This is a genomic window from Streptomyces sp. NPDC104371 (assembly GCF_055583785.1).
On the sequence record NZ_JBVJNF010000002.1, the window covers coordinates 879,413 to 935,521 of the forward strand.

The following is a 56,109-nucleotide window of genomic DNA, read 5'->3' on the forward strand; positions in this document are numbered from 1 at the left end:
TCGCGTTCTCGTCCCGTACGTTCACGCATCCGTGCGAGCCCCCGGAGTAGCCGCGCGCCGCGAAGTCGTACGAGAAGTGCACCGCCTGGCCGCCGCTGAAGAACATCGCGTACGGCATGGGCGAGTCATAGAGCGTGGACACATGGTGGCGTGACTTCCAGTAGACGCTGAACACACCGTCCCGGGTGGGTGTGTACTGCGAGCCGAAGCGGACCGCCATCGTCGAGATCGTCCGGCCGTCGATCATCCAGCGCAGCGTCCGGCTCTCCTTGCTGATACACAGCACGCGGCCCGTCAGACAGCGGGCGTCCGGCGCGGCGGCCGGCTGCCCGCCCATCAGATACAGCTCCCACTTGCCCGGTTCATGGGTCATCTGCCGCAGCCGCTGCCAGGTGACGGCGTCGACGGCGCCCGTCTGCGGCAGCCCGCGCTTGCCCTGGAAGCCCTGGACGGCCTTCTCGGTCAGGTCGTCGTACGTCCCCGTCGGCCCGTCGTACAACCAGGCCACCTGCCGCAGCCGGGCCTGTAGCTCGCGGACGCCGGGACCCGAGTCACCGCGCTTCCACAGGGCGGCGGCCGGGGCAGCGGGCGCGGCGCCGGACATGCCACCGCCGCCGGAGCCGGGCGTGGCCTGCGGGATCTCGACGTGCACGGGCGACCGGCCCTGCCCGTCCGTGCCCTCGGCCCCCATCGGCTGGGCCTTGCAGGCGGCCGTCGCGGCGAGCACCGCGACCGAGCCGAGTGCGGCGAGTGTTCTCCCCATGACCTTGGTACGCATACCGCCCCCGTCGTCTCGTCGGTCCACTCGGTCGCGGGCCGCTGGTGTCCCATGGGTGCCCTCGGACAGGGTGCCGGTGACATGCTGTCCGCGACAGTCCTTCGAGAGGTTTCCCGCGCGTGACCGTCGGCGAACTACGAGGCATGGTTGTGAGCAAGGTCCCAGTCTGCGGCTCTCCACCGGTCGCGCGGCCACCGCTACAGTCCGTCGCGAGGGTCGTCTGTACTGGCCGGTAACGAAGCCAGGTCACCAAGCCGAGTATTCGAAGCAACGCGGAAGGCACAGAGCATGGCGCGCGAGTCGGAGTCCGGACTGCCCATCGAGCCGGTGTACGGGCCAGCGGCCCTGGACGGCTGGGATCCGGCCGAGAAGCTGGGTGAGCCGGGCGCGTACCCGTTCACCCGGGGGGTCTACCCCTCCATGTACACGGGGCGCCCGTGGACGATGCGCCAGTACGCGGGCTTCGGCACGGCGACGGAATCCAACGCGCGCTACCGGCAGTTGATCGCCAACGGCACGATGGGGCTGTCGGTGGCCTTCGACCTGCCCACCCAGATGGGCCATGACTCCGACGCGCCGATCGCGTCCGGCGAGGTCGGCAAGGTGGGCGTGGCGATCGACTCCATCGAGGACATGCGGGTGCTGTTCGGCGGGATCCCGCTGGACAAGGTCTCCACGTCGATGACGATCAACGCGCCGGCCGCCGTGCTGCTCCTGCTCTACCAACTGGTCGCGGAGGAGCAGGGCGTCCCGGCCGACCGGCTGACCGGCACGATCCAGAACGACGTACTGAAGGAGTACATCGCCCGCGGCACCTACATCTTCCCGCCGAAGCCCTCGCTGCGGCTGATCGCCGACATCTTCAAGTACTGCAGGACCGAGATCCCGAAGTGGAACACGATCTCGATCTCCGGCTACCACATGGCGGAGGCCGGGGCCTCGCCCGCGCAGGAGATCGCGTTCACGCTGGCGGACGGCATCGAGTACGTGCGCACGGCGGTCGCGGCGGGCATGGACGTGGACGACTTCGCGCCGCGCCTGTCGTTCTTCTTCGTGTCCCGGACGACGATCCTGGAGGAGGTCGCCAAGTTCCGCGCGGCGCGCCGGATCTGGGCGCGGGTGATGCGCGAGGAGTTCGGCGCGAAGAACCCCAAGTCGCTGATGCTGCGCTTCCACACGCAGACGGCGGGCGTCCAGCTGACCGCGCAGCAGCCCGAGGTGAACCTCGTCCGGGTCGCGGTGCAGGGCCTGGCGGCGGTGCTCGGCGGTACGCAGTCGCTGCACACGAACTCCTTCGACGAGGCGATCGCGCTGCCCACCGACAAGTCCGCGCGGCTGGCGCTGCGTACGCAGCAGGTGCTGGCGTACGAGACGGACGTGACGGCGACGGTGGACCCGTTCGCGGGCTCCTACGTCATCGAGAAGATGACGGACGACGTGGAGGCGGCGGCCGTCGAACTGATGGACAAGGTCGAGGAGTTGGGCGGCGCGGAGGCGGCGATCGAGCGCGGCTTCCAGAAGAGCGAGATCGAGCACAACGCGTACCGCATCGCGCAGGAGACCGACGCGGGCGAGCGGGTGGTCGTCGGTGTCAACCGCTTCCAGCTCGACGAGGAGGAGCCCTACGAGCCGCTGCGCGTCGACCCGGCGATCGAGGCCCAGCAGGCCGAACGTCTCGCGAAGCTGCGCGCGGAGCGCGACCAGGCGGCGGTGGACACGGCGCTCGCCGATCTGAAGAAGGCGGCGGAGGGCACGGACAACGTCCTCTACCCCATGAAGGACGCCCTGAAGGCGCGCGCGACGGTGGGCGAGGTGTGCAACGCCCTGCGCGAGGTGTGGGGGACGTACGTACCGTCGGACGTCTTCTGAGCCGGGCACCGAGGACACCCGGCCCCGGAACCAGCGGTTCCGGGGCCGGGTGTCCCGTACCGGCCACGCCTGTCAACTCACCTTGTCCGCCAGCTCCTTGAACTGGCTCCACGGCAGCGACGGGCTTCTCGCGTCCCACAGCTTCTGGGCCGTCGCCCGCAACGGCATACGGATCCCGGACGCCACCTGCTCCTGGGTCTGCGCGCCCGCGCGGTCGGACCAGACCGCGAACACGCCGCCGAGGATCTGCGCGTCGTAGCGCTCGGGCACCGCCGCCGTGCCGCGCAGGACGCGCGGGGTCCACTGCTCGTAGATCCGCCGGCCCGTCGGGTAGACGAAGGTCTGCGGCTCGCCGAGGACGTAGTAGAGGAACTCGTCGTTGTAGTTGATCACCTTGCGGCCGGCGCCCAGATACTCCGTGGGCTGCCGGGCGCCGATCTCCTTGCCGGTCCAGTACGCGACTTCGAGGTCCTTGTCCGGTGCCACCCCGCTCGACCGGTAGAAGCCGTCGTTCCACGCGCGCATCGTCCGGCCGTGCCCGCGCATCGTGCGCGCGCGGTCGTTCATCCAGCCGGTCGCGAGGTCCGCGACACCTGCCTGCGGCCCGAACCTGTCCCGCGCCGCGGCGGCGAGCTGCGGGAAGGACGCGGCCGGGTCGGACACCGTCAGGGCCTGGTACTCGTCGCCGCCCAGGTGCCAGTAGGAGCCGGGGAACAGCTCCGCGTACTCGTTCAGCAGATCGTCCACGATCTTCGCGGCGGCGGGCTTGGAGATGTCGATCGCCCCGCGCACGGGGGCGCCGGAGGCGCTGCGCAGCTGGAGGTCGGGGTGCGCGGCGAGCACCGCGCCGAGGTGGCCGGGCGAGTCGATCTCGGGCACCACGGTGATGTGCCGGCTCGCGGCGAGGTCGACGATCCGCTTGACCTCCGCCTTGCTGAGATGCGGCGAGGAGACGATCTCGGGGTGCGAGGAGGACTCGATACGGAAGGCCTGGTCGTCGGAGAAGTGCAGCCCGAGTTCGTTGTACTTCAGGTCGCCCAGCTCCCGTACCCGGTCCTCGATCCAGCCGGCCGAGTAGGGCTTGCGCGCGATGTCGACCATGAACCCGCGCCGGGGCTTGGCGGGCGCGTCGCGCACGACGCCCTCCTGGGCCGTGCCGCCGCCGCGCACCTCCTGCTTGAGCGTGCGGGTGCCGTAGAAGACGCCCGCCTCACCCGGACCGGTGATCTTCACCCGGTTCTTCTCGACCGCCATCGTGTACGACTCGCGGTCGCCGCTCCCGGCCACGTCCAGTGCGACATCACCGTCCCGGGCGCCCTCGCGCCCCGCGTACGTCATCCCCAGCTCGTCGGCCAGCAGCTTGCCCGTACCGGCGAGGGAGTCGCTGCCGACGACCACCCGGGAGCCGGAGCCGGGCCGCCAGCCCGGACCGCGCGCGGGCACGTGCTCGCGGACGGCGGGGACCGTACGCGGGGTCTGGGAGAGGGGGTAGGTCGCGGAGGCCGTGCCCAGCGAGGCCCCCGACCCGTTCGGCGAGCTGTCGCCGGAGGGCCAGAGCGCCATCGTCGCGGCGACGGCGCCCGCGACGACGGCCGCACCGCCCAGCAGCAACCCGTTGCGCCTCCGGGACGTCTTCCTGTCCGGAACCCGTCGCCTGCGGCCGGTCACCGCGTCCCACCTCTTCCTGTGAACGGCCCTGTCCCGACCGTGTGTCTCCGTCGTGCCTGACCTGCCACACCCGTCCGTATGCGCATTCGTCCGACTGTGTCCCGCATGTCACTCACCTCCGTACATGACCCCCTCTCCGAACCTATGGCCCCTGTCCGCTCCGCCTGTCCACCAGACGTTCCGAACCTCTTCCGTACGGGTGAAAACCTCTCCATTGACGGACCGTCGACCGGCCGCCGTCGCTAACGTGACGCCGCGTCCCCCACGTCCTCCCCTGCCGACCCGCATGTCCCGTTCCCAGGACGTCATGCACGCCACTCGCCGAGGATCCACGCTGCCTTCGCACCGTCTTCCGTCCCTCCCCGGCCACACCGCCGCGCCCGCGCGCCACCGTATACAGGCCCCGCCCGACCTGGAGCGGTTCAACTCCGCGGCCGTCGGCGAGGCCCGGCGCGCCCTGCTGGGCTGCTGCGGCAGCCTGCGCTGGGCCCGCCGCGTCGCCGAGCACCGCCCCTACCCGGACGTCGACTCCCTGCTGGCCGCGGCCGACGAGGCGGCGTACGACCTCACGCCCGCCGATCTCGCCGAGGCCCTGGCCACCGAGCCGCTGACCCTGCTCCCCGACGGCGTGTACTCCGCCGCCCACATGGCCCTGAGCGCCGCGCACGCCGCCTACGAGAGTCGATTCGGGCACACGTTCGTCATCTGTCTGGATGACGTCGCGCCCGAGGAGGCCGCCGACCAGGTCCTGTTCGCCATCCGGTGCCGCCTGGCGAACGACCGGGAGGAGGAGCGGCTCCTCGCCGCCGAGGAGCTGCGCCGCCTGGCCCGGGGAAGGCTGACGCGCCTGGTGCGCGGAGCCCGGGGACACCCCGCGGCGCACCGTACCCCCTCCGGCCCTTGACGCGCCGCGCCCCACGGGAATCAGAGGACGCGATCAACACCATTCGTGCCGTACCCCCGCATACACCCAGGAACCGCCCGGACATAACACCGCGAATAGCCCGTACGTGCCCCTTTGCGTGCCAGTTTGATCACACAGCCAGACCCGCCGTGAGCCCCATGGTCGGCCGTCGCTAGGATGCTGGGGGCCGGTGGACCGTACCCGGCCGGGCCCGACCGACACAGAAGCCGGCGCGGCCCTAGTCCCCGCTCCCGGAGGGTTCTTCCGTGCCGGCTGGAACGCTGTACCGCGGCCGGGAAGGAATGTGGTCCTGGGTGGCTCATCGAGTCACCGGCGTCCTCATCTTCTTCTTCCTGTTCGTACACGTGCTGGACACCGCTCTCGTGCGTGTCTCCCCCGAGGCCTACGACAAGGTCGTGGCCACGTACAAGACGCCGATCGTCGCCGTGCTCGAGTACGGTCTGGTCGCCGCCATTCTCTTCCACGCTCTGAACGGTCTGCGCGTCATCGCCGTCGACTTCTGGTCGAAGGGCCCGCGCTACCAGAAGCAGATGCTCTGGACCGTGATGGGCGTCTGGGTCGTGCTGATGCTCGGGGCCATCTACCCCGTCCTCGGCCACGCCGCTCGTGAACTGTTCGGGAGCTGACGCACATGTCCACGACTGAGACCACCGCTTCCGGCATCGGCCCCGTGGAGGGCGCCGCGCTGTACGACGTCGACAACCCGGCGCCGGTCATCGAGCCGCCGCGCAAGCGCACCAAGAAGACCTCGAAGTCCACCCGCGGCAACTTCGAGATGTACGGCTGGCTGTTCATGCGCCTGTCCGGCATCGTGCTGGTCGTCCTGGTCCTCGGCCACCTGCTCATCCAGCTCGTCCTCGACGGCGGCGTCTCCAAGGTCGGCTTCGCCTTCGTGGCCGGCCGCTGGGCGTCCCCGTGGTGGCAGGTCTGGGACCTCGCGATGCTGTGGCTCGCGATGCTGCACGGCGCCAACGGCCTGCGTACCGTCATCAACGACTACGCGGAGCGGACCAACACGCGCCTGTGGCTGAAGGGCCTCCTGTACACCGCCACGGTGTTCACCATCCTGCTGGGCACGCTGGTGATCTTCACCTTCGACCCGAACATCCGCTAGGCACGGGGCTGCGAGAGACATGAAGATCCACAAGTACGACACCGTCATCGTCGGCGCCGGTGGCGCCGGTATGCGCGCGGCCATCGAGTCGACCAAGCGCAGCCGCACCGCCGTGCTGACGAAGCTCTACCCCACCCGCTCCCACACGGGCGCCGCGCAGGGCGGCATGGCCGCCGCGCTGGCCAACGTGGAGGAGGACAACTGGGAGTGGCACACCTTCGACACGGTCAAGGGCGGTGACTACCTGGTCGACCAGGACGCCGCCGAGATCCTGGCGAAGGAGGCCATCGACTCCGTCCTCGACCTGGAGAAGATGGGCCTGCCGTTCAACCGGACACCCAACGGGACGATCGACCAGCGCCGCTTCGGCGGTCACTCCCGCAACCACGGCGAGGCGCCGGTCCGCCGGTCCTGCTACGCGGCCGACCGCACCGGCCACATGATCCTCCAGACGCTGTACCAGAACTGCGTCAAGGAGGGCGTGGAGTTCTTCAACGAGTTCTACGTCCTGGACCAGCTCATCACCGAGGTGGACGGCGTCAAGCGGTCCGCCGGTGTGGTCGCCTACGAGCTGGCCACCGGTGAGATCCACATCTTCCAGGCCAAGGCCGTGATCTACGCGTCCGGTGGCTGTGGCAAGTTCTTCAAGGTCACCTCCAACGCGCACACGCTGACCGGTGACGGCCAGGCGGCGGTCTACCGCCGGGGTCTGCCACTGGAGGACATGGAGTTCTTCCAGTTCCACCCGACCGGCATCTGGCGCATGGGCATCCTCCTGACCGAGGGTGCGCGCGGCGAGGGCGGCATCCTTCGCAACAAGGACGGCGAGCGCTTCATGGAGAAGTACGCGCCGGTCATGAAGGACCTCGCCTCGCGTGACGTCGTCTCCCGCTCCATCTACACGGAGATCCGGGAAGGCCGCGGCTGCGGTCCCGAGGGCGACCACGTCTACCTCGACCTCACGCACCTGCCGCCGGAGCAGCTCGACGCCAAGCTGCCCGACATCACCGAGTTCGCCCGTACCTACCTGGGTATCGAGCCGTACACGGACCCGATCCCGATCCAGCCCACCGCGCACTACGCGATGGGCGGCATCCCGACGAACGTCGAGGGTGAGGTCCTCTCGGACAACACCACCGTCGTCCCTGGTCTGTACGCGGCCGGCGAGGTCGCCTGCGTCTCCGTCCACGGCGCGAACCGCCTCGGCACCAACTCGCTGCTGGACATCAACGTCTTCGGCCGTCGCGCGGGCATCGCCGCCGCCGAGTACTCGCAGAAGGCCCACTACGTCGAACTGCCGGAGAACCCGGCGCAGTTGGTCGTGGACCAGATCGAGCAGCTCCGCGCGTCGACGGGCACCGAGCGCGTGGCGGAACTGCGCCGCGAGCTGCAGGAGACCATGGACGCGAACGTCATGGTGTTCCGCACCGAGCAGACGATCAAGACGGCGGTCGAGAAGATCGCCGAGCTGCGGGAGCGCTACAAGCACGTGGCGATCCAGGACAAGGGCAAGCGGTTCAACACGGACCTGCTGGAGGCCATCGAGCTGGGCAACCTGCTGGACCTGGCCGAGGTCATGGCCGTGTCGGCGCTGGCCCGCAAGGAGTCCCGCGGTGGTCACTACCGCGAGGACTACCCGAACCGAGACGACGTCAACTTCATGCGCCACACCATGGCGTACCGCGAGGTGGGCGACGACGGCGCCGAGTCCATCCGGCTCGACTACAAGCCGGTCGTCCAGACCCGCTACCAGCCGATGGAGCGTAAGTACTGATGGCAACCCCTGTTCTGGACAAGGCGGAGGCGGAGGCCCAGGCCAAGGCGGCCGCCCTCATCACGGTCACCTTCCGGGTCCGCCGGTTCAACCCGGAGGTCTCGGCGGAATCGGTCTGGCAGGACTTCCAGCTCCTGATCGACCCCAAGGAGCGCGTCCTCGACGGTCTGCACAAGATCAAGTGGGACCTGGACGGCACGCTGACGTTCCGCCGTTCCTGCGCCCACGGCATCTGCGGGTCGGACGCCATGCGGATCAACGGCAAGAACCGGCTGGCCTGCAAGACGCTGATCAAGGACATCAACCCGGACAAGCCGATCACGATCGAGCCCATAAAGGGCATGACGGTCCTCAAGGACCTGGTCGTGGACATGGAGCCGTTCTTCCAGGCGTACCGGGACGTGATGCCCTTCCTGATCACGAAGGACACGAACGAGCCGACGCGCGAGCGTCTTCAGTCGGCGGAGGACCGGGAGCGCTTCGACGACACGACGAAGTGCATCCTGTGCGCCGCCTGCACCTCGTCGTGCCCGGTGTTCTGGAACGACGGCCAGTACTTCGGTCCGGCCGCCATCGTCAACGCGCACCGCTTCATCTTCGACTCGCGTGACGAGGCCGGTGAGCAGCGGCTCGAGGTGCTGAACGACAAGGACGGCGTGTGGCGTTGCCGCACGACCTTCAACTGCACCGACGCCTGCCCGCGTGGCATCGAGGTGACGAAGGCGATCCAGGAAGTGAAGCGTGCGCTGATCACGCGCCGCCTCTGACTTTCGCGGTCCCAGCGTGACATGGGCCCCGCTCCGGTTCGTACCGGAGCGGGGCCCATTCGCGTTGCGGCGCAGGCCAGTTGATGGAGTTGAACGCGTTCAAAAGGAGGGCTACAGTCTTCTCGACAGCGTTTTGAACGCGTTCAAGAAGAGGTGGGGGCATGGATCTCACGGTCATCGCTTACGTCATCTATCTGCTGGTCAGCGTCGCGCTGACGGTCTGGGTGGCGCGCACGCTCAGCCGCAACGGACGGATCTTCCTCGAGGACGTCCTGCACGGGAACGAGAAGCTCGCGGACGCCGTCAACCATCTGCTGGTGGTCGGCTTCTATCTCGTCAACCTCGGCTTCGTCGCGCTGTATCTGCACGGCCAGGACACCATCGAGGACACACGCGGCGTCTTCGAGGCCCTGTCGACCAAGATCGGCGTGGTGCTGCTGGTCCTCGGGGTGATGCACCTGGGCAATGTCTTCGTGCTCAACAAGATCCGGCGGCGCGGTGTGCTGGAGCGGGAGCAGGTCCCGCCCGTTCAGCCGCAGGGCTGGGTCACGCCCTCGACGGGGGCCTGAGCCGTGACGGCCACGGAGGTCACCGAGGTCCGGGGCGCCGCGCGCGTCCCGGTCCGCGGGCTCACCGTCCTGTACGACGCCGGGTGCGCCCTGTGCGCCTTCGTCCGTGACTGGCTGGTGCGGCAGCCACAGTTGGTGCCGCTGGAGCTGGTTCCGGCCGGTTCGCCGGAGGCCCGGCGGCGCTTCCCGGGGCTCGACCACGGCGCCACCCTGGAGGAGATCACCGTCGTCGGAGACGCCGGTCAGCTCTACCGAGGCTCCGCCGCCTGGGTCGTCACGCTGTGGGCGCTGCGCGGGCACCGGACCCTCGCCCACCGGCTGTGCACACCGACGGGCGCCCGGCTCGCCAAGGGCGCGGTGCTGGCGGCGGCCAAGTGGCGCGGGGCGCAGCAGGCCCAAGCCCCGCGAAACGCCGGGATGGCACAGCCGGGCGGAGCCCCGTGGGGCGGCGGTGTCTACCGATCCACCGAGGGCTGGACCTACACCCCGGCCCAGGGGTGGACGTACACCGAGCCCGGCTGTGACGGCGGCACCTGCGTCACTCGTTAGGCTCTGTGTCCGTGCCTGCGAAGAACGACCGAGCCGACGACGGCCCCGCGCCCACCAAGTCCGAGCAGACCCGCGCGCTCATCCTGGAGACCGCGATGCGGTTGTTCCAGGAGCGCGGCTACGACAAGACGACGATGCGGGCGATCGCCAAGGAGGCCGGGGTCTCCGTCGGGAACGCCTACTACTACTTCGACGGCAAGGAGCACCTGATCCAGGGCTTCTACGACCGGATCGCCGCCGAGCACCGGGTGGCCGTCCGGGAGGTCCTGGCGCGGGAGACCGACCTGGAGTCGCGGCTCGCGGGCGTTCTGAAGGCCTGGCTGGACATCGCCACGCCGTACCACGAGTTCGCGGTGCAGTTCTTCAAGAACGCCGCCGACCCGGACAGCCCGCTCTCCCCCTTCTCCCCCGAGTCGGAGCATGCGCGCGTGGAGGCCATCGGCACCCACCGGGAGGTGCTGGCGGGGGCTAAGACCAAGGTGCCGGCGGAGCTGCGGGACGCGCTGCCCGAGCTGATGTGGCTCGCGCAGATGGGGCTCGTCCTGTACTGGATCTTCGACCGGACCGAGGGGCGCGAGCGCAGCTACCGGCTGGCCGCGCGCGGCGCCCGCCTCACCTCGCGGGGTGTCGCGCTGGCCCGCTTCCGGGTGCTGCGGCCTCTCGTCCACGAGGTGCACGAGCTGTTCACGGACTTCCTGCCGGGGATGACGAAGGTGCTCCCCGACCCGTCCGCGCGCCGCGAGGCACCCGCCCCGGACGAGCGCCCCTGAACGATCGCGTTCCGCTGTGGGAGCGGCCCCCCGCCTCAGAGATCACCGGCGTGGGTCGGATACTGGCAAGAGCACGGCAGCCCCACGTGAAGGACAGCGACCGATGAAGCTCAACCGTCCCGTCTCCTGGTTCCTGACCCTCTTCGGCGCGTGGTCGTGGGTGGTCTGGACCACGTTCGTCAAGAACTTGTCCAAGGACGCCAGTGGCCTCGCCTTCGACAACGGCAGTCCGACGGCGTACTTCTGGGTGCACCTGACGCTCGCCATCGTGTCGTTCCTCCTCGGCACGGCGATCGGCGTGATCGGCCTGCGGGGCCTGCGCGCGCTCCGCCGCGAACGCCTCGGCTCACACTGACGCCTCGGCTCACGCTGACGCACGGTCGTCGTGGACGACCGTGATGTGGCGGTCGGGGCCGGGGGTCTCCAGTTCGTCGACCACGGCGACCACCAGGTCCTCGGCGCTGATCCATGACCGGCCGTCGGCGGCCGTGAGCAGGGTGTCGGTGCCGCGCCGATAGCGGCCGGTCCGCTCACCGGGTTCGAGCAGGGCGGGCGGGCTCAGATAGACCCAGTCGCGCAGGGCATGGGCCTGACAGGTCCGCAGTTGCGCGATCCCCGCGGCTGCGACGGGTCGCAGGGCGGCGGGCACGTAGGTGGGGTTGTCCGCGACCGGCAGACCGGGCTCTCCGGGGCTGCGCAAGGCGCCCGCGCCGCCGACCACGAGAACACGGCTCCCGGCCTCGGCGGCGGCGTCCAGCACCGTACGGGTGGCACCGACCAGGAAGCCCTCGTCGGCCGGGTAGGCGCGCACCGCGAGGACGACGGCCTCCACGGTGCCGTGCGCACCGGAGAGCGCCTCCCGTACGGCGTCCGCGTCGGTCACGTCGACCGCGACCGGCGTCACGCGCGGGTCGTCGCTCTCGGGCTTACGGGCCAGGGCGAGCACCCGGTGTCCGCGTGCGCGGGCCTCGGTGATCAAGCGGCTGCCCACCATCCCGGTGGCGCCGAGTACCGCGATCTTCATACCTGCCGTCATCGAACCGCTCCTCATCGCTTCCGCCGTCCTCATCGCTTCCGCCGTCGTCATCGAATCCGCCGTCGTCATCGAACTCGCGCTCCCCGGATCTCCGCCGCCGGTCGCTCTTCCCGTACGGGCGCGGGGGCTGCCGTACGGTGCGCCCGACGCCCCAGCAGATTTGGGGAGTTGAGCTGGGCCGCGAGCAAGGCCGCCAGGGCGAGGACGAAGCCGAGGCTCTGGGTCAGGCTCAGCGACTCGCCGAGCGCGACGACGCCCACGACGGTGGCGACCAGCGGGGAGATCAGCACCAGCGGCGCGGACGCGCCCACCGGCAGCTTCCCGATCCCCCGGAACCACAGCGTGTACGCGATCAGACCGCCCATGCCGCCGAGCCACAGATAGCCGCCGACCGCTCCGCCGTCGAGATGCCGCGGCACGCCCTCGACCGCGAGGGTGAGCGGGAGCAACAGCAGCCCGCCGACGCTCAGTTGCCAGCCCGCCAGAGCCATGGGGCCGACTCCCGCGGGGCGGCCCCAGCGCTTGGTGAGGACGACACCGGCGGCCATGGTGGCCGTACCGGCGAGACCGGCGATCACGCCGACGGCGTCCAGCTTCGCCGCCGGGCCGAGCACGACGAGCCCGACGCCGAGCACACCGATCACGCCCCAGCCCAACCGCCAGGCCGTGGGCCGGTCATGGAGCGCCACCGTGGCCAACCCGGCGATCAGCAGCGGCTGGGCGGCGCCGAGGGTGGCGGCGACACCGCCGGGCAGCCGTTCCGCCGACAGGAACAACAGGGGGAAGAACGCGCCTATGTTGAGCGCGCCGAGGACGGCGGACTTCCACCACCACGCACCGCGCGGCAGCACCCGGGTGAGCGCCAGCGCGAGCAGCCCGGCCGGTAAGGCGCGCATCAGCCCGGCGAACAACGGATGGCCGGGCGGCAGCAGTTGCGTGGTCACGGCGTACGTGGTGCCCCAGGAGGCGGGGGCGAGCGCGGTCAGCGCGAGGGTGGCCACCGGCAGCGAGCGCGAGGACGTCGAGGAGTTCATGTCACGAGTCTGCGCGCCCCCTCGTCCATGGGTCCAACACATGCTTGTCATCGCAGCCATGAACGAAGACGATGACCGGATGGATCTCCAGCAGATGCGCTACGTCGTCGCGGTCGCCGAAACCCGTAACTTCACCCGCGCCGCGGCGCGCTGCTTCGTGGTGCAGTCGTCCCTCAGCCATCGGATCGCCGGTCTGGAACGGGAGTTGGGGGTCAAGCTGTTCGCCCGCTCCAGCCGCCGCGTCGAACTGACCAGCGCCGGGGAGGCGTTCCTCGTCGGCGCGCGCGAGTGCCTGGCCGCCGCCGACCGCGCGGCCGCGGGTGCCGCCGCCGCGACCGGCGTGGTGCGCGGCCGGCTCGCGGTCGGCGTGATCGTGACCGCGGCCGCCGTCGACGTGCCCGAGGCGCTGACCCGCTACCGCGACCGGCACCCGGACGTCCGCGTCGAGCTGCGCTCCGCGCACAGCACCGACCTGGTGGCGGCGATCCGGGACGGCGACCTCGACATCGCCTTCCTCGGCCTGCCGGAGAGCGAACGGCTCACCGGTGTGGAGTCCGTCGTCCTCGACCACGACAAGCATGTCCTGGTGGTACCGGCCGGGCATCGGCTCGCGGGCGCCACCGAGGTCACGCTGCGCGAGATCGCCGAGGAGACGTTCGTGGACTTCGCGCACGGGTCGCCCGGCCGGACCCAGTCCGACGAGGCGTTCGCCGCCGCGGGTCTGGTCCGCGACGTCGCGTACGAGGCCGCTGTCGTCGATCTGATGACACGGCTGGTCGCGCGCGGGCTCGGCGTCGCGCTGCTGCCGTCGGCGTTCATCCGGCCGCGGGCCGCGGGCGCCCCCGAACTGGCGCTGGTCCCGGTGGTCGACGGGCCGCGGCGGATCGAGTACCTGGCGTGGAGCCGGTTCAACCCGAGCCCGGCCACCCGCGCGATGCTCGACGTCCTCGGGGTCGACGTACGGCCATGAGCCGTACGCGCGGCGGCGGTTGACGGTCGCGCGAGGGCGCTCGCGTGGCGCAATAGCGCTTGTGTGGCGCGAACCCGTGCACCGGACCCGAAGTAACCGGGACGCGGCGGGACTTCGCCTCGCGCGCCCTGTTACGTTCGCCACCGTGTCTGCCTTGAAGAAGATCGCCGGGCGCCGCCTGCCGGTCACCTCCGCCGCCGTGTTGTCCCTCTCGCTCGCCCTGTCGGCGCCCGCGTCCGCCACGCCCCAGAACCCCTCCGCGTCGCCCTCGGCCACACCCCCGGCCGGGATGTCGACCATCGGCGGCGCCCAGCTCGGCAGACCGGGCACGCAGGTGAACCTCGGCGACGGCGCCCCCGTGCTGCCCAAGGACCTCACCGCGCGCTCCTGGATCGTCGCCGACGCCGAGTCCGGTGAGGTCCTGGCCGCGCACAACGCGCACTGGCGGCTGCCCCCGGCGAGCACGCTGAAGATGCTGTTCGCCGACACCCTGCTGCCCAAGTTCCCGAAGACCACGGAGCACAAGGTGGACCCCGCCGACCTGGCGGGCATGGGCGAGGGCTCCAGCCTGGTCGGCGTCAAGGAGGGCGAGACCTACACGGTCCGCGACCTGTGGCTCGGGGTCTTCCTGCGCTCGGGCAACGACGCGGTGCATGTGCTGTCCGCGATGAACGACGGCGTCCCGCAGACCGTCAAGGACATGCAGGCGCACGCCGACGAGCTCCAGGCCCTCGACACACACGTGGTCAGCCCCGACGGCTACGACGCCAAGAAGCAGGTCTCCTCGGCGTACGACCTCACGCTGATCGCCCGCTCCGGGATGCAGAAGAAGGACTTCCGGGAGTACTGCTCGACGGTGCGGACGCAGTTCCCCGGCGAGACCGTGAAGAAGAAGGGCAAGAAGACCCGGACGTCCTTCGAGATCCAGAACACCAACCGGCTGCTGTCCGGGGACAGCGACGTCACGCCGTACCGGGGCATCGCGGGCGTGAAGAACGGCAACACCACGCACGCGGGCGCCACCTTCACGGGCGTCGCCGAGCGGGACGGCCGGGTGCTGCTCGTCACGGTCATGAACCCGGAGAAGAAGGACCACAACGAGGTCTACAAGGAGACCGCCCGCCTCTTCGACTGGGGGTTCGGCGCGGCGGGCAAGGTGACGCCGGTGGGTGAGCTGGTCGCCCCGAAGAGCGCGCGCACGAACGCCACACCGGGGGCGAGCCCGTCCGCCCCGGCCGCGGGCAAGGAGGAGTCCACCGAGCCGGTGGCCGTCAAGAAGAGCGGTGGCTCCACCGGGATGGGAGTGGCGCTCGGTATCGCGGGCGGGCTTGTCGTCCTGCTCGCGGCGGGCGTCTTCCTGGTCCATCGCCGCCATCCGCTGCCGGACCTGGTGCGCCGCCGGACCCGCCCCTGACCGTCTCCGTCTCCTCGTCCCTGACCGGCTTCTCGTCCCTGACCGACTCCTTGTCCCTGACCGGCTCCTCGTCCTCGGCCGGCTCCTCGCTCCTGACCGGCTCCTCGCCCTCGGCCGGCTCGCTCCTTGCCCGCGTCGCCGTCCAGGCGGCGCAGAACAGGACGAGCCTGGCCATCAGGTTGATCCACAGCAGCAGCGCGACCGGCACCCCGAAGGCGCCGTACATGCTCTTCGCGGCGACGCCCTGGAGGTAGCCGCTGAGCGAGACCTTGAGCAGTTCGAAGCCGATCGCGCCGATCAGGGCGGCCGTCACCAGTCGGCGCCGGGGCGGCTCCACGCCGGGCAGCAGCGTGAGGACGTAGAGCAGGAGCAGGAAGTCGGTGAGGACGGAGACGACGAACGCCGCGACGCGCAGCAGCACGGTCCCCCAGCCGCCCTGATCGAGGCCGAGCGGCCCGGCGAGCCAGCCGACGAGCGCGGAGGCGATGGTGGACGTGGCGAGGGTGACGAGGACCGCGCCGCCGAGCCCGAGGAGCACCCCGGCGTCCTTGAGCTTGCGCAGCAGGGGGTTCTCGTCGCCGTCCGGCAGCTCCCACACCGCGCGCAGACAGTCCCGTACCTGTCCCACCCAGTTGACACCGGTGACCAGCAGCACGGCACCGGCGATGACCCCGACGGTGCCCGCGTTCTGGACCAGGGCGTGGATGTCGAGCTGGCTGGAGAGGCCGGGGAACTGGTCGGCGATCTTCGACTGGAGGTTGTTCTGCTGGGCCGTGCTGAGCGTGGCGGCACCGACCGCGGCGGCGACGGTCAGCAGCGGGAAGAGCGCGATGAAGCTGATGAAGGTCATCGCGGCGGCGAGCCGACTCCACTTCACCCGGTCCAGGCGCTCATAGGCGCGCCAGACGTGGGTGGCCATGAGGCGGACGACCACCGGCCCGATGATGGGGAGCTTCTTCAGCCAATCCATGTTCGACTTCCCCTCGCCGCGCCCGGCACGGCCCTCGCCCATTCCGGTGAGGAGCCATGCGGGGCGTCGAGATTGCTACGTTACGCCCGTTTCACGGCGCTACGGTCACGGTCATGCCTGCCCACAAGGACACCTTTGGCACCCCCAGGTCCCTGCTGCTCCTCGGCGGGACCTCCGAGATCGCGCTGGCCACCGCGCGCCGCCTCGTCGCCCGCGGCGCCCGTACGGTGTGGCTGGCCGGACGCCCCTCCCCCGCGCTGGAGGCAGCCGCCACGCACCTGCGCCGACTCGGCGCCGACACCCGTACGGTTCCCTTCGACGCGCTGGACTCCGAGGCCCACGAGGGCGCGCTCGGCAAGGTGTTCGCGGAGGGCACCGTCGATCTGGTGCTGCTCGCGTTCGGCGTGCTCGGCGACCAGGCCACCGATGAGCGGGACCCGGTGGCCGCGGCCCGCGTCGCGCAGACCAACTACACCGGGGCCGTCTCGGCGGGGCTGGTGTGTGCCGGGGCGTTGCAGGCGCAGGGCCGCGGCTCGCTGGTGGTGCTGTCGTCGGCCGCCGGGGAGCGGGCCCGGCGCGGTGACTTCATCTACGGCTCCAGCAAGGCGGGCCTGGACGTGTTCGCGCAGGGGCTCGGGGACGCGCTGCACGGCACCGGGGTGCACGTCATGGTGGTACGGCCCGGGTTCGTCCGGACGCGCGGGACGACCGGGCGCGCGGAGGGGCCGCTGCCCACGACACCGGAGCAGGTGGCCACCGCCATCGAGCTGGGGCTGCGCAGGCGGTCGGAGGTGGTGTGGGTGCCGGGGTCCTTGCGGCTGGTGATGTCGGCGCTGCGGCATCTGCCCCGGCAGGTCTTCCGGCGGCTGACCACCGTCTAGCCGACCGCCGTCCGTCTGGCCGTCCAGGAGAGCGCTCAGGACGCGGGAAGCGTGGCGTCCCGGGGCGCACCGGCCTGGGGAGGCACCACGGCGCTCCCGAAGGGGAACTCCCGCAGCTTGCGCCAGACGCCGTCCGCGCCCTGCTCGTAGAGCGCGAAGCCCGTGCAGGGCCAGGCGGCCTCGTAGCCGGAGAGTTCCTCGTGGGCCCGGTCCATCGCCGCCTCGTCGATGCCGTGCGCCACGGTGACATGCGGGTGGTACGGGAAGACCAGCTCACAGGCCACCGGACCGGAGGCGTCGCGCACCTGCTTCTGGAGCCGGGCGCAGGCCTCGGCACCGTCGGCGACCTTGACGAACACCACGGGCGAGACGGGCCGGAACGTGTCTGTGCCGGACAGCCGCATCGGGAAGGGGCGCCCGGCCGCCGCGACGTCCGCGAGGTGCGCCTCGACGGCGGGCAGCCGGGCGGCGTCGACCTCGGTCGGCGGGAGCAGGGTGACATGCGTGGGGATGCCGTGCGCGGCGGGGTCACCGAAGCCCGCGCGCAGCTCCTGGAGCAGGCTGCCGTGAGGCTCCGGGACCGCGATCGACACACCGATCGTTACGGTCCCCACGTCGTCTCCTGTCGTCGTGCCGGTGTTCTTCGGTGCTTCCTGCGGCGACCGCCCGGGAGGGGGGCCGCCGCGGCGGGTTCAGTGCTTGGCGGGCAGGAAGCCCATCCTGTCGTACGTCTGGGCGAGGGTCTCCGCGGCGACGACGCGCGCCTTCTCCGCGCCCTTGGCCAGGATCGCGTCGAGCGTCTCGGGGTCGTCCAGGTACTGCTGGGTGCGCTCCCGGAACGGCGTCACGAAGTCGACCACGACCTCGGCGAGGTCCGTCTTGAGGGCACCGTAGCCCTTGCCGTCGTACTTCTGCTCCAGTTCCTCGATGCCGGTTCCGGTGAGGGTGGAGTAGATGGTCAGGAGGTTGCTGACGCCCGGCTTGTGCTCCACGTCGTAGCGGATGACGGTGTCCGTGTCCGTGACGGCGCTCTTGACCTTCTTGGCGGTGGCCTTCGGCTCGTCGAGCAGGCTGATGACGCCCTTCGGCGTGGCCGAGGACTTGCTCATCTTGGCCGACGGGTCCTGGAGGTCGTAGATCTTCGCCGTCTCCTTGAGGATGTACGCCCGCGGGACCGTGAAGGTCTCGCCGAAGCGGCCGTTGAAGCGCTCGGCGAGGTCGCGGGTCAGCTCGATGTGCTGACGCTGGTCCTCGCCGACCGGGACCTCGTGGGCCTGGTACAGCAGGATGTCGGCGACCTGGAGGATCGGGTACGTGAACAGGCCGACGCTCGCGCGCTCGGCGCCCTGCTTGGCGGACTTGTCCTTGAACTGGGTCATCCGGCCGGCCTCGCCGAAGCCCGTGAGGCAGTTCATGACCCAGGCGAGCTGGGCGTGTTCGGGCACGTGGCTCTGGACGAAGAGCGTGCACCGCTCGGGGTCGAGTCCGGCGGCGAGGAGCTGGGCGGCGGCCAGGCGCGTGTTGGCGCGCAGCACCTTCGGGTCCTGCGGGACGGTGATCGCGTGCAGGTCGACGACCATGTAGAACGCGTCGTGGGTCTCCTGGAGGTCCACCCACTGGCGGACGGCGCCGAGGTAGTTGCCGAGGTGGAACGAGCCGGCCGTGGGCTGGATTCCGGAGAGCACGCGAGGACGGTCTGAAGCCATGTCCCCCATTCTCTCAGGTCCGCACCGCACGTCCGGAACTGGTCTGCAACAGGACGGGACCCAAGCGTCACCGACGGTGTAACAAGGGGACATGACAAAACGCGGGCTGGTGGCTGCGTTGGGGGCGGCGGCGGTGGTACTGGCGGGAAGCGCGACCCCGGCGAAGGCTGTGGGCAAGCTCTCACCCGGCCTCGCCCTCGTGGTGGCGAACGACACGGGCCGCACGACGACCCTGCGCCAGGGCGACCGGGACTTCACGCTGCTGTGGCGACTGCTGGGGCCGACGGAGACGAGGAGCGAGCAGGTGCCGGAGGCGTGGCGCCAGGGTCGCTACCCGCGCGTGCGCGCCACGGTGGTGTGGGGGCTGCCGGGGGTCGGGGGGTGGCCGCAGACGCGGCGCCCGCCCGGCGGTGACGTGGCCATCGACCGCGAGGACCAGGTGCTCCTCGCGGAGGACGGGACGCCGTGGGTGCGCTCGGATCCGGCGCCCGACGTCGACGACGACGACATCCGGTGGCGCCGGGCACCACGGGATACCTTCGACCGGCTGGAGCAGGCCGGGCTCTGGGCCCCGCCCGCCACCGAGGCAACCGACACCTCGGACCGCCTGCGCTGGGGAGCCTGGGGGCTCGGCGCGGGGCTCGTTCTGGGAGGCGGAGGCGGGTACGTCGTACGGCGTGCTGCGGCCCGGCGCGGGAGGCCGCCGGTCGAGCCGCGGCACGAACTCATCGACCTCTGACGGGCAGCAGGACCGCGCGCCCCAGTCGCGGGCGGGCGGTGGGGCCGCGTGGTGTGGCGCGGCCCCGTGCTCGGCAGGGGTGGTCAGCTCAGGTCGATCTCCGGGTACAGGGGGAAGCCGGTCAGCAGGGCGGAGGCGCGGTGGGCGATCTCGTCCGCGGTCTTCGGGTCCAGGACGTGCTGGGCCTTGGACGGGGCGCCCTTGCTCGTCGTGCCGGGGGCGGTGGTGGTGAGGACGCGGTCGATCAGGGCCGCGATCTCGTCCATCTCCGCCGTGCCCAGGCCGCGCGTGGTGAGCGCGGGGGTGCCGATGCGGATGCCGGAGGTGTACCAGGCGCCGTTCGGGTCGGCCGGGATGGCGTTGCGGTTGGTGACGATGCCGGAGTCCAGCAGGGCGGCTTCCGCCTGGCGGCCGGTGAGGCCGTAGGAGGAGGCCACGTCGATCAGGTTCAGGTGGTTGTCCGTGCCGCCGGTCACGAGCGTGGCGCCACGGCGCATCAGACCCTCGGCCAGCGCGCGGGAGTTGTCCACGATCCGCTGGGCGTAGGCGCGGAAGGAGTCCTGCCGGGCCTCCGCCAGCGCGACCGCCTTCGCCGCCATCACATGCGGGAGCGGGCCGCCGAGCACCATCGGGCAGCCGCGGTCGACCTGGTCCTTGAGCGAGTCGTCGCACAGGACCATGCCGCCGCGCGGGCCGCGCAGCGACTTGTGGGTGGTGGTCGTGACGATCTGGGCGTGCGGCACGGGGTCGAAGTCGCCGGTGAGGACCTTGCCCGCGACCAGCCCCGCGAAGTGCGCCATGTCGACCATGAGCGTGGCGCCGACCTCGTCGGCGATCTCGCGCATGATCCGGAAGTTCACCAGCCGGGGGTAGGCCGAGTAGCCCGCGACGATGATCAGCGGCTTGAAGTCGCGGGCGGACGCGCGCAGCGCCTCGTAGTCGATCAGCCCGGTGGCCGGGTCGGTGCCGTAGGAGCGCTGGTCGAACATCTTGCCGGAGATGTTCGGGCGGAAGCCGTGCGTGAGGTGGCCGCCCGCGTCCAGGGACATGCCGAGCATGCGCTGGTTGCCGAAGGCGCGGCGCAGCTCGGCCCAGTCCTCCTCGGAGAGGTCGTTGACCTGGCGGACGCCCGCCTTCTCCAGCGCGGGGGCCTCGACGCGCTGGGCGAGCACGGCCCAGAAGGCGACGAGGTTGGCGTCGATGCCGGAGTGCGGCTGGACATAGGCGTGGCGGGCGCCGAAGAGCGCCTTGGCGTGCTCGGCGGCGAGGGACTCGACGGTGTCGACGTTGCGGCAGCCGGCGTAGAAGCGGCGGCCGATGGTGCCCTCGGCGTACTTGTCGCTGAACCAGTTGCCCATGGCCAGCAGCGTCGCCGGGGACGCGTAGTTCTCGGAGGCGATCAGCTTGAGCATCTCGCGCTGGTCGGCGACCTCCTGACCGATGGCGTCGGCGACGCGCGGCTCGACGGCGCGGATCACGTCGAGGGCGGCGCGGAAGGCGGTGGACTCGGTGGAGCGGGACTGCTGCTCGGGCATATCGGCCTCCGGGGCGTGGCAAGCGAACACGGTTCACGGTCGGCCCAGGCGCACGGCACTCGCTCACAAGGCCCACAGGACCGGGGCCGCTCCCCGATGGTCGGTCCCATCCCAGCGCGCCAGTCACGGCCCGCGATCAGCCTACCGGGCGCGTCACGGCGCCCCGCGTCCTCGTCCACCATGCGAGCGACGGCAGGAAGGCGACGATGGGTAAGGGGGCCCGTCCTCGGAGGCCGGAAGGGGCTCATGTGAAGACCACCGACACGATCGTCGCCGCGATCGAGGCCCACAGCGCGCACAACTACCACCCCCTCCCGGTCGTCGTGGCGACGGCGGAGGGCGCGTGGATGACGGATGTCGAGGGGCGCCGCTATCTCGATCTGCTGGCCGGGTACTCGGCGCTGAACTTCGGCCACGGCAACCGGCGGCTCCTCGACGCGGCGAAGGCGCAACTGGAGCGGGTGACGCTGACGTCGCGGGCCTTCCACCACGACCGGTACGCCGCCTTCTGCGCGCAGCTCGCCGAGTTGTGCGGCATGGAGATGGTGCTGCCGATGAACACGGGCGCCGAGGCCGTGGAGACCGCGGTGAAGACGGCCCGCAAGTGGGGCTACCGGGTCAAGGGCGTGCCCGCCGAGATGGCCAAGATCGTGGTCGCGGCGAACAACTTCCACGGCCGTACGACGACGATCATCAGCTTCTCCACCGACCCGGAGGCGCGCGCGGACTACGGTCCGTACACACCGGGCTTCGAGATCGTGCCGTACGGCGACCTGACCGCGATGCGCGCGGCGCTGACCGAGAACACGGTGGCGGTGCTGCTGGAGCCGATCCAGGGCGAGGCGGGGGTGCTGGTGCCACCGGCCGGGTATCTGCCGGGGGTGCGCGAGCTGACCCGTGAGCGGAACGTGCTCTTCGTCGCCGACGAGATCCAGTCGGGGCTCGGCCGCACGGGCCGCACCTTCGCCTGCGAGCACGAGGACGTCGTACCGGATGTGTACGTGCTCGGGAAGGCGCTCGGCGGCGGGATCGTGCCGGTGTCGGCGGTGGTGTCGAGCAGGGACGTGCTCGGGGTGTTCCGGCCGGGCGAGCACGGGTCGACGTTCGGCGGGAACCCGCTGGCCTGCGCGGTGGCGCTGGAGGTGATCGCGATGCTGCGCTCCGGTGAGTACCAGGCGCGGGCGGCGGGGCTGGGCGAGCGGCTGCACCGCGAGCTGGCCCCGCTGACGGACACGGGCCGGGTGACCGCGGTGCGCGGACGCGGGCTGTGGGCGGGCGTCGACATCCATCCGCGGTACGGGACGGGGCGGGAGATCAGCGAGAAGCTGCTGGACCGCGGCGTCCTGGTGAAGGACACCCACGGCGCCACGATCCGGATCGCCCCGCCCCTGGTGATCAGCGAGGAGGACCTGGACTGGGGGGTGGCCCAGTTGCACGCGGTCCTCGACGTCCAGTGACCGTAGTGACCTAGAGGATCACGTGCGGCAGGAAGCGGGCGTACTCGTCGGTGATCAGGCCGGAGGACTCGCGGATGCCGAGGCCCGCCGACTCGCCGTCGACGACCCAGGCGCCGAGGACGACGTGGTTGCCGTCGAAGGCGGGCAGGGGCGCCAACTCCTGGTAGCAGCACGCCTCTTCGCGGACGACCGGGGCGGCACCCGGCTCGTGGACCGTCACCCCCGCGCCCTCGCGGCCGAGGAGCGGCTTGGCGACGTAGCCCGTGGTGTGCGCCAGGTCCCTCGGGCCGTCGAGGTGGGCCGGGAGCAGATGGGGGTGGCCCGGGTACAGCTCCCAGAGGATGGCGAGCAGCGCCTTGTTGCTGAGCAGCATCTTCCAGGCCGGTTCGATCCACAGGGTGCTGCCCGTGCCGCCGCCGTTGTCCAGGGTGTCGAGGACATGGCCGGCGAACGCGTCGGTGGTGAGCCACTCCCAGGGGTAGAGCTTGAAGCAACTGCGGATGAACCGGAGCCGGTTGTCGACGAAGCGGCCGGAGAGCGGGTCCCAGCCGATCTCCTCCATGGAGATCCAGTCGGTGTCGAGCCCGGCCTGTTCCGCGGTCTCCTTCAGATAGGCGACCGTCATCAGGTCCTCGCCGAGTTCGTCGTCCGAGGAGTGCGCGAAGTGGAGCGGGCTGCCGGGCGGCAGCAGGCCGGCCTGTCGCTTCCAGGCGGCGACGAGCCGTTCGTGGAGGGAGTTCCACTGGTCGGCGCCCGGGAAGCGCTCCTCCATCCAGAACCACTGCGGCGAGGCGGCCTCGATCAGGGACGTGGGGGTGTCGGCGTTGTACTCCAGGAGCTTGGCCGGGCCCGTGCCGTCGTAGTGCAGGTCGAAACGGCCGTAGACGGAAGGGAGTTCGGCGCGCCGCTGCCAGGCCTCGGCGACCGCCCGGACGACGCGCGGGTCGGTGATGCCGAGGTCGGCGAAGCGGTTCTCGGCGACGATGTGCCCGGCCGCGGCCAGACACATGCCGTGCAGTTCCTCGACGACCTCCTCCAGCGCCTCCACCTCGGGGAGCGAGAAGACGTAGTACGCGCTCTCGTCCCAGTAGGGGCGCAGGGAGTTGTCCGGGTAGCGGGTGAGCGGGTAGATGAGGCCCTGGGCCTCGACCGTCTGCTGCCAGTCGGGGCGGGGTTCGATCGTGCGACGTTCCACGGGGCGCTCAGCCGCCGTATCCGCCGTGCCCGCCGCCGAAGCCGCCGCGGTGGACTCCGCTGTGGCCGCCGTCGTACGAACCCGAGCCGCCCGAACCGCCCGAGCCGCCCTTGCCGGGCTTGACGAACGACCCGTCCTTGACCCAGCCGCGCTTCTTCTTGCCGCCGTAGTACCAGGACCCGTTGACCGTGGTCTTGGTGGTGGTGCAGTTCTTGTCCGCGACGACCCGGTAGCCCTTGCCGTAGGTGTAGCTGTTGCGGTCGACGCACCGCTTGTCCGGGTCCGAGCCCGAGGAGCAGGCGGTCAGGGTGACGGCGAGCAGTCCCATGCCGCCGAGGAGGACCGTGCCTGAACGCAGTTGTCGCCGTGTGTCCGCCATGTTCGTGTTCGCCCCCGTGCGATGAGTGTGGTGAGTGTGCTGAGACACCGGATGCGCTTGCTGCCATCAGACTAGAGACACTCGCAGGCGTGTTCGGATCCAGCCCTGTTCTTGTTTCCGACCTCTTACAGTCGCTCCGTCTACAGTCGACCCGTGCTCTTCGGAATGGTGTGTGCGCTGGGTGCGGCGGTGTGTTTCGGTACGGCGACCGTGTTGCAGGCGGTCGCGACCCGCGCGGCGGGCCGGGGCGGGGGCGGGGACGCGGCCCTCCTGCTGCGGGCGCTGCGGCAGTGGCGGTACGTGGCGGGGCTCGCGCTGGACGGGCTCGGGTTCCTGCTGCAGATCGTGGCGCTGCGCTCGATCCCGATCTACGCGGTGGGCGCGGCGCTCGCGTCCAGCCTCGCGGTGACGGCGGTGGTCGCGGCCCGGCTGCTGCGGGTGCGGCTGACCCGGAGCGAGTGGGCCGCGGTGGCGGTCGTGTGCGGGGGGCTGGCGATGCTGGGGCTGGCGTCCGGCGCGGAGGGCGACCGGGCCGGGTCGACGGCGCTGAAGTACGTGACGCTGGCGGCGGCGGTGGCGGTGCTGCTGCTCGCCTTGACCGGGGGACGGCTCCCGGAACGGGGCCGGTCCCTGACGCTCGGGCTGGGCGCCGGATTCGGGTTCGGGGTGGTCGAGGTCACCGTACGGCTGATCGACGGGATGGCGCCGTCCGCCCTGCTCACCAACCCGGCGGCGTACGCGCTGCTGCTCGGCGGATCGGCGGCCTTCCTGCTGCTGACCACGGCCCTGGAGCGGGGGTCGGTGACGGCGGCCACCGCGGGCATGGTCATGGGCGAGACGGCGGGCCCCGCGCTGGTGGGCGTGATCTGGCTGGGCGACCGGACCCGGGAGGGGATGGCCTGGCTGGCGGTCCTGGGGTTCATGGTGGCGGTGACCGGCGCCCTGCTGCTGGCCCGGTTCGGGGAGGCACCGGCCGAAGAGGAGCCGGTCCGTCAGGCGTCGGCCGAGGCGGTCTGACCGCGGCCCTCGGTCACGGCAGCACCCGGCACAGCGCCTCCAGCGCCGCCGCCCACGCGTGGTCCGGCGGTGTCGCGTACCCCACGACCAGGGCATCGGGCGCCTCGGTGACGGCGCGCGCGTGGCGATAGCGCCCCAGGCCGTGCAGCGCGAGCCCCTGCCAGGCCGCCGCCTGGACCACCGTCCGCTCGGTGCCGGGCGGAAGGCGCAGCACCGCGTGCAGACCCGCCGCGATGCCCGTGACCCGGATGTCGGGGGCGCGCACGGCGAGCGCCTCGGTCAGGGCGTCGCGCCGCCGCCGGTAGCGCAGCCGCGCGGCGCGCACATGACGGTCGTACGCGCCCGACGTGAGGAACTCCGCCAGCGTCAACTGGTCCATCGCACCGCAGGTGTCCGCCTCGCCCTTCGCCGCCACCGCCTCCTCGGCCAGCCCCGGCGGCAGCACCATCCAGCCGAGGCGCAGCCCGGGGGCGAGGGACTTGCTGGCGGTACCGAGATAGACCACATGGTCCGGGTCCAGGCCCTGCAACGCCCCGACCGGCTGGCGGTCGTAGCGGAACTCCCCGTCGTAGTCGTCCTCCAGGACCAGTCCGCCCGTGCGCCGCGCCCAGTCGACGACGGCCGCGCGCCGGTCCGGATGCAGGGGTACGCCCATGGGGAACTGGTGGGCGGGGGTGAGCAGGACGGCGGCCTGGTCGGTCAACTCGTCGGTGCGGGTGGCCCGTTCGTCGAACGGAAGCGGATCGGTACGCAGTCCGGTCGCCGCCAGTTGGTCGTAGTGGACGTCGAGGCCGAACGACTCGACGGCGATACCGCGGACGCCGCGTGCCTGGAGCGCCGCGCTGAGGATCTTCAGACCGTGCGAGATCCCCGCGCACACGAGGATCCGGTCCGGGTCGGCGCGCACCCCGCGCGCCCGGGACAGATACTGCGCGAGCGCGGTGCGCAGTTCGACGCGACCGCGCGGATCGCCGTAGCCGAAGGCGTCGTTGGGCGCCACGGTGAGGGCGCGGCGGGCGGCCTTGAGCCACTCCGCGCGCGGGAAGAAGGACAGGTCGGGGGTGCCGGGCACCAGGTCGTACACGGGGCGGCCCCGCTTGCGGGGCCGGGGGGCGGGCGCGGCCTTCGGTCCCGGGGAGGTGCGCTCGGCCACCCGGGTGCCCGAACCCTGGCGGGCCGAGAGCCAGCCCTCGGCGACCAGGTCCCCGTAGGCCTCGGCGACCGTGTTGCGCGCGATCCCCAGGTCGACGGCGAGCGAGCGGGAGGAGGGCAGCCGGGTGCCCGGGGCCAGCCGACCGCTGCGGACCGCCTCCCGCAGGGCGTTCGTCAGGCCTTTGCGCAGGCCCGGCCCGGTCGGTTCGAGCAGGAGATCGACTCCCAAAGTGGCCCAGGAATTCGCCATGGGAATGGACCATACCGTTGGGCTGCACGGTCCGTAGGGTCGAAGCATGATCGCAGAGAACAACGCACAGTACGCGCACGAAGAGCCCGCCCGACTGCAGTGGGCCCAGCAGGCTCCCGACGTCTACAAGGCCATGGTCCGGCTGGACGTGGCCGCCCGTCGGGGTGTCGACCCGAAGCTGTACGAACTGGTCAAGATCCGCGCCTCGCAGGTGAACGGCTGCGCCTTCTGTCTCGACATGCACACCAAGGACGCGCTCGCGGCCGGGGAGACCGTCGAGCGGATCGTGCAGCTCAGCGCGTGGCGGGAGTCGCGGCACTTCTACACCGAGAAGGAACTCGCGGCGATGGAGCTGACCGAGGCCGTGACGCTCATCACCGAGGGGGGCGTGCCGGACGAGGTGTACGAGAAGGCCGCCAAGCACTTCGACGAGGCCGAACTCACCCAACTGATCGCCGCGATCACGGTGATCAACGCCTGGAACCGGTTCGCCATCACCACGCGCATGACGCCGGGCCACTACGAGCCGGGCAAGCACAACTGACCGTTCCTCCTTGGCGGGAGGAGCCGAACGAGTATCACGCGGGCGGAGTTCTTGTCCTTGCCGGACGAGGCTCCGCACAGTGATTGCCGAAAGAACCCGGCGCCGCGCCAACCGGCGCCGGATGTGCGGAATTTCACGCACCTTCAGTGACCTGTTTCACGGTCTTCGATATCCATACCCCTCGACAGCTCGACGCAATGTCCGCATTCCCTCCACAAGTTGTCGGGAGAACACCGTCAAACGCCTTGGCGTGACATCTCCCTGAGGTTGCCCGAGGCACCGAATCAGTGATTCGATCACGGCGATGACGAGAACCGGAGGGAGCAACGTGGGTTGCTCACATGCCGTGGAGTGTCCCCTGTTCCCCCTGCTCAAGGCGAGCTTGCAGGGGTGGCGCGACTACTACTGCGACAGCGCGGACCAATGGCACGACTGTGCTCGCTACCGGCTGTCGCTCACCGGTGAGCCGGTGCCGATCAGCCTGCTGCCCAACGGGGCCGCGGCGCGGCACCTCGAAGCGGCCACCGGCCCGGCCCGCCCGACGCAGGCGCAGGCGTATCCGGCACAGGCACAGCCCCATCCGGCGCAGCCATATCCGGCGCAAGCGCAGGCCTACCCGCCCCCGCAAGCCACGCAGGCCCCGCCGCCAGGAGCCGATCCGTGGGCGCCGGAGAGCGGGGCGTGGTCCCAGCCGACCCCCATGTCATCCCCCGTGCCGACACCGGCACCGACGCCTCCGCCGTCCGCGCGGACTCCGCGCGAGCCCGGCCGCAAGCGCGGCTGGTGGGCTCGGCTCACCGAGTGGATGCGGAGTCCGGCATGAGCCCCTACTGGCCCTGGTGGGCCGGCGCGGTCGGGCTCGCGCTGGTCATCGTCAACCACACCCTCACCACCGACCGGTCCTTCGGGGTCTCGTCGGCCTGGGACCGGGTGCTGCACTGGCGCAGGGAACGCCGGCTCGAACGGGCCGAGGAGGAGTTCACCGACGAGCAGGCGCTGGTCGACGCCCTCGCTGCGGCCACGGCCGAGCACTTCGGCACGACGGCCCCCAACACCCCTGCCGCGCACGGGACTTCGTACGGTGACCCGCAGGCGTACTACGGCGCCCCACAGGCCCCGTACGCCGCACCGCGGCCGACCGCCCCGGTGGTCGAACCCGTGGCGGAGGAGCGCTCCTCCGCCATGAACCGGCGCCCGGCGCCGCTGGTCACCCAGGCCGCCCTGCTGGTGTCGATCTTCCTCGGCGGACTGATCGCCTCGCTCGCCTCCGGACGGTTCGAGATCCGCTACGACATGGGGCCGGGCTTTCGCGACCTGGTGACCGGCAACCCCCTCACCATGGTCGTTCTGCTGTTCCTGGGCGGCGTGCTGGTGGGCTTCGGCACCCGGCTGGCCGGGGGGTGCAGCTCCGGCCACGGACTCAGCGGCTGCGGTCGGCTGCAACCGGTCAGCATCGTCGCGACCGCCGTGTTCTTCGGCACCGCCGCCGGAGTGTCGTTCCTGCTCTGGAAGGTGATCTGATGCGCACCCGAGGCGCGCTCCTGCTGGCCAACATCATCTCCGGGCTGGCTCTCGGCTTCACCCTCAGCAATATCGGCTTCGTCGACTATGCCGAGCTGAACCGCATGTTCACCTTCCAGGACTCGCGGATGCTGCTGTCCTTCGCCGGTGCCGTCGTGATCATCGCGGCCGTGTTCGCCGTGCTGCGGGTCCGCCGTACGCCGGGGCGTGTCCACGCGGGCGTCGTCATCGGCGCGGTGCTGTTCGGCACGGGCTGGGCGATCTCGGGCGGCTGCCCGGCCATTCCGATCGCCCAACTCGCGGGCGGATATCTGCCCGCCCTGGTCACCATCGCCGGTGTCGTGGTCGGAACCCGGCTGTGCCGCTGGGCCAGTGGCCGCTACTTCCGGCTCGACCGCGGTTCCTGCGGGTTGTGACGAATCCCGCGTTGTTCGCCGAGACCCGTGCGCCGTTGGCATGAAAGGTCGTTGGGTCCTGACGTAGCTGATCCTTGTCGGCCGTCACGTCGTGTATCCCCTGTGATGGCACTTTGGGTATCGCTCGATCCACTCAAGCAAGGAGTTGGTGAATGACGCGCTATTCGAAACAGGGAAGAGCATCGAAAACGCGAGAAGCGCTCGTTGTCGGTATTGCGCTTCCTTGTGTTCTCACCGGCATCGCGTCCACCGCCGAGGCGGCCCAGGCCCCCGCGAGCGCGGCGACCGACGCGGTCACGTCGTCGCACCGGGACTGCAAGGACCACGGCCGGAGCGTCGACGAGTCCCGCGGGGGTGGATCGAAGGAGTGCCGCGGCAAGCGGGGTCCCCAGGGACCGCAAGGACCGCAGGGCGCCACGGGCCCTCAGGGGCCGCAAGGCGCCATGGGCACTCCGGGTACTCCGGGCGTCCAAGGGCCGCAGGGCGCCATGGGCACACCGGGCACGCCGGGCGTCCAAGGACCGCAAGGCATCATGGGTGTTCAAGGAGCCCAGGGCGCGACGGGCCCCGCCGGCCCGGTCAACGCGCCGTTCACCGTCGAGGAGACGTTCGCTCTTCCCGGGAACTCATCGGTCACGCACGAGGTCACCTGCCCGGCGGGAACCCGTGTCACCGGCGGCGGAGTCGCGTCGGCCCTCGTCGGCCCCGATGTCGCGGTGGTCAGGACAACGCCGTTCGACAACGGCTGGCTCGGCACCGTCCACAACGGCACGATCATCCCCGCGACCTTCACCGTCTCCGCCCTGTGCATTCCCGTCACGGCCTGAGCGTGAGCGCTCCGCCTGACTGAGCCGACAGACCATGGCCCCGGCCGGTACACGACGCGTCGTGCCGACCGGGGCCCTGGTGTGCCCGCCCCCGTAGAGAGCCCTGCGTCACGCAGGTGTCACGCTCGGACGGCTGGACATGCGGGGGAAAGGGGGCAAACGTACGGTGGTGGGTGCACCCATGGAGGTGACGCCATGACCGTGACGCACGGCCGCGCGAAAGCGACGACCTGTACGGTGACGGCCGCGACCGCGGCGCTCCTGATCACCTCGGGGACCACCGCCTGGGCCGAGACCGGCGGTGACTCGAGCGCGCAGCAACTGGCCAGAACGGCGCGCGAGCAATTGCGGAACACGCACTCGCTGCGGCTCGCCTACGTGGACCGGAGCCCGGAGACGGCGGCCAGCTTCAGCCGCGCGGCGACACTGAACCTCGCGCTCGACAGCAAGGGCAACTGCACGGGCGTCATGACGATGGGCGCGCACGGCGGCACCGTGAAGCTCGTCAAGCACGGCGGCGACGTCTGGCTGAAGCCGGACAAGGCCTTCTGGAAGGCCGAACTGCCCGGCCGCCAGGGCACGCACGCGGCGCAGGTGTTCAAGGACCGCTATATCCACGGCCCGGCGTCCGACGACCTCCTCAAGGGCGTGGCGGCGATGTGCGACCTCAAGGCCCTGCAGAAGGGCACCACGTCGTCCCAGCCGCAGGCGCTGGAGCGGGGCGCGGAGACGACGCTGGACGGTACGCGCGTGATCCCGCTGACGTCCCGGTCGCACTCCATGACGTCGACGCTGTATGTGACGGCGGACGAACCGCACCAGTTGTACCGCGCGGCCCAGAAGGGGCCCGGTACGGATCTGAGCCTGACCTTCACGGACTACGGCAAGCCGGTCCCGTCGAAGACCCCGTCCGCTCACCAGTCCCTGGACGTCTCGAAGTTCAGGGAAGTGCTCCAGGAGCGGCAGACCTGACGACCGGTCGGGCCTGAACGGCCGCAGGCCCCGCTCCGGGTGACCGGAACGGGGCCTGCGGGATGCCTTGCGGAAGGACCGCGACGGCTCGGGCTCAGACGAGGCCGAGCGCGCGAACGGCCTCGCGCTCCTCCTCCAGCTCCTTCACCGACGCGTCGATGCGGGCACGGGAGAACTCGTTGACGTCCAGGCCCTGGACGATCTCGTAGCTGCCGTTCTTGGTGGTGACCGGGAAGGAGGAGATCAGACCCTCCGGGACGCCGTAGGAGCCGTCCGACGGGATACCCATGGAGGTCCAGTCGCCCTCGGCGGTGCCGTTGACCCACGTGTGCACGTGGTCGATGGCGGCGTTGGCGGCGGAGGCGGCCGACGAGGCACCGCGGGCCTCGATGATGGCGGCACCGCGCTTGGCGACGGTCGGGATGAAGTCCTCGGCCAGCCACTTCTCGTCGTTGACGACCTCGGCGGCGTTCTTGCCGGCGACCGTGGCGTGGAAGATGTCCGGGTACTGGGTGGCGGAGTGGTTGCCCCAGATGGTCAGGCGCTTGATGTCGGCGACCGAGGTGCCCGTCTTCTTCGCGAGCTGCGTGAGCGCGCGGTTGTGGTCCAGGCGGGTCATCGCGGTGAAGCGCTCGGCCGGTACGTCCGGGGCGGCGGCCTGGGCGATCAGCGCGTTGGTGTTGGCCGGGTTGCCGACGACGAGGACCTTGATGTCGTCCGCGGCGTGGTCGTTGATGGCCTTGCCCTGCGGCTTGAAGATGCCGCCGTTGGCCTGGAGGAGGTCACCGCGCTCCATGCCCTTGGTGCGCGGGCGGGCGCCCACGAGGAGGGCGACGTTGGCGCCGTCGAAGGCCACGTTCGGGTCGTCGCTGATGTCGATGCCCTTGAGGAGCGGGAACGCGCAGTCGTCCAGCTCCATCGCCGTGCCCTCGGCGGCCTTCAGCGCGGGGGTGATCTCCAGCAGGCGCAGCTTGACCGGCACGTCCGCGCCGAGGAGCTGGCCGGAGGCGATGCGGAAGAGCAGTGCGTAGCCGATCTGGCCGGCCGCGCCGGTGACGGTGACGTTCACGGGAGTGCGGGTCATGGCGTTCTCCGTATGACAGCAGGCGGTGGGGGCTTGTCGCCCCGGAGGGTGCGGGATCCCCGCTCCGGCTGGTGACCGGTGCCGGCCGCGGCGATCGATCACCGGTACGAATGATCGATCACTTGGCGTCAAGAGAGATCCACCCGTCAGGCTATCGCGCATCCGGGATCCGAGACGGCCGGGTCCCTGTGGCCCGGCCCACACACTCGGTACGGAGCCGGTACGAGCCGAGGCGGACACCCGGTGTTGGGCACGGCGACCGCCTGTCCGGAAGGGGTGAGCGGAGGGGTGAGGCGGTCGCCGTGTGGCGTCCGGCCGGAAGGCCTTGGGCCTTCCGGCACTGCTGGACTCCCGTGGGGGGTACCGGTCCGCATGCCCCGTGCGCGGACACTCATGCGTACCGCGCGCCGATTGTTTTCACCGAGCGGTGCGCGCCCCCGTTCCGCACGCCCCTCCCCCTGACGTCCCGCTCCCCCGCGCGCCGGGTCCGCTCCGGCCCCGTACGGTCAGGCCGTGCACCCCGTGCGGCCCGACCGCAGCGACACGCAGGCCTTCGCCTCCGCCGGGCTCTTCACGGCCACCATCGGGGTGTACGCGTCCGCCGTCCCGGGGACGTCGACCGCCCCGCGCTGTCGGGGTGTTGCCCCCGCGGACACCTCGACCGTGTCCCCCTGCGCGGCCCGGGTGATCCGGGCCCACGCCGCGCCGCAGGTCTTGCTGTAGCGGACCTCGACGAGGGTCGTGCCGACGGTGACGCTGGTGGCGCTCTGCGCCAGCGTGCCGCCGCAGCCCATGGCCTCCGGGTCCTTGCCGGTGCAGCTCGCGCCGCCGCACTTGACGCCGGGCGGCAGATCGGGGGACGGGCTCGCGAGCGCGGGGGACGGCTTCGTCGCGCTCTCGCTCTTCTCGCCGTCCCCGTCGGTCAGGGCGAAGGCCACCCCGATCACCACGAGGGCCCCGACCACGCCTGCGGCGAACATCGCCAACCGCCGCTTGGGGCGCGGCTGTTCCGGCGGACCACCGCCGTCACGCGGAGGGCCTCCGTCGCGCGGACGGCCGTCGGCCGTCACCGGTCCGTACGTCCCCGGCGTACGGACCGGGCTGTCCGGCGCCCGGCCCATGTCTCTCCGCTGCCCGGCGGACCCCCGGGCCGCCCGTGCACTCCCCTCGGCGTCCCGGGCCTCCGTGGCGGTCGGCTGCTGCGGCACGGACGGTGCCACGCCCGCGGTGCCCGCCGTGGCCGGGGCGCCGCGCGGCGGTGCCGCCCTGCCGCCGCGGTCCCCGACCTCCGGAGCCGCCCCGAACTCCCCCAGTTCCGCGCGGGCTTGGGAGATCCTTATGGCCTCCATGGTCCTGTCGTGGCGCAGCTCCGAGCGGCTCCAGGCACGCTCGGCCAGCTCCCACATCGTCGTCAGATGGACAGGGTTTGTACCGGTCACCTCGGCCAGCGCCACGATCGCGCCCTTGGGCGCGAGCAACCGGCCGTTGAGGTAACGCTCCCAGGACGTCTTGCTGTAGCCCGTGCGGTCGGCCACCGCGGAGACACTCAGCCCGCTGCGGTCCACGAGCCGTCGCAGTTGGCTCGCGAACTCCCTCAGTTGCGGGTCGAGTTCCTCGGGCAAGGCCCTCCAACGCGGCATCGCTTCCCCCTCTTCCCCCGTTTCCTGCGGTCTTCCCCATGCGTGGTGCCCGCTGCCGTGTCCCCGTTCTGGTTACCCACGGGAACGGGTCCGGCCAGGGCCTTGCCTGCCGAACCGGGGGCGCACGGGAGCATTCGGGCAATCCCCCACACCTCGCACGCCCGTTGTGCGCGGCCACGTGCTCATACGGCCGGGAACAACGCTAGCCCGGACGTACGGATGATTCGACGCGGATGCGCGAACTTGTCAACACATCGACACAACGGGGACACAGCGGAGACCTCGGCATGAGGTGAACGTGGCGAGCGGCGCGGCGGGTCCCGCAGGCACGATCAACGCACGCCGCGCGAAGGGGCGTTCGGCTGCTTTGATCCGCAGGCACGTAGCGGAACGGTCACTTCCGTGCCACAGCGGACCGTCAGCGGTTGAAGAGTCACCGCAGGTCGATGAGGGTGGTTCTCGGGCGGTCCCCCCGCCCCAAGGCGCCCGGCCTCCCACGGGGGAGAGGCTGGGCGCCGCACTTCCGTCTGCCCGCGCACGCGGGCGAGTTCACGTACTACGTACTCGTGTACTCACGTACTCACGTACGGATCGTGAAGTGCAGGGTCTCGTCCAGGAACGGGAACTCCAGCAAGGCGTTCGGCTGGGCCATCAGCGCGCACAGCACGATGGCGCCGCCCAGCAGCGCGTACGTCACCATGTCGGTGAAGCGGGAGCGCACCGCCAGCATGCCCACGTCCGGCAGCGTCCAGCGCATCACGGCGCCGCCCAGCAGCGCCGCCCCGACCAGGATCGTGCCGAAGCGGAAGGCGTCCAGCGCGGTCACCAGCAGCCCGAGGGCGGCGACGCCCAGGACGGCGAGGACCGGCCACTGACGGGCGGGTGCGGGAGCGTCACCGGGCGCCGCCCGGCCACCGCCCTCGGGCCGCGCCGTGTCGCGGGTCATGCGCGGGAACCGCCGCGTGGCGCGCCGCGGCCTGCCCTGCGCGTCGGGCGCGCTGACGGCGTCCGCCACGCCGGGCTCGGAGTCCGTGGCCCGCGTCGCCACGGACTCCTTCTCCCGGAGGCCCTCGGGCCTGTCCTCAGCCGACACTGCGCTCCGCCGCCTCGACCACGTTGACGAGAAGCTGGGCACGGGTCATCGGGCCCACGCCGCCCGGGTTCGGGGAGATCCAGCCCGCCACCTCGGCGACGTCGGGGTGGACATCGCCGACGATCTTGCCTTCGGCGGTGCGCGAGACGCCGACGTCGAGCACGGCCGCGCCCGGCTTGACGTCCTCGGCCCGGACCAGATGCGCGGAGCCCGCCGCGGCGATGATGATGTCCGCCCGCTTCAGGTGCGCCGAGAGGTCGCGGGTGCCGGTGTGGCACTGGGTGACCGTGGCGTTCTCGCTGCGCCGCGTGAGCAGCAGCGGCATCGGGCGCCCGATGGTCACGCCCCGGCCGACCACCACGACCTCGGCGCCCTTGATCTCCACGCCGTGGCGGCGCAGCAGGGTGAGCACGCCGTTGGGGGTGCAGGGCAGCGGCGCCGGCTCGCCCAGGACCAGCCGGCCGAGGTTCATCGGGTGCAGGCCGTCCGCGTCCTTGTCCGGGTCCATCAGCTCCAGGACACGGTTCTCGTCGATGCCCTTGGGCAGCGGGAGTTGCACGATGTAACCGGTGCAGGCCGGGTCATCGTTGAGTTCGCGGACGACCGCCTCGATCTCCTCCTGCGTGGCCGTCGCGGGCAGTTCGCGCTGGATCGAGGCGATACCGACCTGCGCGCAGTCACGGTGCTTGCCCGCGACGTACTTCTGGCTGCCGGGGTCGTCCCCGACCAGGATCGTGCCGAGGCCGGGCGTGACGCCCCTCTCCTTCAGCGCCGCCACGCGGGCGGTCAGATCGGACTTGATCTCTGCTGCGGTGGCCTTGCCATCGAGAATCTGGGCGGTCATGCCCCCATCCTCCCGGATGAACCGCCCCTGGTTCCAATCCGGGCACCCGTCGCTCGTTCCTCTTCGCACCCGTGATCAGCGATGTTGCACTTGCACAACACAAATGAGGGGACGCTGGACAAACGCGCGCCGCTTTGAGAACGATGAACGGACAGTGCCGCGGGCGGTTTCCGGGGGGAAGAACCGCATCTGTAGAACTCTCCTCCGATCCCTACCGCGCTCGTCCCCGCACGTGAGCAAGACGGAGGAAAGACCGTTCATGAGTTTCGGTGATCAGAACAACCCCTATGGCGCGCCGCAGGGTCAGCCGCCCGGCTACGGCCAGCCGCAGGGCCAGCCCGCTTACGGCCAGCCGCAGGGTCAGCCCGGTTACGCCTATCCGCAGGCACCTCCGCTCGGGGACTACGGCCAGCAGCCCGTCCTGACGACCATGCCCGGCACGGTCGCCACGGCCCGTGTGCTGATGTGGGTCATCGTCGGCCTTCAGGTGGTCGGTGTGGTCATCTACGGGCTCCTCGTGAGGACCATCAGCGTCGCCAAGAACAGTACGGAACTGAAGGACAGCTCGGCCTTCCAGCAGTTCGCCGACCAGTCGTCCGGCACGGTCTGGGCATGCCTGATCTTCGCCGTGGGCTGGTTGGTGTTCGCGATCGTGCTGGCCGTGAACTTCAAGTCGGGTGGCAACGGCGTCCGCATCACGATGATGGTCTTCGCGATCATCACCGCGGTTCTCGGCATCTACCCGTTCATCGTCGTCGGTCTGCTGCACACCGTGCTGGCCGTCCTCATCGCGGTGTTCGTCGGCAACGCCAACGGCTCCGCCTGGTTCAACCGCCCGCGGCAGGAGGGCTACTGACCGGAACACCTCTCAACACGCCACCGCACACAGGGCCGTGTCCCACCCGCGAGGGGGGACACGGCCCTGTGTCGTAAGTACCTTGCCTCAACGGCGACTTGCCGTCAGTGGAAGAAGTGGCGCGTGCCCGTGACGTACATGGTCACGCCCGCCTTCTTCGCGGCCTCCACGACGAGTTCGTCACGGATCGAACCGCCGGGCTGCACGATCGCCTTGACGCCCGCGGCGATCAGGATCTCCGGTCCGTCGGGGAACGGGAAGAACGCGTCCGAGGCGGCGTACGAGCCCTGGGCCCGCTCCTCCCCGGCCCGCTCGACGGCGAGCTTGCAGGAGTCCACGCGGTTGACCTGACCCATGCCGACGCCCACCGAGGCACCGTCCTTGGCGAGCAGGATCGCGTTGGACTTGACGGCGCGGCAGGCCTTCCAGGCGAAGGCGAGTTCGCGCAGTTCGGCGGGGGAGAGCGCCTCGCCCGCGGCGAGGGTCCAGTGCGCGGGGTCGTCGCCCTCGGCCTGGAGCCGGTCGGTGACCTGAAGAAGCGCGCCGCCGTCGATCTGCTTGAACTCGACCGTGTTCGACGGGCCGTTCGGGGCCTTCAGCACCCGGATGTTCTTCTTCTTGGCGAGGGCCTCCAGCGCGCCCTCCTCGTAGTCCGGCGCGACGATGACCTCGGTGAAGATCTCGGCGACCTGCTCGGCCATCTCCCGGCTCACCGGCCGGTTGACGGCGATGACACCGCCGTACGCGGACAGCGGGTCGCAGGCGTGCGCCTTGCGGTGCGCCTCGGCGACGTCCGCGCCGACCGCGATCCCGCAGGGGTTGGCGTGCTTGATGATCGCGACGCAGGGCTCGTCGTGGTCGTACGCGGCACGGCGCGCGGCGTCCGTGTCCGTGTAGTTGTTGTACGACATCTCCTTGCCGTGCAACTGCTCGGCGTCGGCGAGGCCGCCGCTCTCGCCGTCGGCGTAGAGGGCGGCGGGCTGGTGCGGGTTCTCGCCGTAGCGCAGCGTGTTCTTGCGCTCGTAGGTGGCGCCCAGGAAGTCCGGGAACTCGGCTGCCGAGTCGTCGACGGGCGCGTACGAGGACGCGAACCAGGAGGCCACGGCCACGTCGTACGCGGCGGTGTGCTGGAAGGCCTCCGCCGCGAGGCGCTTGCGGGCGGTGAGGTCGAAGCCGCCGTCGCGGACCGCGGCCAGCGCGTCGGCGTACCGGGCCGGGCTGGTGACCACGGCCACGGACGGGTGGTTCTTGGCGGCGGCGCGGACCATGGAGGGCCCGCCGATGTCGATCTGCTCGACGCACTCGTCGGGGGACGCCCCCGAGGCGACGGTCTCGCGGAAGGGGTAGAGGTTGACGACGACGAGGTCGAACGGCTCCACGCCCAGCTCGGCGAGCTGCGCCCGGTGGCTGTCCAGGCGCAGGTCGGCGAGGATGCCCGCGTGCACCTTGGGGTGCAGGGTCTTGACCCGCCCGTCCAGGCACTCGGGGAAGCCCGTCAGCTCCTCGACCTTGGTGACGGGAACACCCGTCGCGGCGATCTTCGCGGCGGTGGACCCGGTGGAGACCAGCTCGACGCCGGCCTCGTGGAGTCCGCGGGCGAGATCCTCCAGCCCGGTCTTGTCGTAGACGCTGACAAGCGCGCGCCGGATGGGCCGCTTCGTGCTCTCGGCGGTCACAGGATTACTACCTTTCGTCCCTCAATGCGATAGCCGTTGCGGGCGATACGCCCCACGACCTCGACGAGCAGCCTTCGCTCGACGTCCTTGATGCGCTCGTGCAGAGCGCTCTCGTCGTCCTCGTCCCGGACCTCCACCACGCCCTGCGCGATGATCGGTCCGGTGTCGACGCCGTCGTCGACGAAGTGGACGGTGCACCCGGTGACCTTGGCGCCGTACGTGAGTGCGTCCCGTACGCCGTGGGCTCCGGGGAAGCTGGGGAGCAGGGCGGGGTGGGTGTTGACGAACCGCCCGCCGAACCGCGCGAGGAACTCCTTCCCCACGATCTTCATGAACCCGGCGGAGACGACGAGATCGGGCTCGTACGCGTCGACGGCCTCGGTGAGGGCGGCGTCCCACGCCTCCCGGCTCTCGTGGTCCTTGACCCGGCACACGAAGGTCGGCAGCCCGGCGCGCTCGGCGCGGGCGAGGCCCTCGATGCCGTCGCGGTCGGCGCCGACGGCGACGATCTCCGCGCCGTAGACGGCGGCGGTCATCTCGGCGATGGCGTCGAGGAGTGCCTGGAGGTTGGTGCCGGACCCGGAGACCAGGACGACCAGGCGCTTGGCCGGGGACTCGGTGACGGTCTCGGCCACGGACTCGGCCACGGCGGGGCCCTTTCTCGGGGAGTGCGGTGCTCGGGACAGCGTTTGTACGGTCGTACGAATGCTTCGCACCCCGGGATACGGGGAAGTCTACGAAACGGCCGACCGCCAGCAACGATACCGGCACACAGGACGGCCCCCACGGGACGGGGATGTGGCCGGAAGGTAGCGTCTGGGGAGGAGACGCCCTGGGAAACCCGGTTCGACGCGGGGAACGCCGCGACCGCGTGGGACGTTGATCCGGAACAGGCGCACCTGCCCGAGGCGCGCCTGCGTCGCGGCGGCTCCGTAGGTACGCCGCACGCCAGAACCACCAAGGGGAAGACGCACACTTGATGCCGGTCCGCAGTCTCCGACTCCCTCCGCCGCTGCTGAGCGAGCGGCGCCCCTCGTCCGTGCCGCCCCTGCGGAACGAGGAGGGCGGTGAGTCCGCGAACGGCGGGGCGGGACCGCGGAAGCCCGCGGACGACAACCCCTTCGCGCCGCCGCCGGAGGGCGCGCCGGACCGTCCCTGGCAGCCCCGGCATCCGGCGCCCGGCCAGGGTCAGGGACACGGCCGAGGACAAGGGCCGGAGGGCTCCGGCGACGGGGGCTCCGCCTGGGGTCAGTGGAGCGACCGGCAGCCGGGCCCGGCGGCGGGCGGCCACTTCGGCGAGCGTCCGGGCAGCCAGGGCGGGCAGAACGGCCAGGGCGGCCCCGAGGGGCCCGGCGGTGGCGGCGGCCCGCGCTGGGATCCCAGGGACCCGGCCCAACGCCGCGCGCGCTATGCGCTGTTGGGCGGCATGTGGGCGTTCTTCTTCGCCCTCTTCGACTGGCTGCCCGTGGCCCTGCTGCTGGGCGCGCTGGCGTTGTACTGGGGCGTGAGCGCCCTGCGCGCCAAGCCGCGTACGCCCTCCCCCGACGCGAAGACCCCCGCCCCGCCGTCGCGTCCGCAGACGACGGCGGCGATCAGCGGCCTGGTCACGGCGTCGCTGGCGCTCCTGGTGGTGGCGATCATGTTCACGGCCCAGCTCGTCTACCGCGACTACTACACGTGCGTCGACGACGCGTTGACGCATGAGGCGAAGCAGTCCTGCAGCACGCTGTTGCCGAAGGAGCTTCAGGGGATGCTGGATTCGGAGTGAGAGCGGGGGTGAGAGACCGGTGACGCGGTCTCTCAGGCACCCGCACCGCCCGTACGTGTCTCGCCGGGGTCCTGCGGCTTCCGCGACGGGCTCTCCTCGGGGGGCAGCGCCTCGTACGGCTTGAGGTCCGGGTCCTCCCATGCCGTGCTGCTCCGGTTCCGGTCGGCCGGTCGGGCGCGGGACGCGGCTGCCGGGGCGCCGACCGGTTCCGGGAGCGCGGGCGCGGGGACCGGGATCACGGGCGTCGCCGCCCGGGGCGCTCGGGGCTTCCCCGGCCGTGTCGTACGCCCGCGCAGCCCCCACGCGCGTACCGCCAGCCCCACCGGCATCCCCACCCCCACCGTCCAACCGGCCGCGGCGGCGCCCACCTGCCACCCCACCGGTCCGAACCGCGCGAGCGCGGCCACCCCGAGCGGCCCTCCCGCCGCCTGGGCGAGCACGCCGAGCAGCACCCCGCACAGCGCCCCCGCCGCCACCACCGCGCCCGTCGTCCGCCGGGCCGACCACGCGGTGTCCCGGCACGCCGCCCGCGCCACGAGCCACCCCACGGTCACCCCCGCCGCGACCGGCACCGCCCCCACCGCCCAGCGCAGCGGCCCGCCTCCGCCGCCGGGGGCCGCCGCCAGCAGCGGGAACGGCGGCAGCGACGCCGGGTGCCGCGCCGTGACCAGCGGCCCGGTCAACTGGCCCGCGCCCAGCAGGAACCCGGGCCCGAGACCGTACGCCGCGCCCCACACCGCCGCGTTGGGCACCAGCGCCGCCGCCAGCAGCAGGACCGCGCACCGCCCTGGCCAGCCGCCCGCCTGCTGAAACACCGCCACCCGCGCCGCGTCGCCGTGCCACACCAGCGACGCGCCCACGATCACCGCGCCCCCGGCCATCAGCACCACCGTCCCGGCGACCGCGGCCCGTACGGCGCTCCGCAGCCGCGCCTGTCCCCCGCGCTCGGGGCTGCCGAGCGCCCAGCGCATCCGCCGCGCCAGAGGCCGCCAGGGGCGCCCGTACGCCGTCCACACCCCGGCCCCCGCCGCCACGACGGCCAGCAGCGGCAGACATCCGGCCGTCCAGGTCCACGACGGCCGCAGGGTCCCGCCGGAGGCGTACAGCGCCACGCCCGCGCTCACCCCGAGATAGCCCGCCACCGCGCCGCACCACACCGTGCGCGCGGCGAGGAGCGGCGCGGCGCCCCCGGCCTCCGTCGCCTCGCCCTCCGTCGCGTCACGCGCCGCCCGGTGCAGCAGCCACACCGGCAGCAGGGTCGTCAGCAGGGGGGTGACGCCGACGGGCGCGGGCACGCCCGAGAGCGTCTCGGTGCGGACGAGGTCGACGCCGTGCGCGAGCAGCCACAGCGACGCGGCCAGGTGCAGGGCGTCGTCGGGTCCGCTGTCGGGGTACGGGAAGCTGATCCACAGCGTCATCACGAGGAGGGCGAGCACGCCGAGCCCCAGCGTCGCGGCGACGGCGCCGGCCAGCAGGCAGGCGCCCGGTCCGGGCGACCGGTCACGCGAGCGGGGACGCGGGGGCGAGGGCGTGCGGTGGTCGGTCCATGGCGTCACGCCGCCATGCTCCCAACGCCGGGCGCATTCCCGGCGTAACGGCCGAAGCTCGGATGTGTCGCCCCGTACGGGACATTTCCGCGACGTGTGCGCGGCACGCGGACGGGCCCGCACTCCGTGGGGAGTGCGGGCCCGTCCGTAGGGCGCGTGCGGCCCGGGTCGGCGTCAGCCGACGTCGGCCGTGATCAGCCGGCGAGGAGGGCGCGGGCGAGCTTCGCCGTCTCGGTCGGCGTCTTGCCGACCTGGACACCGGCGGCCTCCAGGGCCTCCTTCTTCGCCTGGGCGGTGCCCGACGAACCGGAGACGATGGCGCCCGCGTGACCCATGGTCTTGCCCTCGGGCGCGGTGAAGCCCGCGACGTAGCCGACGACCGGCTTGGTCACGTTCTCCTTGATGAAGGCCGCGGCCCGCTCCTCGGCGTCGCCACCGATCTCACCGATCATGACGATCAGGTCGGTCTCGGGGTCGTCCTGGAACGCCTTGAGCGCGTCGATGTGCGTGGTGCCGATGATCGGGTCACCGCCGATGCCGACGCAGGTCGTGAAGCCGATGTCACGCAGCTCGTACATCATCTGGTACGTCAGCGTGCCGGACTTCGAGACCAGGCCGATACGGCCCGGCTTCGTGATGTCGGCCGGGATGATGCCGGCGTTGGACTGGCCCGGGGTGATCAGACCGGGGCAGTTCGGGCCGATGATCCGGGTCTTGTTGCCCTTCTTGCCGGCGTACGCCCAGAAGGCCGCGGTGTCGTGGACCGCGATGCCCTCGGTGATGACGACGGCAAGCGCGATCTCGGCGTCGATGGCCTCGATCACGGCGTCCTTGGTGAACTTCTCCGGAACGAAGATGACCGTCGCGTCGGCGCCGGTCTTCTCCATCGCCTCGGCGACGGACCCGAACACCGGGATCTCCGTGCCGTCGAAGTCGACGACCTGGCCGGCCTTGCGCGGGTTCACGCCACCGACGATGTTCGTGCCGGAGGCCAGCATGCGGCGGGTGTGCTTCTGACCCTCGGAGCCGGTCATGCCCTGGACGATGACCTTGGATTCCTTGGTGAGGAAGATAGCCATGGTGTGTGTGACCTCGTCCCTTACTTCGCGGCAGCAGCCAGCTCGGCGGCCTTGTCGGCCGCGCCGTCCATGGTGTCCACACGCTGCACGAGCGGGTGGTTGCGGTCGTCCAGGATCTGGCGACCCAGCTCGGCGTTGTTGCCGTCGAGGCGCACGACCAGCGGCTTGGTGACCTCTTCGCCCTTGGCCTCGAGGAGCTCCAGCGCCTGCACGATGCCGTTGGCGACCGCGTCGCAGGCGGTGATGCCGCCGAAGACGTTGACGAACACGGACTTCACGTCCGGGTCGCCGAGGATGATCTCCAGGCCGTTCGCCATGACCTCGGCGGAGGCACCGCCACCGATGTCGAGGAAGTTGGCGGGCTTGACACCCTTGTGGTTCTCACCGGCGTAGGCGACGACGTCCAGGGTGGACATGACCAGCCCGGCGCCGTTGCCGATGATGCCGACCTCACCGTCGAGCTTGACGTAGTTGAGGTTCTTCTCCTTGGCGGCGGCCTCGAGCGGGTTGGCCGCGGCCTTGTCGTGGAGTTCCTCGAAGTCGGGGTGACGGAACTCGGCGTTCTCGTCCAGGGAGACCTTGCCGTCGAGGGCGATGACGTCACCGGAGGCGACCTTCGCCAGCGGGTTCACCTCGACCAGGAGGGCGTCCTCCTTGATGAACACCTCCCACAGCTTCACCAGGACGTCGGCCACCTGGTCGGCGACCTCGGCCGGGAACTTCGCCGCGGCGGCGATCTCCTGGGCCTTCGCCTTGTCGACACCGTCGATGGCGTCGATCGCGATCTTGGCGACGGCCTCGGGGCGGGTGGCCGCGACCTCTTCGATCTCCATGCCGCCCTCGACGGACGCGATGGAGAGGAAGGTGCGGTTGGCGCGGTCGAGGAGGAAGGAGACGTAGTACTCCTCGAGGATCTCCGGAGCCGTCTCGGCGATCATCACCTTGTGGACCGTGTGGCCCTTGATGTCCATGCCGAGGATGTCCGTGGCGCGGGCCACGGCCTCGTCCGCCGAGGCGGCCAGCTTGACGCCACCGGCCTTGCCACGACCACCGACCTTCACCTGCGCCTTGACGACCGACTTGCCGCCCAGCCGCTCGGTGATCTCGCGCGCCGCCTCAGGCGTGTCGATGACTTCACCGGCCAGCACCGGTACACCGTGCTTGGCGAAGAGGTCCCTCGCCTGGTACTCGAACAGGTCCACGCGCTTCCGTCCCTATCAGTGATCTCGCGGTTCGTGGTTCGTTGGTTGCGTGGGCGTGCCGCGCAGGGCAACGTGACGTCCGCAGTGTCACTAGGGAGGCGCACACGGTGTCCGAGCGCGCGGCATGTCCGTCTCGCAGGTTATCGCCGCATGAGGTGGGGCTCTAAATCGGAGGTCACACCTGAGCGGTGATACCTGTCACACGTGCGGCCGGGCCGACAGGGTCCCACCGGGGTCCGGATTGGTCCGGTAGACCCCTTGTGCCGGGCCGGACGTCACACCGCCTCGGGTATCGGCAGCGGCCGCTTCTCGAGCGCCGCCGCCATCACCTCCGGGAACAGGTCGGGGGTGCACGCGAACGCGGGCGCGCCGAGCGCCGCGAGCGCCGCCGCGTGCTCGCGGTCGTACGCGGGCGCCCCCTCGTCTGAGAGCGCGAGCAGCGCCACGAACTGCACCCCCGACGCCTTCATCGCGGCCACCCGCTTGAGCATCTCGTCCCGGATCCCCCCTTCGTAGAGATCGCTGACGAGGACCACGACGGTCTCCGCGGGCCGGGTGATCCGCGTCTGGCAGTAGGCCAGCGCCCGGTTGATGTCCGTGCCGCCGCCGAGTTGGGTGCCGAAGAGGACGTCGACGGGGTCATCGAGCTGGTCGGTGAGGTCGGTGACGGCCGTGTCGAAGACGACGAGCCGGGTGGCGAGGGACCGCATGGAGGCGAGCACCGCCCCGAACACGGACGCGTACACCACCGACGCCGCCATCGAGCCCGACTGGTCGACGCAGAGGACGACTTCCTTCGTCACCGACCGGGACGCCCGCCCGTAGCCGATCAGCCGCTCGGGCACCACGGTGCGGTGCTCGGGCAGGTAGTGCTTGAGGTTGGCCGCGATCGTGCGGTTCCAGTCGATGTCGTGGTGGCGGGGCCGGGTGATACGGGCGCTGCGGTCGAGGGCGCCGGTGAGGGCGGCGCGGGTGCGGGTGGCGAGCCGCTTCTCCAGATCCTCGACGACCTTGCGCACCACCGCTCGCGCGGTCTCCTTGGTGGTCTCCGGCATCGCCTTGTTCAACGAGAGCAGCGTGCCGACCAGATGGACGTCCGCGTCGACCGCCTCCAGCATCTCGGGCTCCAGCAGGAGCGTGGACAGCCCGAGCCGGTCGATGGCGTCGCGCTGCATGACCTGGACGACGGGCGAGGGGAAGTACGTCCGGATGTCCCCGAGCCAGCGCGCCACGGACGGCGCGGACGCCCCGAGCCCCGCCGAACGGTCCCGCCCCCGCTGCGGCTTGTCCCCCTTGCCGTACAGCGCGGTCAACGCCCCGTCCATCGCGGCGTCCTGCCCGGTGAGCCCGTACCCGGTGCCGTCCGCCGCGTCTCCCCCGAGCACGAGCCGCCATCGCCGCAACCGCTCGTCCGCGTCGGAGCCCTGGGAGACCTCGGAGACCTCGGAGACCTCGTGATCGGTTCGCTGTGTGCTCATCGGGCCACTCCCACAAGGTCGTTCGCAGGGTCGGCGGCTTCGCTTCCGGCGGGCTCGGCCAGGCCGAGCAGCAGCCGCAGCAGGGGCACCACCGCGTCCGCCCGCCCGGTGTCGAGGTCGGGCGCGAATCCGGGAAGGCCCGCGCCGGTTGCCGTCGTGCCGTCCCGCAGCCCGCGCCGCACCAGCTCGCCGAGCGTGCGCCGCACCCCGGACTCGTACGCGGAGAACGTGCGCCGCAGCAAGGGCAGTACGTCGGCGAACGCCTCCGCGGGCACCCCGGTCAGCCAGGCGTCCACCAGCCCGAGCAGCCGCTCGTCGTGCACGAGCAGCATGCCGCCGCCCGAGCCGCCCCCGGCGAACCCCTCGATCCACGCGGCCGCGTCCGCCGGTGCCGTCCCCGGCGACAGCACGAGCCCCATGAGCCGCGCGGCCTCGTCCTGCGCCAACTCCCCCTCGTCCAGCAGCAGTCGCACGGCCCGCCCGCGCACGACACCCGGAACGGTGTCCCGCAGCGAGAGGGTCCGGAGCACGGCACGCCACCGCCCGCGCAGATCGCCGTGGACCGCGGCGGTCGCCTCCGCGAGCAGCCCCACCGCCCCGTGCACCGCGTCCAGATGACCGCGCATCTCGTCCGCCGCCTCCGCGGCCAGCGCGGCGCACGCGGGTGGCAGCCCGACGAAGACGCGCTCGGCGAGGCCCGCCGCGACGCCCGCCAGCGCCCCGGTGTCCGTGCCCCGTACGTCGCCGTAGCGCAGGGAGCGGACCAGGGCGGGCAGGGCCTCGGCGAGATGGCCGACGTCGGCGTCGAGGGCCGCGCGGTCGGCGAGGACCCGCATCACCGTGGGGAGCGCGTCCGGCAACTCCGCCAGCAGGCACTGTTCGGCGAGCCGCGTGACGTCGGCGAGCGCCCGCGCGCCGACCGCGTCCGCCTCGGCCTTGGCGCGCGCGGCCGCGAGCACGGTCGTCCCCCAGACCCCGGCCTCGGCGACCCGCACCGCCGACTCCGGTTCCCAGCACAGCCGCCACGTCTCCCGGAACGTGCCCGTGGTGCCGCGCGACACCGCGGGCGTGCCCCAGTCGACACCGAGCAGACGCAGCCGATGCAGCAGCTTGCTGCGCGCGGCGTCCGTCTCCTTGCGCAGGTCCAGCTCCATCTCCCGCTCCACGGCCTCCGGTCTGCACCGCAGCCGCTTCTGGAGACGCGCGAGATCCCGCTGCAACGGCACGGCGGGGGCCGACGCCGGCACCTCGCCGAGGACATCGCCGACCACCAGGCGGTCATGCACCAGGGCGAGCGGCACGTCCGAGCCCTCGCACATCACGGCCCGCACCGCCTCGGTCGTCTCGGCCAGCCCCGGCAGGGGACGTCCGCGCAGCGCCGCGAGCGTCCCGGCGAGCCGGACCGCCTCGATGACATGAGCGGACGACACGATCCGGCCCTCCTCGCGGAGCAGCCCCGCGACCTTGGTCAGCCACCGCTCGACCGGCCGGTCGGGGGCCCGGAACAGATGCCCGTACCAGCCGGGCGAGTCGATGCCCGCCCCGTAGCCACTGGACCGGGACAGCCTGCGGTGCGTCCAGGGCACCCAGGTCATGTCCGTCCTCACCTTGGGCAGCCCCTTCAGCAGGGCGCGGTCGGCCGCGACGGTGACCTTCCGCCGCAGCGCGGGCACATGCCAGGCCCCGCACACGACGGCCACCTCATGCCCGAACTCCCGCTGGGCGGCGCGCACGCGGAGCCGCATGTGCGCTTCCCGTACGAGGTCGCGCTCCTGTCCCCCGCTGCCGTACTCCTCGCGCAGCGCCGCCATGGCCTCCTCCAGCACGGCGAACGGCGCGAACGCGTCCCCCTTCCCCGCGCCCCGGTGCTCGACGACGTCCTCCCACCACCGCTCCGGGTCGTCGTACCCGGCGGCGTCGGCGAGCACGGCGAGCGGATCCACACGGACGGGGCCGGGCCCTTCCTCCGTCGTCGGTGGCAGCTCCTCCTTCTCCTTCTCCCACGCCAGCGTGTGCGCGGCCGGCAGGTCGATGAACGTGGCCGCGGCGCCGTGTTCCACGGCCCAGCGCAGGGCCACCCACTCCGGGGAGAACTCGGCCAGCGGCCAGAACGCCGACCGTCCGGGCTCGTCCACGGCGTGGGCGAGCAGCGCCACCGGCGGTCGCATCTCCTCGTCGGCCACGAGCGGGATCAGGGCGTCCGCCTCCGGCGGTCCCTCGATCAGTACGGCCCTCGGCCGGGCCGCGTCCAGAGCGGCCCGTACCGCCCGCGCGGAACCCGGGCCGTGATGCCGCACCCCGAGCAGCAGCGGCCCCTCGCCCGGCGCCCCGCCCGGCGGCCTGTCAGCGCTTGCCACCTGATCCTCCTCGCGGTCCGGACCACCCCGGGTCCTCGTCGCCCACTGCCGTGCCCACGCGGTCCCCCGCCGCCGTCACGCCGTTCACCCCTCTCCGGAAGGCCCACGGGAAGCCGTTCACGCGGTCACCTCCCGGCACGCGCGGTAGAAGTCCGCCCATCCGTCCCGCTCGCGGACCACCGCCTCCACGTACTCCTGCCAGACGACCCGGTCGGCCGCCGGATCCCGTACGACGGCGCCGAGGATGCCCGCGGCGACATCGCTCGCGCGCAGTACGCCGTCGCCGAAGTGGGCCGCCAGCGCGAGCCCGTTGGTGACGACGGAGATCGCCTCGGCGGTGGACAGCGTGCCGCTGGGCGACTTCAGCTTCGTACGGCCGTCCGCCGTGATGCCGCCGCGCAGCTCGCGGAAGACCGTGACGACACGGCGGATCTCGTCGATGCCGTCGGGCACGGCCGGCAGATCGAGCGAACGGCCGATCTGGCCGACCCGGCGGGAGACGATGTCGACCTCCGCCTCGACGCTCTCCGGCAGCGGCAGCACCACCGTGTTGAAGCGGCGGCGCAGCGCGCTCGACAGGTCGTTGACCCCGCGGTCGCGGTCGTTGGCCGTCGCGATCAGATTGAAGCCGCGGACGGCCTGCACCTCCTGCCCCAACTCCGGTATCGGCAGCGTCTTCTCCGACAGGATCGTGATCAGCGTGTCCTGCACGTCGGCCGGGATACGCGTCAACTCCTCGACGCGCGCGGTCATCCCCTCGGCCATGGCCCGCATGACGGGGCTGGGCACGAGCGCGTCGCGGCTGGGTCCGTGCGCGAGCAGCCGCGCGTAGTTCCAGCCGTAGCGGATCGCCTCTTCCGGGGTCCCGGCCGTGCCCTGCACGAGCAGGGTCGAGTCGCCGCTGACGGCCGCCGCCAGATGCTCGGACACCCAGGTCTTCGCCGTGCCGGGCACCCCGAGGAGGAGCAGGGCGCGGTCGGTGGCGAGCGTGGTGACGGCGACCTCGACGATCCGGCGCGGGCCCACGTACTTCGGTGTGATCACCGTGCCGTCCGGCAGCGTGCCGCCCAGCAGATACGTGGCCACGGCCCACGGCGACAGCTTCCAGCGGGCCGGGCGGGGACGGTCGTCCTGCGCGGCCAGCGCGGTGAGTTCGGCCGCGAAGGCGTCCTCGGCATGCGGCCTCAGCACCTCGGACGTCCCGCTCTCCTTCGCGGGCGCGGACAGGCTCGTACTCGGGTCGACGGACATCGGATCAACGGACACAGGCATGGCTGATTCCCCCTGCAGCTCGGCCGGTTCGGATCTGTCACCTACCGTGCACCACACCACTGACAATGCGTCGCGACCTGCGCGAACGCCGTCTCGACGGCCGATTGTCAGTGGTACGTCCTACCGTCGAGGACATGACTCAGCAGGGGGTGCGCTGGACGGCGGATCAGGTGCTGGCACTGGCTCCTGACGCCGGATCACGCAAAGCGGGAAGCAAACTCGGCGCGGCCGGGCCGTGGTCGGGGACGGGCAGGTCCGAGGAGGGGGCGGTGTGGGGGCTGTGCGAGGGCAGTGGCGGCGCGCCGTATCGGACGGTGGTCGACCTCGCGGACGCGGCCGGGCCCGCGTACCTGTGCGGTTGCCCGAGCCCCAAGTCCCCGTGCGAGCACGCGCTGGGGCTGCTGCTGCTCCGGGCGGGCGAGGACGGGGCGGTGCCGCGGGGGCAGGCGCCGGACTGGGCGGAGCGGTGGCTCGAGGGGCGCGGACGGCGCGCGCGGGAGCGGCGGTCGGCGGACGGCTCAGGGCCCGGCGCGTCCGCTGATCCGGAGGCGGCCCGGCGCCGGGCGGAGCGCCGCGCCGAGCGGATCACGGCAGGGGCGACGGAGCTGGAGCAGCGGCTGGCCGACGTGCTGCGCGGCGGCCTGGCCGCGGCCGAGCGGGCCGGGGCCGCGCTGTGGGAGGAGACGGCGGCGCGGATGGTCGACGCGCAGGCTCCGGGACTGGCCGCGCGCGTACGGGAGTTGGGGGCGATCCCGGCGTCCGGGCCGGGCTGGCCGGTGCGTCTGCTGGAGGAGTGCGCGCTGCTCCATCTGCTGACCCAGGCCTGGCCGCGCCGCGCACTGCTGCCGGAGGAGACAGCGGCGACGGTCCGCTCGCGGATCGGCCTGCCGGGTTCGCCGGACGGTCCGCCCGTCCGCGACCACTGGCTGGTCCTCGCGCAGTACGACACCGCGGACAGCCGCCTCACCACCCGCCGGATCTGGTTGTACGGAGCGAAGTCCGACCGCACCGCGCTGCTCCTCTCGTACGGCGCGGCGGGGCGCGCGCCGGAGCTTGCCCTCCCGGTGGGCCTGGCCTTCGAGGCGGAGCTGTCGGCGTATCCGGGGGCGGGGCGGCTCCGGGCCTCCCTGGGCGAGCGGTTAACGGCCCCGGCCCCGACAGGAATCCGGCCGCCGGGCATGAGCACGGAGCGGGCGGCGGCGCGCTACGGCGAGGCGCTGCGCGAGGACCCCTGGCTGGACTCGTTCCCGGTGACGCTGGGCCGGGTCGTACCGACACCGTCCGAGGACGCCTGGCAGCTCGCGGACGCGGACGGCGACACGGCCCTGCCGCTCACCGCTGCGGCGACCGCGCGGCCGGGCCTGTGGCGCCTGGTCGCCCTGTCGGGCGGTGCCCCGGTCACGGTCTTCGGCGAGTGCGGCCATCGCGGCTTCACCCCGCTGACGGCCTGGCCCGAAGGCGCGGGAGAGGCGGTCCCGTTGTGCTGACGAACCACCCGGGCGATCCCGGTGGGCGACCGGAAGGGACGGACATGAGTGCGACCGTGCAAGACACCCCCTCCGCCGCGCCGCGGGAGGAAGTGCCGTGGGAAGAGGTCATGACCGTGGCCCTGCTGGGCACGGACCGGCGTACGCCACCCTGGCTGCCGCCCGGCCGCGAGGCGCCCGGAGCCCTGCTGGACCTGGCCGCCGTGGCGACCGTCCGCCGCAGAGCCGGGCTGCGCCCCGCACCGGCCGCGGCCCGCCCGGAGCTGTCGGCGAAGGACACGCGTCCGCCACTGCCGCCCGCGGCGGCCCGCAGACTGGCCATGCTGCTGGCGAACCGCCCTGGCACGGGCGGCGGCGGACGCCGGGGAACGGCACCCGACCTCATGGAGCTGCTGCCCCAGTGGCTGTCCCTGGCCAACGAGCGAGGTTTCGCCGCGCCTCCGGAAGCCCTCCCGGCGCTCCTGGACGCGGCCCGCGGCCGTACGGACCTGCGCCCCGCGGCCCTGGCCTTCGCGGGCCCGCGCGCCCTGTGGCTGGCCCGGCTGAACCGGGACTGGCGCTTCGCGCTGCGCTCCGCGCCCGGCGCGGCCGAACCACCACCGGACGGCACGGACCACACCCGACGACTGTGGCAGGAGGGCCTGTTCGCGGAACGGGTGTCCCTGCTCACGCGACTCCGCACCCAACGCCCCGCCGCCGCACGCGAGTTGCTGGCCACCACCTGGACGACGGAACGCGCCGAGGACCGCCTGATGTTCCTGGACTCGCTCCGCGCGGGACTGGAGACCGCGGACGAGCCGTTCCTGGAAGAGGCGCTCTCCGACCGCAGCCGCAACGTGCGCGCGACGGCCGCGGAGTTGCTGTCGGCCCTGCCGGATTCGGCCCTGGCCGGGCGGATGGCGGCGCGGGCGGCGGCCTGTGTGGCGGTCGACCGGACCCGCGGGGAGCCGACGATCGTCGTCGAGGCACCGCACCAGTGCGACGCGGACATGGAGCGCGACGGGGTGGTGCCGACGCCGCCCGGCGGACGCGGCGAACGGTCCTGGTGGCTCGGCCAGTTGGTGGAGGCGGCACCGCTCGGCTCCTGGGAGGCCCGGCTCGGCGGACGGACCCCGAAGGAGATCGTCGCGCTCCCGGTGGCGGACGACTGGCGGGGCGAACTGCACGCGGCATGGTGCCGGGCGGCGGTGCGCCAGCGGGACACCGGCTGGTCCCGGGCCCTGCTCGGACCGCCCTCGGCGCCGGACGCCGGGGGTCCGGGAGCGGTGTCCCTGGCCGAGCGGGCCAAGCTGCTCTCGACGCTCGGCGCGGCGGAACGGGCCGACTGGGTCGCGGGGTTCATCGCCGCGCACGGCCTGTCGGAGGCGTTCCAGCTCCTCGGAGTGTGCGCGACCCCCTGGGCCGCCGGGCTGGACAGGGCAGTCGTGGACGCCCTGAACATCGCGCGGGACGCGGGGAGTTACCCCTGGAGCTTCAGCGGGGTGATGGGCCTGGCGGAGCGCTGCCTCGATCCCGTGGAGGCGGCGCGCCTGGAGGCGTTGACGGCGATACCCGACGAGACGGAGGACACCTCGCCGGGCGCGGGGGGCTACTGGGCGGAGGCGTTCCAGCGCCTCACGACGACCTTGCGTCTCCGTGCGGCGATGCGGGAGGAGTTGGGGGCCGTACCCCCGAACCCCCACCCGGCGTGACCGGCCGTCCGCCGTCCGGCAACGCGCGAGACGTGCCCTCGCGGTGGCATGCCCCTCGTGGTGGCGCTCCACGACCGGAGCGCCACGCCGGGGCCGCCGCCGACCGGTCCGCGGCGCTACGCCTGGGCGGGCTGGCGTACGTTCGCCCGCACCCAGTCCACGATCGACGCGGTGGTCGCCCCGGGGGTGAAGATCTCCGCCACGCCCTTGTCCTTCAGCGGCTGGATGTCCCCCTCGGGGATGATCCCGCCACCGAAGACGAGGATGTCCTCCGCGTCGCGGTCCTTCAGCAAGTCGATCACCGCGGCGAACAGCGTGTTGTGCGCGCCGGACAGGATCGACAGTCCGATCGCGTCGGCGTCCTCCTGGATCGCCGTGTCGACGATCTGCTCGGGCGTCTGGTGAAGGCCGGTGTAGATGACCTCCATCCCCGCGTCGCGCAGTGCCCGCGCGATCACCTTGGCCCCGCGATCATGACCATCGAGCCCCGGCTTGGCCACCACCACGCGGATCGGACCGGCTGCCACACCCATCACTGCCTCCATGAAGCGACTACTCCACCCTGTACCGCCGTACCGCCCTGCCGCCATGCCACCGCTCAGAGCGGACGCGCGGACCGTGGACGGAGGCGCCCCCGCGCCGCACAGACCCGGGAAGTGAACGAACGTTATCGCCAGGATCGCGCACCTGGCAGTTTCACGGTGCGGACCGAGGGGGAAATCACACGTGGGACACGTTCGCCGCGCAGGGTCCCCTCATTCCGGCGGCGCACGGGCCGCGGGCTTTCGGCAGCTTGAGCGCCACGGACTGAGCGGATCGTGTGCACGGAGAGCCGCAGCGACGCGGCCGCACCGAGCCTGTCGGCGGGGCGACGGGACGGTGAGGGCGCGTACGGCGATGGCACGCACGATCAGGCAGGCGGGAGCCGGCCCGTAGGAGGAGGACGGGAACCGCGCCAGAGGGACGAACAGGTCACGTCATTGCGACGAGAAGGCCTCCTCGCCTCCCGGGCGCCTCACACACCGCACCGAGGCAACCGCCCCACAGGCCACCGCCACAACGGCTTTCCACAAGGGCACACAGGGGACAGCGACGCCCCTCGTGCGCCGACGGGAGGTCGGCCATGAAGGTCACCGGGCCAGTGCAGCCATTGCTTCCGCTCTGCCAGCGGCTGTTCCCCAGCAGGCTGGCCGGGCTCTCCATGGCTCTGGTGAAGGCGACCGCCCTGGAGGTCGCGATCCTCGCCGGTCACGTCCTCCTCTACCCCTCGGGCATGACCCCGGAGCGCCACGCCCCGCCGCCCGAACCCTCGGCAGGCGCCGCGCCGCTGCCCGTCACTGCCAAGCCCCCGGTCATCCTGATCCACGGCTTCATCGACAACCGCTCGGTCTTCGTCCTGTTGCGCCGCAACCTCGCACAGCACGGCCGCCAGCACATCGAGTCGCTGAACTACTCCCCGCTCACCTGCGACATCCGTACCGCGGCGCAACTGCTGAGCCGCCACATCGAGGAGATCTGCGAGCGCACGGGGCAGACGCAGGTGGACGTCGTCGGACACAGCCTGGGCGGGCTGATCGCGCGCTACTACGCGCAGTGCCTCGGCGGCGACTTCCGGGTCCGCACACTCGTCACGCTGGGTACGCCCCACTCCGGCACCCGGGTGGCGCGGCTCGCGAGCGCCCACCCGATCGTCCGCCAGATGCGTCCGGATTCCGGGCTGATCGAGGAGCTGCGCGGACCGGCCCCCGGCTGTCGTACGCAGTTCGTGAGCTTCTGGAGCGATCTGGATCCCCTGATGGACCCGCTGGAGGCGGCCTGTGTCGACCACCCCGACCTGCTGGCGCAGAACGTGCGGGTGAGCGGCATCGGCCACCTCGCCCTTCCGGTGCACCCCACGGTCGCGGCCGGGATCCGGGAGGCGCTCGACCTCGAACCGCCCCGCGCCCCCGCCGCCGCCCATGACGCCAGGGCTCGCAATGGCGGTCTGACGGTGGCGTGACGGCCACGACGGCAGCCGTATTCATTCGAACGCGTATCGAACACAGGGCCAAGGTCTTGCCGGGCACCGCCGAAACACGGCCGATTGCCCCTTTACCTCCAGGGTGAAACCTGCCGAAGATTGTCGCGCCCGCATACCGCCGGGTACAGTCGCCGCACTGCTCTGGCAGCCCCTGTTGTCGAGGCGAAAGAGAAGTCGGTGAACGACCGTCATCCGTCGGGGAGCTCCATCCCCCCGGCTCAGGCCTCCGATGCCGCCTCGGCGCACTACGTGCCGTACGGCCACCAGGGAGGTCAGTACGGTGAGTTCGACACGTCGTACGCCACCCCCGCCGCGACCGCCTACGGCGGCTTCCCGGGCGACGGCTCGACCGGCGCGTACGACACCGCGCAGTGGTCCACCGGCGGCCCCCCGACGTTCGGCGCGGGCGGCTACGAGACGTTCGGCACCGGCACGCACCAGGTGCCCGCCCAGGACCCGTACGCGGCCCAGCACCACGCCGCTTACGACACCGGCGCCTACGACACCACCGCCTGGGCGGTGGGTTATCAGGAGCTCGCGACCGCCCCCGCACAGGCCACGGCGCCCGACGCCACCGGCCAATGGGACGCGCACGCCTGGCTCGAGGCCGGGCAGTCGGCGGACCGGACCCAGCAGTGGGACTGGGGCACGGGCACCTTCGACACGGGCACGTACGACGCCACGCAGTGGAACTCCGGCGGCGTCGCCGAGCACGAGGCGCAGACGCAGCCGCACGAGCAGTCGGCCACGTCGGCCGCCTCGGCGACCGCGACCTTCGAGCAGGTCGTCCCGGAACCCTTCGAGCAGCAGGCGACCGCCACCTTCGAGTCGGCCGTGCCGTTCGACCAACAGGCCACGACCACCTTCGAACAGGCCACCGCCACCGCCACGTTCGAGCAGGCTGTGCCCTTCGACCAGCAGACGACCGCCCACTTCGAGCATCTCGCGTACGAGGAGCCCGAAGCCGGTGAGGAGCACCTGGCGACGGAGGCGGACGCGGAGTCGGATGACGATCCGTCACTCCCGGCCACCCCGTGCCCGCGAGGCGCGTCCCGCGCCGCGAACCGGTCCCGGCGCCGCCCCGCGGCCAAGCGTTCCGGTCTGCTGACGATCGCCGTGCCGTCGGTGTGCGTGATGGGGGTCGCCGGGATCGCCGCCGCCGCGACCGTCGGTCTGGGCGGGGGCGACGGCAAGGAGACGACGGCCAAGGCGCCCACGACGCCCTCGGTCAAACCGTCCACCGCCAACAAGAAGTTGGACACGCAGCTCGCGAGTCTCTCCGCGGGCGCGGACGACTTCAGGGACCGGGCGAGCCGGACGCAGCAGCGTATCGACCTCAAGGCCCAGCAGGTGGCCGAGCAGAAGAAGGCGATCGCGGAGGCGGCGCTCAAGGAGCGGCTGCGCCCGAAGTTCGCGGTGCCGGTCCTGCAGCACGGCCTCAGCGCCTACTTCGGCCAGGCGGGCGTCAACTGGATGTCCGTCCACACCGGCATCGACTTCCCGGTCTCGTACGGGACGACGGTGATGGCCGCGACGGACGGCACGGCCCGTACGCAGTGGAACAGCGCGTACGGCAACATGATGATCGTGACGGCGAAGGACGGCACGGAGACGTGGTACTGCCACCTCTCCACCTACCGGGTCTCCTCCGGTACGTCCGTGAAGGCCGGCCAGCCGATCGCCTACTCCGGCAACTCCGGCAACTCGACCGGTCCGCATCTGCACTTCGAGGTACGGCCCGGCGGAGGCGCCGCGATCGACCCGCTCTCCTGGCTCCGCAGCCACGACCTGAACCCGTCGTAGCCGACGCCACGATGAAGCCCCCGCCCGACAGCGGGGGCTTCGCCGTATGAGCTACAGCTTCTCCACCGGCGCGTACCGCAGCAGCAGGCGCTTCGGCTTGGTGTCCCCGAAGTCGATCGTCGCCTCCGCCTGGGTGCCCGTGCCCTTCACGCCGACGACGGTGCCCAGGCCGAACTGGTCGTGGGTGACGCGGTCGCCGACGGCCAAGGAGACCACCGGCTTCTCCGTGATCCCGCTGCGGCGCGTGGCGAAGCCGGACGCACCCGCGGCCGAGGACCTCGACCGGGACGACGACAGCGACGCCGCCACCCCCGAGACCGGCCCCGAGGACACGGGAGCGGAGGTGGCGCCCGTACGCTTCCAGTCCACATGCTGGTCCGGGATCTCCTCCAGGAAGCGCGAGGGCGGGTTGTA

52 protein-coding genes, 1 pseudogene and 1 riboswitch (2 of these 54 only partly in view) are annotated in these 56,109 nt (G+C 71.8%); of the genes and pseudogenes, 28 read left to right on the forward strand and 25 right to left on the reverse strand.

The genetic code is table 11. The features are described from left to right. On the reverse strand, positions 1-778 hold the 5' portion of the coding sequence (locus ACZ60T_RS09785; RefSeq protein WP_469665450.1) for a L,D-transpeptidase family protein. It extends 56 nt beyond the left edge of the window; the window shows 778 of its 834 coding nt (coding positions 1-778); the start codon lies at positions 776-778; the stop codon falls past the left edge of the window. A gap of 288 nt (positions 779-1,066) precedes the next feature. Here ACZ60T_RS09785 and ACZ60T_RS09790 point away from each other — a divergent pair, with 288 nt between their 5' ends. After that, positions 1,067-2,647: an acyl-CoA mutase large subunit family protein gene (locus tag ACZ60T_RS09790; RefSeq protein ID WP_365621284.1), complete on the forward strand. Its 1,581-nt coding sequence runs from the start codon at positions 1,067-1,069 to the stop codon at positions 2,645-2,647. A gap of 72 nt (positions 2,648-2,719) precedes the next feature. On the opposite strand, the gene ACZ60T_RS09795 is transcribed toward ACZ60T_RS09790, so the two are convergent. Then, the gene (locus ACZ60T_RS09795; RefSeq protein ID WP_469665451.1) at positions 2,720-4,315 is read right to left on the reverse strand and encodes a beta-N-acetylhexosaminidase; all 1,596 of its coding nucleotides are present in this window, start codon (positions 4,313-4,315) and stop codon (positions 2,720-2,722) included. A 307-nt stretch (positions 4,316-4,622) separates the two neighbouring features. Between ACZ60T_RS09795 and ACZ60T_RS09800 the strand changes: the two genes are divergently transcribed. The 9 genes from ACZ60T_RS09800 to ACZ60T_RS09840 all read left to right on the forward strand — a co-directional run bounded on the left by ACZ60T_RS09800 (position 4,623) and on the right by ACZ60T_RS09840 (position 11,138). Continuing rightward, entirely contained in the window at positions 4,623-5,219 is a 597-nt protein-coding gene (locus ACZ60T_RS09800; RefSeq protein WP_469665452.1) for a 2-oxo-4-hydroxy-4-carboxy-5-ureidoimidazoline decarboxylase, read from the forward strand. Positions 5,220-5,485: 266 nt separating this feature from the next. Continuing rightward, positions 5,486-5,866, forward strand: coding sequence for a succinate dehydrogenase, cytochrome b556 subunit (sdhC, locus tag ACZ60T_RS09805; protein WP_365621279.1), 381 nt, complete (start codon positions 5,486-5,488; stop codon positions 5,864-5,866). 5 nt (positions 5,867-5,871) lie between these two features. Continuing rightward, positions 5,872-6,354, forward strand: a complete 483-nt coding sequence (locus ACZ60T_RS09810) for a succinate dehydrogenase hydrophobic membrane anchor subunit (protein WP_365621276.1) — start codon at positions 5,872-5,874, stop codon at positions 6,352-6,354. Between the two features lie 19 nt (positions 6,355-6,373). Beyond that, positions 6,374-8,128, forward strand: a complete 1,755-nt coding sequence (gene sdhA, locus ACZ60T_RS09815; protein ID WP_469665453.1) for a succinate dehydrogenase flavoprotein subunit — start codon at positions 6,374-6,376, stop codon at positions 8,126-8,128. Continuing rightward, entirely contained in the window at positions 8,128-8,895 is a 768-nt protein-coding gene (locus tag ACZ60T_RS09820; protein WP_365621270.1) for a succinate dehydrogenase iron-sulfur subunit, read from the forward strand. The genes sdhA and ACZ60T_RS09820 overlap by 1 nt, the downstream gene beginning before the upstream one ends. Before the next feature lie 161 nt (positions 8,896-9,056). Continuing rightward, complete coding sequence (locus ACZ60T_RS09825) at positions 9,057-9,464, forward strand: hypothetical protein (protein ID WP_469665454.1); 408 nt, start codon at positions 9,057-9,059, stop codon at positions 9,462-9,464. Between the two features lie 3 nt (positions 9,465-9,467). Next, complete coding sequence (locus ACZ60T_RS09830; RefSeq protein ID WP_469665455.1) at positions 9,468-10,013, forward strand: thiol-disulfide oxidoreductase DCC family protein; 546 nt, start codon at positions 9,468-9,470, stop codon at positions 10,011-10,013. A gap of 11 nt (positions 10,014-10,024) precedes the next feature. Beyond that, the gene (locus ACZ60T_RS09835; RefSeq protein ID WP_365621261.1) at positions 10,025-10,783 is read left to right on the forward strand and encodes a TetR/AcrR family transcriptional regulator; all 759 of its coding nucleotides are present in this window, start codon (positions 10,025-10,027) and stop codon (positions 10,781-10,783) included. A 103-nt stretch (positions 10,784-10,886) separates the two neighbouring features. Beyond that, positions 10,887-11,138, forward strand: a complete 252-nt coding sequence (locus ACZ60T_RS09840; RefSeq protein WP_365621258.1) for an SCO4848 family membrane protein — start codon at positions 10,887-10,889, stop codon at positions 11,136-11,138. 9 nt (positions 11,139-11,147) lie between these two features. Here ACZ60T_RS09840 and ACZ60T_RS09845 read toward each other — a convergent pair whose 3' ends face one another. Both ACZ60T_RS09845 and ACZ60T_RS09850 read right to left on the reverse strand, forming a co-directional pair. Then, a complete protein-coding gene (locus ACZ60T_RS09845; RefSeq protein WP_469665456.1) occupies positions 11,148-11,819 on the reverse strand; it encodes an NAD(P)-dependent oxidoreductase in 672 nt (223 codons plus the stop codon). 65 nt (positions 11,820-11,884) lie between these two features. Beyond that, positions 11,885-12,853 (reverse strand): EamA family transporter, encoded by a 969-nt coding sequence (locus tag ACZ60T_RS09850; RefSeq protein ID WP_469665457.1) that lies wholly within the window; start codon positions 12,851-12,853, stop codon positions 11,885-11,887. Between the two features lie 79 nt (positions 12,854-12,932). Here ACZ60T_RS09850 and ACZ60T_RS09855 point away from each other — a divergent pair, with 79 nt between their 5' ends. Together ACZ60T_RS09855 and ACZ60T_RS09860 are read left to right on the forward strand one after the other, a co-directional pair. Beyond that, positions 12,933-13,823, forward strand: a complete 891-nt coding sequence (locus tag ACZ60T_RS09855) for a LysR family transcriptional regulator (protein ID WP_469665572.1) — start codon at positions 12,933-12,935, stop codon at positions 13,821-13,823. Positions 13,824-13,968: 145 nt separating this feature from the next. Then, positions 13,969-15,237, forward strand: a complete 1,269-nt coding sequence (locus ACZ60T_RS09860; protein ID WP_469665458.1) for a D-alanyl-D-alanine carboxypeptidase family protein — start codon at positions 13,969-13,971, stop codon at positions 15,235-15,237. Here ACZ60T_RS09860 and ACZ60T_RS09865 read toward each other — a convergent pair. After that, positions 15,188-16,207, reverse strand: a pseudogene (locus ACZ60T_RS09865) (YihY/virulence factor BrkB family protein); the annotation flags it as partial. The gene ACZ60T_RS09860 and the pseudogene ACZ60T_RS09865 overlap by 50 nt on opposite strands. A 113-nt stretch (positions 16,208-16,320) precedes the next feature. On the opposite strand from ACZ60T_RS09865, the gene ACZ60T_RS09870 reads away from it, so the two are divergent. Next, positions 16,321-17,088 (forward strand): decaprenylphospho-beta-D-erythro-pentofuranosid-2-ulose 2-reductase, encoded by a 768-nt coding sequence (locus ACZ60T_RS09870; protein ID WP_469665459.1) that lies wholly within the window; start codon positions 16,321-16,323, stop codon positions 17,086-17,088. Between the two features lie 35 nt (positions 17,089-17,123). On the opposite strand, the gene ACZ60T_RS09875 is transcribed toward ACZ60T_RS09870, so the two are convergent. Both ACZ60T_RS09875 and trpS read right to left on the reverse strand, forming a co-directional pair. After that, positions 17,124-17,702 (reverse strand): 2'-5' RNA ligase family protein, encoded by a 579-nt coding sequence (locus ACZ60T_RS09875; protein ID WP_469665460.1) that lies wholly within the window; start codon positions 17,700-17,702, stop codon positions 17,124-17,126. Between the two features lie 78 nt (positions 17,703-17,780). Then, entirely contained in the window at positions 17,781-18,794 is a 1,014-nt protein-coding gene (trpS, locus tag ACZ60T_RS09880) for a tryptophan--tRNA ligase (protein WP_252427995.1), read from the reverse strand. A 91-nt stretch (positions 18,795-18,885) separates the two neighbouring features. Between trpS and ACZ60T_RS09885 the strand changes: the two genes are divergently transcribed. Beyond that, a complete protein-coding gene (locus tag ACZ60T_RS09885; RefSeq protein ID WP_469665461.1) occupies positions 18,886-19,533 on the forward strand; it encodes a hypothetical protein in 648 nt (215 codons plus the stop codon). 83 nt (positions 19,534-19,616) lie between these two features. On the opposite strand, the gene ACZ60T_RS09890 is transcribed toward ACZ60T_RS09885, so the two are convergent. Then, positions 19,617-21,068, reverse strand: a complete 1,452-nt coding sequence (locus tag ACZ60T_RS09890; protein ID WP_365621234.1) for a glycine hydroxymethyltransferase — start codon at positions 21,066-21,068, stop codon at positions 19,617-19,619. Between the two features lie 35 nt (positions 21,069-21,103). Beyond that, positions 21,104-21,205: riboswitch (ZMP/ZTP riboswitch) on the reverse strand. 111 nt (positions 21,206-21,316) lie between these two features. Between ACZ60T_RS09890 and rocD the strand changes: the two genes are divergently transcribed. Next, positions 21,317-22,525, forward strand: coding sequence for an ornithine--oxo-acid transaminase (gene rocD, locus ACZ60T_RS09895; RefSeq protein ID WP_469665462.1), 1,209 nt, complete (start codon positions 21,317-21,319; stop codon positions 22,523-22,525). A 10-nt stretch (positions 22,526-22,535) separates the two neighbouring features. Here rocD and ACZ60T_RS09900 read toward each other — a convergent pair whose 3' ends face one another. Beyond that, positions 22,536-23,720 (reverse strand): glutathionylspermidine synthase family protein, encoded by a 1,185-nt coding sequence (locus tag ACZ60T_RS09900; protein WP_469665463.1) that lies wholly within the window; start codon positions 23,718-23,720, stop codon positions 22,536-22,538. 7 nt (positions 23,721-23,727) lie between these two features. Beyond that, entirely contained in the window at positions 23,728-24,099 is a 372-nt protein-coding gene (locus ACZ60T_RS09905) for a hypothetical protein (RefSeq protein ID WP_365621225.1), read from the reverse strand. Between the two features lie 165 nt (positions 24,100-24,264). On the opposite strand from ACZ60T_RS09905, the gene ACZ60T_RS09910 reads away from it, so the two are divergent. Further along, complete coding sequence (locus tag ACZ60T_RS09910) at positions 24,265-25,116, forward strand: DMT family protein (protein WP_469665573.1); 852 nt, start codon at positions 24,265-24,267, stop codon at positions 25,114-25,116. Positions 25,117-25,129: 13 nt separating this feature from the next. On the opposite strand, the gene pdxR is transcribed toward ACZ60T_RS09910, so the two are convergent. Then, positions 25,130-26,518 (reverse strand): MocR-like pyridoxine biosynthesis transcription factor PdxR, encoded by a 1,389-nt coding sequence (gene pdxR / locus ACZ60T_RS09915; protein ID WP_469665464.1) that lies wholly within the window; start codon positions 26,516-26,518, stop codon positions 25,130-25,132. A gap of 46 nt (positions 26,519-26,564) precedes the next feature. On the opposite strand from pdxR, the gene ACZ60T_RS09920 reads away from it, so the two are divergent. The 6 genes from ACZ60T_RS09920 (at position 26,565) to ACZ60T_RS09945 (ending at position 30,798) form a co-directional block, all read left to right on the forward strand. Next, on the forward strand, positions 26,565-27,062 hold the full coding sequence (locus tag ACZ60T_RS09920) for a carboxymuconolactone decarboxylase family protein (protein ID WP_365621219.1): 498 nt from the start codon (positions 26,565-26,567) through the stop codon (positions 27,060-27,062). Positions 27,063-27,408: 346 nt separating this feature from the next. Continuing rightward, on the forward strand, positions 27,409-27,885 hold the full coding sequence (locus ACZ60T_RS09925; RefSeq protein ID WP_469665465.1) for a hypothetical protein: 477 nt from the start codon (positions 27,409-27,411) through the stop codon (positions 27,883-27,885). Beyond that, positions 27,882-28,583, forward strand: coding sequence for a YeeE/YedE family protein (locus ACZ60T_RS09930; protein ID WP_469665466.1), 702 nt, complete (start codon positions 27,882-27,884; stop codon positions 28,581-28,583). Before ACZ60T_RS09925 ends, ACZ60T_RS09930 begins: the two co-directional genes overlap by 4 nt. Continuing rightward, positions 28,583-28,999 (forward strand): YeeE/YedE thiosulfate transporter family protein, encoded by a 417-nt coding sequence (locus tag ACZ60T_RS09935; protein ID WP_469665467.1) that lies wholly within the window; start codon positions 28,583-28,585, stop codon positions 28,997-28,999. Before ACZ60T_RS09930 ends, ACZ60T_RS09935 begins: the two co-directional genes overlap by 1 nt. A 533-nt stretch (positions 29,000-29,532) precedes the next feature. Further along, entirely contained in the window at positions 29,533-29,826 is a 294-nt protein-coding gene (locus ACZ60T_RS09940) for a hypothetical protein (protein ID WP_469665468.1), read from the forward strand. A gap of 195 nt (positions 29,827-30,021) precedes the next feature. Beyond that, entirely contained in the window at positions 30,022-30,798 is a 777-nt protein-coding gene (locus ACZ60T_RS09945) for a hypothetical protein (RefSeq protein WP_469665469.1), read from the forward strand. A gap of 94 nt (positions 30,799-30,892) precedes the next feature. On the opposite strand, the gene ACZ60T_RS09950 is transcribed toward ACZ60T_RS09945, so the two are convergent. From ACZ60T_RS09950 to ACZ60T_RS09965, 4 genes are all read right to left on the reverse strand, one after another. Beyond that, complete coding sequence (locus ACZ60T_RS09950) at positions 30,893-31,882, reverse strand: malate dehydrogenase (RefSeq protein WP_365621205.1); 990 nt, start codon at positions 31,880-31,882, stop codon at positions 30,893-30,895. 506 nt (positions 31,883-32,388) lie between these two features. Beyond that, the gene (locus tag ACZ60T_RS09955) at positions 32,389-33,522 is read right to left on the reverse strand and encodes an XRE family transcriptional regulator (RefSeq protein WP_469665470.1); all 1,134 of its coding nucleotides are present in this window, start codon (positions 33,520-33,522) and stop codon (positions 32,389-32,391) included. A gap of 580 nt (positions 33,523-34,102) precedes the next feature. Beyond that, positions 34,103-34,570 (reverse strand): DUF3017 domain-containing protein, encoded by a 468-nt coding sequence (locus tag ACZ60T_RS09960; RefSeq protein WP_469665471.1) that lies wholly within the window; start codon positions 34,568-34,570, stop codon positions 34,103-34,105. A gap of 34 nt (positions 34,571-34,604) precedes the next feature. Next, the gene (locus tag ACZ60T_RS09965) at positions 34,605-35,459 is read right to left on the reverse strand and encodes a bifunctional methylenetetrahydrofolate dehydrogenase/methenyltetrahydrofolate cyclohydrolase (protein WP_365621196.1); all 855 of its coding nucleotides are present in this window, start codon (positions 35,457-35,459) and stop codon (positions 34,605-34,607) included. Positions 35,460-35,718: 259 nt separating this feature from the next. On the opposite strand from ACZ60T_RS09965, the gene ACZ60T_RS09970 reads away from it, so the two are divergent. Then, positions 35,719-36,315, forward strand: a complete 597-nt coding sequence (locus tag ACZ60T_RS09970; protein WP_469665472.1) for a hypothetical protein — start codon at positions 35,719-35,721, stop codon at positions 36,313-36,315. A 104-nt stretch (positions 36,316-36,419) separates the two neighbouring features. Here ACZ60T_RS09970 and purH read toward each other — a convergent pair whose 3' ends face one another. Further along, positions 36,420-37,991 (reverse strand): bifunctional phosphoribosylaminoimidazolecarboxamide formyltransferase/IMP cyclohydrolase, encoded by a 1,572-nt coding sequence (purH, locus tag ACZ60T_RS09975; RefSeq protein ID WP_469665473.1) that lies wholly within the window; start codon positions 37,989-37,991, stop codon positions 36,420-36,422. Continuing rightward, positions 37,988-38,638, reverse strand: coding sequence for a phosphoribosylglycinamide formyltransferase (gene purN / locus ACZ60T_RS09980; protein WP_469665474.1), 651 nt, complete (start codon positions 38,636-38,638; stop codon positions 37,988-37,990). Before purN ends, purH begins: the two co-directional genes overlap by 4 nt. Positions 38,639-38,970: 332 nt before the next feature. Between purN and ACZ60T_RS09985 the strand changes: the two genes are divergently transcribed. Further along, positions 38,971-39,759 (forward strand): hypothetical protein, encoded by a 789-nt coding sequence (locus tag ACZ60T_RS09985; protein WP_365621184.1) that lies wholly within the window; start codon positions 38,971-38,973, stop codon positions 39,757-39,759. Between the two features lie 32 nt (positions 39,760-39,791). Here the strand turns inward: ACZ60T_RS09985 and ACZ60T_RS09990 are convergent, their stop codons facing one another. The 6 genes from ACZ60T_RS09990 to ACZ60T_RS10015 form a co-directional block, all read right to left on the reverse strand. Continuing rightward, positions 39,792-41,315, reverse strand: a complete 1,524-nt coding sequence (locus ACZ60T_RS09990; protein ID WP_469665475.1) for a cell division protein PerM — start codon at positions 41,313-41,315, stop codon at positions 39,792-39,794. A 185-nt stretch (positions 41,316-41,500) separates the two neighbouring features. Continuing rightward, positions 41,501-42,385 carry a succinate--CoA ligase subunit alpha gene (sucD, locus tag ACZ60T_RS09995; RefSeq protein WP_365621178.1) on the reverse strand — a complete coding sequence of 295 codons (885 nt, stop codon included), beginning with the start codon at positions 42,383-42,385 and terminating at the stop codon, positions 41,501-41,503. Between the two features lie 20 nt (positions 42,386-42,405). Beyond that, entirely contained in the window at positions 42,406-43,587 is a 1,182-nt protein-coding gene (gene sucC, locus ACZ60T_RS10000) for an ADP-forming succinate--CoA ligase subunit beta (protein ID WP_365621175.1), read from the reverse strand. A 275-nt stretch (positions 43,588-43,862) separates the two neighbouring features. Beyond that, positions 43,863-45,065, reverse strand: a complete 1,203-nt coding sequence (locus ACZ60T_RS10005; protein WP_469665476.1) for a VWA domain-containing protein — start codon at positions 45,063-45,065, stop codon at positions 43,863-43,865. Further along, a complete protein-coding gene (locus tag ACZ60T_RS10010; protein ID WP_469665477.1) occupies positions 45,062-47,422 on the reverse strand; it encodes a DUF5682 family protein in 2,361 nt (786 codons plus the stop codon). The genes ACZ60T_RS10005 and ACZ60T_RS10010 overlap by 4 nt, the downstream gene beginning before the upstream one ends. Positions 47,423-47,539: 117 nt before the next feature. Then, entirely contained in the window at positions 47,540-48,694 is a 1,155-nt protein-coding gene (locus ACZ60T_RS10015; protein ID WP_469665478.1) for an ATP-binding protein, read from the reverse strand. A gap of 134 nt (positions 48,695-48,828) precedes the next feature. On the opposite strand from ACZ60T_RS10015, the gene ACZ60T_RS10020 reads away from it, so the two are divergent. Together ACZ60T_RS10020 and ACZ60T_RS10025 are read left to right on the forward strand one after the other, a co-directional pair. Further along, positions 48,829-50,181 (forward strand): SWIM zinc finger family protein, encoded by a 1,353-nt coding sequence (locus ACZ60T_RS10020; RefSeq protein WP_469665479.1) that lies wholly within the window; start codon positions 48,829-48,831, stop codon positions 50,179-50,181. A gap of 44 nt (positions 50,182-50,225) precedes the next feature. Next, positions 50,226-51,872 carry a DUF5691 domain-containing protein gene (locus tag ACZ60T_RS10025; RefSeq protein WP_469665480.1) on the forward strand — a complete coding sequence of 549 codons (1,647 nt, stop codon included), beginning with the start codon at positions 50,226-50,228 and terminating at the stop codon, positions 51,870-51,872. A gap of 116 nt (positions 51,873-51,988) precedes the next feature. Here ACZ60T_RS10025 and ACZ60T_RS10030 read toward each other — a convergent pair whose 3' ends face one another. Next, positions 51,989-52,405: a cobalamin B12-binding domain-containing protein gene (locus tag ACZ60T_RS10030; RefSeq protein ID WP_365635042.1), complete on the reverse strand. Its 417-nt coding sequence runs from the start codon at positions 52,403-52,405 to the stop codon at positions 51,989-51,991. Positions 52,406-52,995: 590 nt separating this feature from the next. Here ACZ60T_RS10030 and ACZ60T_RS10035 point away from each other — a divergent pair. Both ACZ60T_RS10035 and ACZ60T_RS10040 read left to right on the forward strand, forming a co-directional pair. Then, entirely contained in the window at positions 52,996-53,871 is an 876-nt protein-coding gene (locus tag ACZ60T_RS10035; protein ID WP_365634992.1) for an esterase/lipase family protein, read from the forward strand. A 198-nt stretch (positions 53,872-54,069) separates the two neighbouring features. Then, positions 54,070-55,695: a M23 family metallopeptidase gene (locus ACZ60T_RS10040; protein ID WP_469665481.1), complete on the forward strand. Its 1,626-nt coding sequence runs from the start codon at positions 54,070-54,072 to the stop codon at positions 55,693-55,695. A 51-nt stretch (positions 55,696-55,746) separates the two neighbouring features. On the opposite strand, the gene pcrA is transcribed toward ACZ60T_RS10040, so the two are convergent. Next, a protein-coding gene (gene pcrA / locus ACZ60T_RS10045; protein ID WP_469665482.1) for a DNA helicase PcrA crosses the window boundary here: on the reverse strand, positions 55,747-56,109 show its end. Its footprint extends 2,151 nt past the window's final position; only the last 363 of its 2,514 coding nucleotides appear in the window; its start codon lies beyond the right edge, outside the window; it ends in the stop codon at positions 55,747-55,749.

Bases quoted from the DNA above. Each gene is read 5' to 3' on its own strand.
- ACZ60T_RS09790 (WP_365621284.1), top strand. From the start codon at position 1,067: ATGGCGCGCGAGTCGGAGTCCGGACTGCCCATCGAGCCGGTGTACGGG.
- ACZ60T_RS09800 (WP_469665452.1), top strand. From the start codon at position 4,623: ATGCACGCCACTCGCCGAGGATCCACGCTGCCTTCGCACCGTCTTCCG.
- ACZ60T_RS09810 (WP_365621276.1), top strand. From the start codon at position 5,872: ATGTCCACGACTGAGACCACCGCTTCCGGCATCGGCCCCGTGGAGGGC.
- sdhA (WP_469665453.1), top strand. From the start codon at position 6,374: ATGAAGATCCACAAGTACGACACCGTCATCGTCGGCGCCGGTGGCGCC.
- ACZ60T_RS09820 (WP_365621270.1), top strand. From the start codon at position 8,128: ATGGCAACCCCTGTTCTGGACAAGGCGGAGGCGGAGGCCCAGGCCAAG.
- ACZ60T_RS09825 (WP_469665454.1), top strand. From the start codon at position 9,057: ATGGATCTCACGGTCATCGCTTACGTCATCTATCTGCTGGTCAGCGTC.
- ACZ60T_RS09840 (WP_365621258.1), top strand. From the start codon at position 10,887: ATGAAGCTCAACCGTCCCGTCTCCTGGTTCCTGACCCTCTTCGGCGCG.
- ACZ60T_RS09845 (WP_469665456.1), bottom strand. From the start codon at position 11,819: ATGACGGCAGGTATGAAGATCGCGGTACTCGGCGCCACCGGGATGGTG.
- ACZ60T_RS09850 (WP_469665457.1), bottom strand. From the start codon at position 12,853: ATGAACTCCTCGACGTCCTCGCGCTCGCTGCCGGTGGCCACCCTCGCG.
- ACZ60T_RS09855 (WP_469665572.1), top strand. From the start codon at position 12,933: ATGGATCTCCAGCAGATGCGCTACGTCGTCGCGGTCGCCGAAACCCGT.
- ACZ60T_RS09870 (WP_469665459.1), top strand. From the start codon at position 16,321: ATGCCTGCCCACAAGGACACCTTTGGCACCCCCAGGTCCCTGCTGCTC.
- trpS (WP_252427995.1), bottom strand. From the start codon at position 18,794: ATGGCTTCAGACCGTCCTCGCGTGCTCTCCGGAATCCAGCCCACGGCC.
- ACZ60T_RS09885 (WP_469665461.1), top strand. From the start codon at position 18,886: ATGACAAAACGCGGGCTGGTGGCTGCGTTGGGGGCGGCGGCGGTGGTA.
- ACZ60T_RS09890 (WP_365621234.1), bottom strand. From the start codon at position 21,068: ATGCCCGAGCAGCAGTCCCGCTCCACCGAGTCCACCGCCTTCCGCGCC.
- ACZ60T_RS09905 (WP_365621225.1), bottom strand. From the start codon at position 24,099: ATGGCGGACACACGGCGACAACTGCGTTCAGGCACGGTCCTCCTCGGC.
- ACZ60T_RS09910 (WP_469665573.1), top strand. From the start codon at position 24,265: ATGGTGTGTGCGCTGGGTGCGGCGGTGTGTTTCGGTACGGCGACCGTG.
- pdxR (WP_469665464.1), bottom strand. From the start codon at position 26,518: ATGGCGAATTCCTGGGCCACTTTGGGAGTCGATCTCCTGCTCGAACCG.
- ACZ60T_RS09920 (WP_365621219.1), top strand. From the start codon at position 26,565: ATGATCGCAGAGAACAACGCACAGTACGCGCACGAAGAGCCCGCCCGA.
- ACZ60T_RS09930 (WP_469665466.1), top strand. From the start codon at position 27,882: ATGAGCCCCTACTGGCCCTGGTGGGCCGGCGCGGTCGGGCTCGCGCTG.
- ACZ60T_RS09935 (WP_469665467.1), top strand. From the start codon at position 28,583: ATGCGCACCCGAGGCGCGCTCCTGCTGGCCAACATCATCTCCGGGCTG.
- ACZ60T_RS09940 (WP_469665468.1), top strand. From the start codon at position 29,533: ATGGGTGTTCAAGGAGCCCAGGGCGCGACGGGCCCCGCCGGCCCGGTC.
- ACZ60T_RS09945 (WP_469665469.1), top strand. From the start codon at position 30,022: ATGACCGTGACGCACGGCCGCGCGAAAGCGACGACCTGTACGGTGACG.
- ACZ60T_RS09950 (WP_365621205.1), bottom strand. From the start codon at position 31,882: ATGACCCGCACTCCCGTGAACGTCACCGTCACCGGCGCGGCCGGCCAG.
- ACZ60T_RS09955 (WP_469665470.1), bottom strand. From the start codon at position 33,522: ATGCCGCGTTGGAGGGCCTTGCCCGAGGAACTCGACCCGCAACTGAGG.
- ACZ60T_RS09965 (WP_365621196.1), bottom strand. From the start codon at position 35,459: ATGACCGCCCAGATTCTCGATGGCAAGGCCACCGCAGCAGAGATCAAG.
- ACZ60T_RS09970 (WP_469665472.1), top strand. From the start codon at position 35,719: ATGAGTTTCGGTGATCAGAACAACCCCTATGGCGCGCCGCAGGGTCAG.
- ACZ60T_RS09985 (WP_365621184.1), top strand. From the start codon at position 38,971: ATGCCGGTCCGCAGTCTCCGACTCCCTCCGCCGCTGCTGAGCGAGCGG.
- sucD (WP_365621178.1), bottom strand. From the start codon at position 42,385: ATGGCTATCTTCCTCACCAAGGAATCCAAGGTCATCGTCCAGGGCATG.
- ACZ60T_RS10005 (WP_469665476.1), bottom strand. From the start codon at position 45,065: ATGAGCACACAGCGAACCGATCACGAGGTCTCCGAGGTCTCCGAGGTC.
- ACZ60T_RS10015 (WP_469665478.1), bottom strand. From the start codon at position 48,694: ATGCCTGTGTCCGTTGATCCGATGTCCGTCGACCCGAGTACGAGCCTG.
- ACZ60T_RS10020 (WP_469665479.1), top strand. From the start codon at position 48,829: ATGACTCAGCAGGGGGTGCGCTGGACGGCGGATCAGGTGCTGGCACTG.
- ACZ60T_RS10025 (WP_469665480.1), top strand. From the start codon at position 50,226: ATGAGTGCGACCGTGCAAGACACCCCCTCCGCCGCGCCGCGGGAGGAA.
- ACZ60T_RS10030 (WP_365635042.1), bottom strand. From the start codon at position 52,405: ATGGGTGTGGCAGCCGGTCCGATCCGCGTGGTGGTGGCCAAGCCGGGG.
- ACZ60T_RS10035 (WP_365634992.1), top strand. From the start codon at position 52,996: ATGAAGGTCACCGGGCCAGTGCAGCCATTGCTTCCGCTCTGCCAGCGG.